Here is a 55821-nt window from a genome sequence, read left to right on the forward strand (position 1 = left end):
TGGACGACGCCGACGGTCCCCCGGCATGGGTCGACGAAGAAATTCCTTTCGAAGCCGAAGGCGGGTTCATGCCCGACAGCGGCTTCACGTCCGACCCCGACGACGATTTTGAAACGCTGGCCACGTCACCGTCGCCCGCACCCGCACCGCCCGCCGCCCGCCGCGATGGCCCCGCGCCCGCACGCAAGCGCCAATCGCGCGCGCCGCGCCTGGCAGACATGGACGCGGCGTCCTGGCCCGAACTGGCCGCACGGCTGCCGGTGACCGGCCTGGCCTCGGAACTGGCGCGCCAGAGCGAATGGGCCGGTGTGCAGGGCGATGCCATCATCCTGCGCGTGGCCGTCAAGACCCTGGCCGAAAGCGAAAGCCGCGTGCGGCTGCAGACCGTCCTGTGCGAACATTTCGGGCAGGGCATCCGGCTGGACGTGCGGGTCGGCGTCACCGGCGATGCCACGGCGTATGCCGTGGCGCAGGCCGAGAGCGCGGCGCGCCAGCTGGCGGCCGAAAATGCCGTGGCCGACGATCCCTTTGTGCAAGCGCTGTTGGCGGATTTCGGAGGCCATGTCGTGCCTGGCTCGATCCGCCACGTTGATTCATCGGCCGCCGCCTGACGGCGGCCAACCTCATTCCCCTCGTTCAAGGAAGCTCCCATCATGATGAAAGGACAACTCGCCGGCCTGATGCGCCAAGCGCAGCAGATGCAGGAAAACATGAAGAAGGCGCAGGACGCGCTGGCCGACATCCAGGTCGAAGGCGCCTCGGGCGGCGGTCTGGTGAAGGTCACGATGACCTGCCGTCACGACGTCAAGCGCGTCGAGATCGATCCGTCGCTGCTGGCCGACGACAAGGACATGCTGGAAGACCTGGTCGCCGCCGCGTTCAACGACGCGCTGCGCAAGGCCGAAGCCACCTCCCAGGAGAAGATGGCGTCGGTGACCGCCGGCATGCCGCTGCCCCCGGGCATGAAGCTGCCGTTCTGATAGCCGCTGCCATAGGCTGCAATGGATCCCTTACTGCCTGAACCCGAGCCGCTGGTCTCGCTGATCGAAGCGCTGCGTCGCCTGCCCGGCGTGGGCGTGCGATCGGCCAGACGCATGGCCTACCACCTGTTGCAGCATGATCCGCAAGGCGCGGACATGCTGGGGCGGGCGCTTGCCGGCGCGGTGCGGGATCTGAAGCACTGCGCGCGCTGCAATAGCTTTTCCGAAGACGAGGTCTGCGCGACCTGCTCCAACGCAAAGCGTGATCCCTCGCTGCTGTGCATCGTGGAAACGCCGGCCGACCAGAACATGATCGAGTCCAGTCACGGCTATCGCGGCCTGTACTACGTGCTCATGGGCCGCGTCGCGCCGCTGGAAGGCATCGGCCCGCGTGAGCTGGATTTCGACCGCGTCATCAAACGCGCGACCGACGGCGTGGTACAGGAGGTCATCCTGGCCACCAACTTCACGGCCGAAGGCGAGACCACCGCGCACTTCCTGGGCGAGGCCCTTGGCGAGCGCGGCCTGCGGGTCACGCGCCTGGCGCGTGGTGTGCCGGCCGGCAGCGAGCTCGAATACGTCGACGCCGGCACCATCGCCTGGGCCCTGATGGAGCGCAAGACCACCTGACGCTCGCGGTACCAGAACGCCCGCCGGCAACGCATCGGCAGGGCAACCAATGTGAGGAAGACAAACCATGTCAGCGCTGACCGGACTCAAAGTCCTGGAACTCGGCACGCTTATCGCCGGCCCGTTCGCCGCGCGCATCTTCGGCGAATTCGGCGCCGACGTCATCAAGGTGGAAACCCCGCACGGGCCTGACGGCACGGGCGGCGGCGATCCCATCCGCAGCTGGCGCCATCTGCACGAGGGCAATTCCTTGTGGTGGACGGTGCAGGCCCGCAACAAGCAATCCATCGCGCTCAACCTGAAAGACCCCCGCGCCCAGGAGATCGCCCGCAAGCTGGCGCTGGACGCCGATGTGGTGGTCGAAAACTACCGCCCCGGCGTCCTGGAAAAGTGGGGGCTGGGCTACGAACAGCTACGAGCCATCAATCCCGCCCTCATCATGGTCCGCCTATCCGGCTATGGGCAGACCGGCCCCATGAAGGATCAGCCCGGCTTTGGCGCCATCGGCGAATCGATGGGCGGCCTGCGCTACGTGTCCGGCCATCCGGACCGTCCGCCGCTGCGCGTGGGCATCTCCATCGGCGATTCCATCGCGGCGCTGCATGGCGTGATCGGCGCGATGATGGCGCTGCGCCATCGCGACGCCACCGGCGGCCGCTGGAACGGCAAGACGGGCGATGAATGCCGGGCAGGGCAGGGCCAGATGGTTGACGTGGCCCTGTACGAAGCCGTGTTCAACATGATGGAAAGCCTGGTCCCCGAATACGACGTGGCCGGCGTGGTGCGCGAGCGTACGGGCGGCGCGCTGCCCGGCATCGTGCCGTCCAACACCTACACCACCCGCGACGGCCAGAACATCGTCATCGCCGGCAATGGCGACGCGATCTTTCATCGCCTGATGCGGGCCATCGGCCGCGACGATCTGGCCGAGGATCCGGACCTGGTGCGCAACGACGGCCGCGCGCGGCGTGTCCAGGAGATCGACGGCGCCATCCAGCAATGGTGCGACGGACGCGGCATCGAATCGGCACTTGAGACGCTCAAGCGCGCCGACGTGCCGGTCGGCAAGATCTACAGCGTGGCCGATATGTTCAGCGATCCGCAGTTCCTTGCGCGCCGCATGATCGAGCAGCATCGCCTCGCCGACGGCAGCCCCGTCAAGCTGCCAGGCGTGGTTCCAAAGCTCTCGGAAACGCCCGGCCAGACGCGCTGGGTAGGCCCGAAATTAGGGGAACATACCGAGGAAGTCCTGAAATCGCTGGGGTATGATTCAGCGGCTATCGACGAGCTGGCGAAGACCGGCGCTATCGGAAAACCCGACAACCAGGAGACAAACCAATGACAGTCACCCGCCGTGAACTGCTCAAGATGGCCGGCGCTGCCGGCGTCATGGGCATGGCCCCTGCCATCGTGCGCGCGCAGAAACTCGAAAAGACCAAGGTTCAGATCGCAGTCGGCGGCAAGCCGCTGATCTACTACCTCCCGCTGACGATTGCCGAGGTGCGCGGCTACTTCAAGGACGAAGGGCTGGACGTCAGCATCGCCGACTTCGCCGGCGGCTCCAAGGCCTTGCAGGCCGTGGTGGGCGGCAGCGCCGACGTGGTCTCAGGCGCCTTCGAGCACACGCTGTCCATGCATTCCAAGGGCCAGGCCTATCGCGCCTTCGTGCTGCAAGGCCGCGCGCCGATGATCGGCGTGGGCGTGTCCAAGAAGAACATCCCGGGCTACAAGGGCCCGGCCGACCTGAAGGGCAAGAAGATCGGCGTGACCGCGCCGGGTTCGTCCACCAACATGGTCGTCAGCTTCTTCCTGGCCAAGCATGGCCTTAAGGCCTCGGACGTTTCCTTCATCGGCGTGGGCGCCGGCGCGGGCGCCGTGACCGCCGTCCGCAGCGGCCAGATCGACGCCATCTCCAACACGGACCCGGTGGTCTCGATGCTGGAAATGCCGGGCGAGATCCAGATCATCGTCGACACGCGCACGCTCAAGGACACGCAGGAGATTTTCGGCGGCAACATGCCGGCCGGTTGCCTGTACGCGCCGCAGGCGTTCATCGACGCCAATCCCAACACTGTCCAGGCGCTGACCAACGCAATCGTGCGCGCCGACAAGTGGATTCAGAAGGCCGGCCCCGACGAAATCGCCAAGGTCGTGCCGGAAACCTATCTGCTCGGCGATCCGGCCGTGTACAAGGCCGCGCTGGGCAAGAGCATGGAAGGCCTGTCGCCTGACGGCATGATTCCAGAAGATGGCGCGGCCACCGCGCTCAAGGCGCTGGCCGCCTATCAGACTGACTTCGACAGCACGAAGGTCGATCCGTCGAAGGTATGGACCAACGATTTCGCGCGCCGCGCCAACGAGAAGTATGCCAATGGCTGAAGCTGCACTGTCGCTGGAAAACATAAGTTGCACTTTTGTCTCGCGTGACGACCGGTCGCAGCGCTACACCGCGGTCAGCGACACGACCCTGGCCATTGCGCCAGGTGAGTTCGTGTCCGTGGTGGGCCCGACCGGTTGCGGCAAGTCCACGCTGCTCAACGTCAGCGCCGGTTTGTTGGCGCCGTCGTCGGGGCAGGTGAAGGTATTCGGCCAGCCCCTTGCCGGCATCAACGAACGCGCCGGCTACATGTTCCAGGGCGAGGCGCTCTTGCCCTGGCGCAGCGCGCTGGACAACGTCATCGCCGGCCTGGAGTTCGCCGGCGTGGCCCGATCCGAAGCCCTGGATCGCGGACGCGAATGGATGCGCCGGGTCGGCCTGGGCGGCTTCGAGGGCCGTTACCCGCACCAGATGTCGGGCGGCATGCGCAAGCGCGCCATGCTGGCACAGACGCTGATCCGCGACCCGGACATCATCCTCATGGACGAACCGTTCTCCGCGTTGGACATCCAGACGCGCCAGCTCATGGAGAACGAGGTCCTGGATCTGTGGATGGCCAAGCGCAAGGCGGTGCTGTTCATCACCCATGACCTGGACGAAGCCATCGCGATGAGCGATCGCGTGATCGTGCTGTCGGCCGGTCCGGGCACCCATCCCATCGGAGAATTTGCCATCGATCTGCCGCGTCCTCGCGATGTGGCCGAAGTGCGCGTCGACCCGCGCTTCGTCGAGCTGCATGCCGCCATCTGGGGTGTGCTGCGCGAGGAAGTGCTCAAGGGCTATGCCCAACAGAAGCGAGCCTGAACCATGCCCAAACTGAATAAATCCGGTTCCGGCAGCCTGCGCATCTGGCAATTGCTGCTTCTCGTCATCATCCTGGCCGTCTGGCATTTCGCGTCGCGCGATCCCAAGGTCGCCTTCTTCTTTGGCGAGCCGCTGAAGGTCTGGGGGCGGATCTGGGCGTGGTTCGTCACCAATGCCGACATCTACAGCCACTTGGCCGTCACGCTGACCGAGACCGTGCTGGCGTTTTTCATCGGCACGATCGCGGGTCTGGGCTTTGGTCTGTGGCTGGGGCTGTCGCCGCGCGCCAGTGCCATCCTCGACCCGTACATCAAGGCGGCCAACTCGATGCCGCGCGTCATCCTGGCACCCATTTTCGGCATGTGGTTCGGCCTGGGCATCTGGTCCAAGGTGGCGTTGGCCGTGACGCTGGTGTTCTTCATCGTGTTCTTCAACGTCTACCAGGGCGTGCGCGAAGTCAGCCCCACCTTGCTGGACAACGCCCGCATGCTGGGCGCGCGCAAGCGCCAGTTGCTGCGCCATGTGTATCTGCCGTCGGCCACGAGCTGGGTGTTCTCCAGCCTGCATACGTCGGTGGGGCTTGCTTTCGTGGGCGCGGTCGTGGGCGAATACCTCGGGTCGGCAAGCGGCGTGGGCTACCTGATCCTGCAGGCCGAGGGCACGTTCGACGTGAACACCGTGTTTGCCGGCATCATCGTGCTGACGGCCTTTGCACTGATCCTGGACACCATCGTCGGGGTCGGCGAAAAGCGCCTGATGAAGTGGCAGCCCAAGTCGGGCGAAACTGAAAAGCTATAGATGCCTTGCCGGTGCGCTGCCGGGCTCAGGCCCGCAGCGCACCCTGGCTGCGCAGCCAGCCGGTCAGGCTGTCGAACGCGTCACGGGCGCCTTGCAGCGCTTGCGCCTCGCGGTCCCGCGCGCCAGCCTCGCTGTCCAGATACAGCAAGAACGCCTTCCACAGCGGTCCCACTTCTTCTTCATAGCCGCGCAGGTACCGCTGGGGCAGGTCGGGCGCCGCCGCCTGCAGCCGCTTGGCCAGAAACCGGCCGCCCAACTGCGAACCTTCCACAACGTACGCGACGCCCAATGCGTAGGCGTCGGGCGCCGCCACCTGCGGGGGATGCGCGCAATGCACGATGGGCGCGGTATCGCCGGCCGCCTGCAGGTCTTCGTACAGCCAGGTGGTCTTGCCGGCGCGTTCCGGCGCACGCAGTTCCCGCGGCCAATCCAGTTGCCAGAGCCGCTCTTCCAACGGTTCCAGCCATCCCAGAAGCGCACGCAGGTAAGCCAGATAGTTGCCCCGATCCACATCGCCGTCGGCAAGCGCCAGGCCATGATCCAGCGTTTCGTGACGGTCGCGGGTGCCTTCGCGCAGCACCTGGTGGACGGGAGAAATCATGGCGTTCTTGTAGTGAAGGGTCTTGACGAGACGAGTCTCGATGGAATCGGTTAAGCGGGCAGATGCAGCGACCAGCAGCGGTCCTGGCGTTCCAGCCGCCAGCCCGCCGCCGTTGCAAGCAGCTCGACTTCCTGGGCGTCGAACGCTGGCGGCCGTTCGGAGGCCGCTTCGCCCTCGGGGACGCGGGCGCGCCAGACGCCGGGTTCGGAGGCATCCAGTTCAAGGTGGGTGTCGGCCGGCACCAGCGGCAACAGGCACAACAACCACGCCAGCACCAGGTAACGGGTGCTGAACAGCGGCACGTCGGCGTGGGCGACTTGCTCCGGCCAGCGAATGCCGTGGTGCGACAACAGCAGGTGCGAAAACATCAGCTTGCGGCAGTCCTGCAGCAAGTCGCCGCACGCCACGTTGGCGCCGCCGTCGCTCAGCCATCCTTCCAGGTCGCGCACCACGTTCACGCTTTCGTCGAGCATGTCGGAAAGGTCGCCGGCGAGGCGTTCGCAGCGTTGCTGCACGGCTTCGTCGCTGGCGCCTTCAGGGGCCTGGCGCAGCATGGCGGCCGCAAGAGAGGCGCTGGACAGCGGGCCCAGGACTTCGTGGCGCAGCACCGGAAAGATCTGGCTGAGCACCTTGAGCTGCACGCCCTTCACGGCCAGTCGGCCAAGGGTGTCGGATTGCATCATGAAAGAACCGTCAGGTGGCCTCGTGCAGAATGGCCAGGAGCGCGTCGGGGTCCGCCGGCTTTTCGATCCATCCGGTGAAGATGCCATTGATGGCATCGCGTCGTTCGTGCCGCGCCAGGCCGCTCAGCGCGTAGATGCGCGGCGGATTGGCGCGCTCGCGCAGGCGCTTGGCGAGCTCGTAGCCGTCCATGTCGGGCAGCAGGATATCCAGCAGCACGGCATCCGGCGCAAACGTGCCGACCAGCTCCAGGGCTTCGGCGCCGGTGGCGGCGCACCGCGTCTCCAGGTTTGAAAGCGCCAGGAACTCGGCCAGCAGTTCCGATCCCATTTCGTTGTCGTCCACCAGCAGGACGCGCATGGCGCGCACTTCGTTCAAGTTATGTCTCCCAGGTTCAAGAGGGGGTTGATTCCGGCAAGGCGCGGGGCAACGAGACCGTGAAGATGACGAGCCCGTCGCGGCATTGGACCGAGATGTCGCCGCCGTGGTCGCGCACGACCTGCTCGGCGATGTACAGGCCAAGGCCAAGGCCGGTGCGGTTGCGCGACTGGCCCACGGACTCTGGCTTGAAAGGCGAGAACAGATGCGCAAGCACGTCATCGGCGATCGGTGCGCCATGGTTGATGACGCTGAGCGTGACGCCGTCGCCGGACGCCGCCGCGTTCACCACAATGGGCTGACGCGGCGCGCCGTGCTGGCGCGCGTTGCTCATCAGGTTGGTCACCACCTGCGCGATGCGGTCGGTATCGGCCATGAGCGTCAGGCCGTCCGGCACATCGGTTTCAATGCGCAGGCCAGGGTAGGCCTGGCGCTTTTCCTCGATGAGTCCGTTGACCAATGCCGACAGGTCGCACAGCCGCTTTTCAATGCCCAATCCCAGCCCGCCCTGCAGGCGCGACAGGTCCAGCACCTGCGAAATCAGGCGCTGCATCCGGCCGCTGGAATAGCGGATGCGTTCACCCATGCGCGCCCCGGTATCGGTGCGCGACAAGAGCGTTGCAGCCATGGAGATCGATTGCAGCGGGTCGCGCAGATCGTGCCCCAGCATGGCCAGCAGCGCGGTGCGGGCGCGGTCGACGTCCGCGGCGCGGCTGGTCGAAATGTGCGAGAGCTCGTCGCGCAGATTGTCCACGGCTTCCAGTTCGGAAGGCAGCCAGGGCAGACAGACCCCGCGCACGACTTCGCGCCAGGCTTCGAACGAACCGCGCGGAGTCAGGCGCGGGCCGAGGCTGCCGACGGCGTACTGCTTTTCCGGCTTGCCGCCCCATACAAGGGTCTCGATCTGTTCCTTGCGCAGCCAGATCAGCCAGCCATTGTTCATGGGGTCGAACTTGCAGGCAAGCAGCCCCGCGTACGGGACGATTTCGGTCTGCAAATCAGGGAAATCGCGCGCGATGTTGGTGGTGTGCACCACGCGCTGCCCGCTCTGGTCCAGCGCGTTCAGAATGCCCGCCAGTTCGCCGCGTGGCGCAATGCCGCCAAACACGGTGACACTGTTGCTCCAGAGGCAAAGCGCGGCGTCGTTCGGGACCAGCGAGGCGGGCGTTTCGCCGCCCTGCGACAGCGCCTGATGCACGTTTTCAGAGGCCGACACGCGCTCGACCAGCTTGCTGACCAGCGCGGCGTTCTGGCGGGATTGTTCAGCCCGCTCGTTCGCTTCGATGCCAGACACGGTGGCGGCAACGACCTGCGCCATGGCTTCGCACGCCAGGCGGGCAGGGTATGGCAAGGCCCGCGGCGTGTGGTGGTGGCACGCGATCATGCCCCACAGGCGGCCGCCGATCACCAGCGACAGGCTCATCGACGCCCGCACGCCCATGTTCGCCATGTATTCCAGATGGATGGGCGACACGCTGCGCAAGACCGAAAAGCTCATGTCCAGCGCACGCGGCTCCGGCGACGGGCCGCTCAGCACGCGCACGGGCTGGTAGGTCGCGTCGGCGATCAGGCGCAGGGTGTTTACCGTATAGAGCCGGCGCGCCTGCGCCGGGATGTCGCCGGCGGGGTAGCGGCGGCCCACCCAGTCGTCCAGGTCGGCGCGGCGCTGTTCGGCCACGATCTCGCCGCTGTCGTCGGGATGGAAGCGATACGCCATCACCCGGTCAAAGCCCGTGGCGCGCTGCACTTCGCGCACCATGCTGTCCAGAAGCGAGGGAATGTCGCGCTGCCGGCGCACGCGCTCGATGCTGCGGTAGATGCGCTCGGGCGCGGCAATGCCGACGCCGTCGGCGCGGCGCTCGAGTTCGACGATGGTCAGACCGTCGGCATTGCGATGGCCAATGACGTCATACGTGGCGCGATCCAGCGTGATGGTCAGCGGATCAAAAATGGGGTCATGGTTGCCGATCCACGTGGACAGGCAGTACGCCAGGCCGGGCGGCAGCGCCTCGGGCGGGCAGGGCTGGTCCAGCGTCAGACACGTGTCGAGCAACTGGGCGGCATTTTCGCTGGCGTAGCGCAGCCTGCCGTCGATGTCGAACGCGAGCAGCGCACCCAGCGGCTGGATGGCGCCCGGAATATGTATCGGTTCGCTATCGCAATTGGCGAGAGTGAGTTGAGGGTAGGATTCTGTAGGCGCATTCATGCGAGTGAGTAACCGTGGACGCGCGGATGTAGTGCCATTATGTCAAAGATATTGTGAGAATGTGTGCATTTGCTGCCCTTAACCTGCCGGAGTTCGCATGGCCCGTTTGCCCTACGCTGATTTGACTCATCCCGAAGCGCGGCCCCTGGTGGAACGCATCGTCGCGCAGCGAGGCAGTGTGCTGCATCTGTATCAGATGCTGTTGCACAGTCCTGCCGTGGCCGACGGCTGGCTGAACTACCTGACGTCGATCCGGCAGCTCAGCACGTTGCCGGGCGATCTGCGCGAGCTCGTCATCATGCGGGTGGCGGCCATCAACGGTGCGCCCTACGAGGCCGACCAGCATGCGCCGATCGCGTTGAAGGAAGGCGTGTCCCAGGCGCAGCTCGATGCGCTGGATGCGTGGGAAACCTCGGGTCTGTTCAGCGAACGCGAACGGGCGGTGCTGGCCTACACGGACGCCATGACGCGTCACGTGCAGGTTCCCGAAGCGGTGTTCGACGCCGTCCGGGCGGCCATGGGGTCGGAAAAACTGGTGGTCGAGCTGACGGCGACAATCGCCGCGTACAACATGGTATCGCGGTTCCTGGAAGCGCTGCAGGTGCACTCCCACGATCACCGGTAGGAAAGGGGCGCGCGGACGGGCGCCGCGCGCCACGCTGGCTCAGCCTCGCTGCGCGTCGATCAGAGCGTCCAGCTTGATGGCATCGGCCACAAACAGGCGGATGCCCTCGGACAGTTTTTCGCTGGCCATCGCGTCTTCATTGAGCAGGGTGCGGAACGTGACTTCATCCGCGCCGATGCGTTCGATGCCGCCGCGCGCGTCGCCGGCGCGAAGCTGCGCCGGGGCGTCGCCCTCGGTGGAGGCCAGCTTGTTCAGCAGGTCCGGGCTGATCGTCAGCAGGTCGCAGCCGGACAAGGCAAGGATCTGCCCGACATTGCGAAAGCTCGCGCCCATGATCTCCGTGGGAATCCCGAAGTGCTTGTAGTAACGGTAGATATTGGTGACGGATTGGACGCCGGGATCGCGCGCGCCGGTATTGTCCTCTTCGACCCACGACGCCCCGGCCGATTTCTTGTGCCAGTCGTAGATGCGGCCCACGAACGGGGAGATGAGCTGCACGTGCGCATCGGCGCAGGCGACGGCCTGGGGCAGCGAGAACAGCAGGGTCAGGTTGCAGCGGATGCCTTCGGACTGCAGGACGCGGGCGGCCTGGATGCCTTCCCAGGTGGAGGCAATCTTGATCAGCACACGCTCGCGCGGGATGCCGGCGGCCTCGTACAGGGCGATCAGGCCGCGCGCGCGCTCGATGGTGGCACGGGTGTCGAACGACAGGCGGGCGTCCACTTCGGTGGAGACGCGGCCCGGCACGATGTCCAGAATCGCGCGGCCGAAGGCGACCAGCAGGCGATCCATGAGCTCGGCAGTCGAGGCGCCGCGGTGTTCGCGCGCGGTCTTTTCCAGCAGCGGGCGGTAGGCGTCCTGCTGCACGGCCTTCAGAATCAGGGACGGGTTGGTGGTCGCGTCGGTGGGACGCAACGCCTTCATGGCTTCGAAATCGCCGGTATCGGCGACAACGGTGGTGTGATCACGCAGGGCGTCAAGTTGGCTGGGCATGGACTTATACGACTCGCAGCAGGCTAGGGTTGAAGGTGCTGCTAGCGTATCACCGACGCCGCCACGCCGCTGTCCGCCGCAAGGCCGAGGGCGGTCATGGAATGCCGCGCAACGGCGCGGCAAAACAGCCGAAAACACCGATTTCGGCCTTATTTGGCGCGGTTCTCCGGGAAAAACGGCCGGTCAAGGTATAATCCGAAGGTTTGATTATCGATTCTAAAACCGGGGTTTACTGTGCTGCCGCAACTCTTTCCCGAGGGGATCAACCGCTTCCCTCCTGCAATTCTGGCTCTGGCGGACGGTACCATTTTTCGAGGCGTGTCGATCGGTGCGCCTGGCCATACCGTCGCCGAAGTGGTGTTCAACACCGCGATGACCGGGTACCAGGAAATTCTCACCGATCCCAGCTATAGCGGCCAGATCGTCACGCTGACCTATCCGCACATCGGCAACACCGGCGTCAACGCCGAAGACGTGGAATCCAATCGCGTCTATGCCGCCGGCCTGGTGGTACGCGACTGCCCCGCGCGCGTGTCGAACTTCCGTTCCACGCAATCCTTGCCTGACTACCTGAACGAGCAGGGCATCGTTGCCATTTCCGGCATCGACACCCGCAAGCTCACGCGCATCCTGCGCGAAAAAGGCGCCCAGGGCGCGTGCATCCTCGTGGGTTCCGACGCCGAGCGCGCCGTTGAACTCGCCCGCGGCTTTCCCGGCATGGCCGGCCAGGATCTGGCCAAGGTCGTGTCCATCAAGGAAAGCACCGGCTGGACGCAAGGCACCTGGCAGCTCGAAGGCGGATACACGTCGCCCGACCAGTCCAAGTTCCACGTGGTCGCCTATGACTACGGCGTGAAGAGCAACATCCTGCGCCTGCTGGCCGACCGCGGCTGCCGCATCACGCTGGTGCCCGCCCAGACCTCCGCCGAAGAGGTCTTCAAGCTCAATCCCGATGGCGTGTTCCTGTCCAACGGCCCCGGCGACCCCGAGCCCTGCGACTACGCCATCGAAGCCACGCGTGCCTTCCTGGACAAGAAGCTGCCCGTGTTCGGCATCTGCCTTGGCCACCAGATCATGGGCCTGGCGGTGGGCGGCAAGACCGTCAAGATGAAGACGGGCCATCACGGCGCCAACCACCCTGTGCAGGACCTGGCGTCCAAGCGCGTGTTCATCACCAGCCAGAACCACGGTTTCGGCGTCGACGCGGCCAGCCTGCCCGCCAACGCGCGCGTGACGCACGTGTCGCTGTTCGACGGCACGCTGCAAGGCTTCGAGCTCACCGACCGCCCGGCCTTCTGCTTCCAGGGTCACCCCGAAGCCAGCCCGGGTCCGCACGACATCCTCGAGCTGTTCGACAAGTTCATCAGCCTGATGTCCGGCCAAAAGTAAAGATTGCATCATGCCCAAGCGTACAGACCTAAAAAGCATTCTCATCATCGGCGCCGGCCCCATCATCATCGGGCAGGCCTGCGAATTCGACTACTCCGGCGCGCAAGCTTGCAAGGCGCTCAAGGCCGAGGGCTACCGCACCATCCTGGTGAACAGCAACCCGGCCACGATCATGACGGACCCGGAAACGGCCGACGTCACCTACATCGAGCCCATCACCTGGCAAGCCGTCGAAAAGATCATCGAGCGTGAAAAGCCCGATGCGCTCCTGCCCACGATGGGCGGCCAGACCGCGCTGAACTGCGCGCTGGACCTGGCCCACCACGGCGTGCTCAAGAAGCACAACGTCGAGCTCATCGGCGCCAACGAACACGCCATCGAAAAGGCCGAGGACCGCCAGAAGTTCAAGCAGGCCATGACCGACATCGGCCTGGAATCGGCCAAGTCGGGCGTGGCCCACACCATGGACGAAGCCTGGGAAGTGCAGCGCCGCATCGCGGCCGAAGTCGGCACCTCCGGCTTTCCCGCCGTCATTCGCCCCAGCTTCACGATGGGCGGCTCGGGCGGCGGTATCGCCTACAACGCCGAAGAATTCGAAACCATCTGCCGCCGCGGCCTGGAAGCCTCGCCCACCAGCGAACTCCTGATCGAAGAATCGCTGCTCGGCTGGAAGGAATTCGAGATGGAAGTGGTCCGCGACAAGGCGGACAACTGCATCATCGTCTGCTCCATCGAAAACCTGGATCCGATGGGCGTCCACACGGGCGACTCCATCACCGTCGCGCCGGCCCAGACGCTGACCGACAAGGAATACCAGATCATGCGTAACGCATCGATCGCGGTGTTGCGCGAGATCGGCGTGGATACGGGCGGCTCGAACGTGCAGTTCGCCGTCAATCCCAAGAACGGCCGCATGATCGTCATCGAGATGAACCCGCGCGTTTCGCGTTCGTCGGCGCTGGCCTCCAAGGCCACGGGTTTCCCCATCGCCAAGGTCGCCGCGCGCCTGGCCGTCGGCTACACGCTCGACGAGCTGCGCAACGAAATCACCGGCGGCGCAACGCCGGCTTCGTTCGAACCGACGATCGACTACGTGGTCACCAAGGTGCCGCGTTTCGCTTTCGAAAAATTCCCCACCGCCGACGCGCGCCTGACCACCCAGATGAAGTCCGTGGGTGAAGTCATGGCCATCGGCCGCACCTTCCAGGAATCGTTCCAGAAGGCGCTGCGTGGCCTGGAAGTGGGCGTCGACGGCCTGAACCAGAAGACCACCGACCGCGAAAAGCTGCAGGTCGAGCTGGGCGAACCGGGTCCGGAACGCATCTGGTACGTGGGCGACGCCTTCGCGCAAGGCTTCACGCTGGACGAAGTGCACAACATCACGCACATCGACCCGTGGTTCCTTTCGCAGATCAAGGAAATCGTCGACATCGAGCTGGCGCTCGAGCAAAAGACGCTGGCCGACCTGGACTACGCCACGCTGTTCGAACTGAAGCGCCGCGGTTTCTCGGACCGCCGCCTCGCGTTCCTGCTGGACTCCTCGGAATCCGAAGTGCGCAAGCTGCGCCACCAGCTCAACGTGCGCCCGGTCTACAAGCGCGTCGACACCTGCGCCGCCGAATTCGCCACCCGCACCGCCTACATGTACTCCACGTACGAGGAAGAGTGCGAATCCGCCCCCACCGATCGCAAGAAGATCGTGGTGCTGGGCGGCGGCCCGAACCGGATCGGCCAGGGCATCGAGTTCGACTACTGCTGCGTGCATGCCGCGCTGGCGCTGCGCGATGACGGGTACGAGACCATCATGGTCAACTGCAACCCGGAAACCGTGTCCACCGACTACGACACCTCCGACCGTCTGTACTTCGAGCCGCTGACGCTGGAAGACGTGCTGGAAATCGTCCACAAGGAAAACCCGGTCGGCATGATCGTCCAGTACGGCGGCCAGACCCCGCTGAAGCTGGCGCGCGCCCTGGAAGCCAACGGCGTGCCCATCATCGGCACCAGCCCCGAATCCATCGACGTCGCCGAAGACCGCGAGCGCTTCCAGAAGCTGCTCAACAAGCTTGGCCTGCGTCAGCCGCCCAACCGCACCGCGCGCACCGAAGGCGAGGCCCTGGCCCACGCCGCCGAAATCGGTTATCCGCTCGTCGTGCGTCCCAGCTACGTGCTGGGCGGCCGCGCGATGGAAATCGTGCACGAGCAGCAGGACCTCGAGCGCTACATGCGCGAAGCCGTGAAGGTCAGCAATGACTCGCCCGTGCTGCTGGACCGCTTCCTGAACAACGCCACCGAAGTCGACGTGGACTGCCTGGCCGACGGCGAAACCGTCTTCATCGGCGGCGTCATGGAACACATCGAGCAGGCCGGCGTGCACTCGGGCGACTCGGCGTGCAGCCTGCCGCCGTACTCGCTGTCGGCGGAAGTCATCGCCGAAATCAAGCGCCAGACCACGATGATGGCCAAGGCCCTGAACGTCAGCGGCCTGATGAACGTGCAGTTCGCCATCCAGGGCGGCGACGTCTACGTGCTGGAAGTGAACCCGCGCGCCTCGCGCACGGTGCCTTACGTCTCCAAGGCCACGGGCCTGCAGCTTGCCAAGATCGCCGCGCGCGCCATGGCCGGCCAGACCCTCGCCGCGCAAGGCATCACGAAGGAAGTCGTGCCGCCTTACTTCTCGGTCAAGGAAGCCGTCTTCCCGTTCGTGAAGTTCCCTGGCGTGGACACCATCCTTGGACCGGAAATGAAGTCGACCGGCGAAGTGATGGGCGTGGGCATGAGCTTCGGCGAAGCCTTCGTGAAGTCGCAGCTGGCTGCCAGTGTGCGCCTGCCGGAATCCGGCACGGTGTTCATCAGCGTGAAGAACCAGGACAAGCCCCGCGCCGTCGAAGTGGCGCGCGGTCTGCACACCCTGGGCTTCAAGCTGGTCGCCACGCGCGGCACGGCCGCCGAGATCGAAGCCGCCGGCATTCCGGTGCAAGTGGTGAACAAGGTAAACGAAGGCCGTCCGCACATCGTCGACATGGTCAAGAACGGCGAAATCTCGCTGGTCATCAACACCGTCGAAGAACGCCGCAACGCCATCGCCGACTCGCGCACCATCCGCACCCAGGCGCTGGCCGCCCGCGTGACCTTCTTCACGACCATCGCCGGCGCCCGCGCCGCGGTCGAAGGCATGCAGTATCTGCGCCAGGGCCTCGGCCTGCAGGTGTACCCGCTGCAAGAGCTTCACGCTTCCCTGCACGGCTAAGCCGGTAGTCAACGTTAGGGCACGCGAGAGCGTGCCCTAATTCTTTGCAACGCCAACACAGCGACGGGCACACATGGTCAACGTCTTCATTACCGGCGCCAGCAGCGGACTGGGCCGCGCGCTGGCGCAGCAATACGCCGCATCGGGCGCCACGCTGGGCCTGCTGGGCCGGCGCGAGGACGCGCTGCAGGAACTGGCCGGCAGTCTGCCTGGCGTCCACCGCTGCTATGCCGTCGACGTGCGCGACCGCCAGGCGCTGCATGCCGCGGCGCAGGACTTCATCGCGTTCTGCCAGGGCAGGGTGGACGTGGTCATCGCCAGCGCGGGCATCAGCGCCGGCACGCTGACTGACCATGGCGAGGATTTCGACGTGTTCAAGGCCATCGTCGACACCAACCTGCTGGCCACGGTCTCCACCTTCGAGCCCTTCATCGGACCAATGCGCGCGGCGGGGGCGGGGCGGCTGGTCGGCATCGCTAGCGTGGCCGGTGTGCGCGGCCTGCCCGGGGCGGGCGCCTACAGCGCGTCCAAGTCGGCGGTGGTGACGTATTGCGAGAGCCTGCGACTTGAACTGGCCGCCCAGGGCATTGGCGTGGTGACGATCGCGCCCGGCTACATCAAAACCGCCATGACGGCGCACAACCCGTACTCGATGCCCTTCCTGATGGAAGCCGACGCCTTCGCATCGCGCGCCCGCGCGGCAATCGACAAGGGCACGAGCTACACGGTGATTCCGTGGCAGATGGGTGTGGTGGCCAGGCTGATGCGCCTGCTGCCCAACGCCGTGTACGACAGGCTCGCCCGCAACGCTCCGCGCAAGCCGCGCAAGACGGCCTGAGTCTGGCTGCGTTGTTCTCCGGTGTCCGACACCCGGCGGAAACGACCTTCAACTGCCGCACCTGTTTCAGGGGGGTCGGACACCCACGGACTCCCGGGTCCGATTCAAGGCACCACGTCGTCGCCGACCTCGGCGGCCACGTGGCTGACATCGCCCCAGTCCAACACTTCCCATTTGCGGCCATCAACGCCGACGCGGTTGATGCTGACATTGAGCAGCGCGGCGTCGCGCGGCGCGTTCAGGGGCACGCCCGAGGCATGGCGCCAGATGATGTCCAGCACGCCGCCATGAGTGAACAGCAGGATGCGCTCGCCTTCATGGCGGCTGGCGATATCGTCGACCGTGCTGATGACGCGCGACTGGAACTGGCCCAGCGTTTCGCCGCCGTCCAGCGGGCGCAGCGGATCGCGGCTCTTCCAGGCGGCAGCAGCCTCGGGCGCCAGCACGTCGATGCGCTCATGGTCCAGGCCTTCCAGCACACCGAAACCCCGCTCGCGGATGCCGGGCTCCACGCGCACGCGCAGGCCAAGCTGCTCCGAAACCGGCACGGCGGTCGCGTGCGCGCGCTGCAGATCGCTGCTGTAGATCGCGTGGATGGGGGTGTGCTTGGCCTCGTCGTGCAGGCGCGAGGCCAGCAGGCTGGCCTGGTTGACGCCAAATTCGTTCAGGGGGATGTCTTGCCAGCCTTGCAGGCGCCGCTGGCGATTCCAGTCGGTTTCGCCGTGGCGGATGAACCAGATTTCAGTCATTGCAGTCTTGTTGCGGGAATTGAGCCTTAAGCCTGGGCGGGCGCGATGGGCGCGCGCGGTTTCCAGATGGCTTGAATGATCGAGCTTAACGCGACCAGCGCGGGCTCGCTAGCGCGTTCGTAAGGCAGCATGAAGCCCAGCACGGCGTCCACGCGCGCCTGGCCCCACACGATGAAGTCGTTGGACGCTGCGCCCGCCAGCGCGGTTTCCTCGCGCAGCAACGCGCAGCCCGCACCCGCCCGCACCAGCGCGTCCATGTTGGCCTGGTCGTCGTTCTGCATCACGATGCGCGGCGACAGGCCGTGCCGTTCGAACATATCGCGCAGCAGCAGATGCGTGTGACTGCCGGACTGCCCGTCCAGCCACGGCAGTTGCGCCACTTCGCGCCAGCCGCCGCGTTTGAGCACCGCCGCGTGCTCGCCGGGCATGGCGATGCGGTATCGCACGCTGCGCAGCGGTTGCCACAGCACGCCGCGCGGCGCGTTGGCCGCGATGGTCAACGCGGCAGGCAGACGGCCCGTGCTCACCTGTTCGGCCAGCGCCGCCGCGGGCTGCGTCTGTGTCTTTAACTCAACCAGCGGCAAGCGCTGCGTCACGGCCGACGCCAACTCGCCCAGGCGCAGGAAATCGGGCTTTTCGCTGGGGACGCCCAGCTCGACAATGCCGTGCAGATTGCCCTGCAGCTGCTGCGCCTCGGACTTGAACTGCGCGCCCAGCACCAGCAGCGATTCCGCCGTTGGCAGCAATACTTCGCCCGCCTTGGCCAGGGCCAGGCGGCCGCCGCTGCGATCGAACAGCGCCACGCCCAGGCTCTGCTCCAGCGCCTTGATCTGTGCCGTCACAGCGGGCTGCGTCAGCGACAGCGCCTCGGCCGCCTTCGTCAGGTTGCCCAGCCGGGCGACCGTGACGAAGGCGCGGATCTGGTAGATTTCCATGGCCGCGAGTGTAGGTCAGGCCGCCAGCAACCGCACCTGTGTCGGCTCCAGCCCCACGGACACCGGCGCGCCCGCCGGAAACGGCGACAGCCCGGCCAGATGCGCCTGGTCCGCGGTCAGGCGCTGTTCGCCGACCTGCACCTGATAGCGCGTGAATTCGCCCAGGAATTCGCTGCTTTCCACAATGCCGGGCAGCCAGACGTAGCGCGCATCGCCCAGGCCGTCCGCCATCTCGATCTGCACCGTGTGGGGCCGGAAACTTGCCGCCAGCCGCGTGGCCGCGGGCGCGTCGCCCGCCAGCGGCAGATGCAGGTCGCCCACGCCGTCCACCGCCAGCGTCACGCTGCTGCTGGTGCGCTCGCGCACGTTGCCTTCCAGCACATTCATCGTGCCAACGAAGTTCGCCACAAAGCGGTTCACCGGATAGTCAAACAGCGTGCTGGGCGCGCCGATCTGCTGCACCACGCCGTGGTCCAGCACCGCCATGCGGTCGGCGGTCGTCATCGCTTCTTCCTGGTCGTGCGTGACGAAGATCGTCGTGATCCCCAGGCGGCGCTGCAGGCTCAGGAGGTCCTGGCGCATCTGCACGCGCAGCTTCTTGTCCAGGTTGGACAGGGGTTCATCCAGCAGCAAGACCTGCGGTTCGATCACGATGGTGCGCGCCAGCGCCACCCGCTGCTGCTGGCCGCCGGACAGTTGGTTTGGCCGCCGCTTGGCATATTGGGACAGGCCGACCAGATCGAGCGCCGCTTCGACCTTGGTGCGGATCTCGGCGCGCGGCAGTTTGCGCTCGACCAGCCCGAACGCCACGTTGTCCCACACCGTCATGTGCGGCCACAGCGCGTAGTTCTGGAACACCATGCCGATGTTGCGGTGCCAGGGCGGGGTGCCGCTGATGTCCTTGCCGTCCACCAGCAACTGGCCGGCGCTATGCCGGTTGAACCCCGCAATCAGCCGCAGCAACGTGGACTTGCCGGACCCCGACGGCCCGAGCAGCGCGAAGAACTCGCCCGGTTCGATGCTGATGCTGACGTCCTTGAGTACTTCGGTGTTGCCGTAGGAAAGCTGAATGTTGCGGCATTCGACGCTGACTTTCTTCATGCGGATTCCCCTTCATTGCGCGCCGGCTGCTGGCGTTTGGACGCGCGGTCCACCAGCAGGTGCGAGATGTATGTGCCGATGCCCACGGCGACCACCGCCAGGACGCCCAGCGCGGCGCCCGGGCCCCGGCCCGCCGCACTTTGCATGTAGAGATAGATGCCATAGCTCATGGGCGCCTGGCTGTCCTTGGTCACCAGCATGATGGTGGCCGACAGTTCCACGGCCGCGGTGACGAAGCTGGTCACAAAGCCCGCCAGCATGCCGCCCGCCATCAGCGGCACCACCACGCGGCGGATCGTGCTCATGCGCGTGGCGCCCAGGGACTGGGCGGCTTCTTCCAGCGACACGTGGATCTGCTGCAGCGCCGCCACGCACGAGCGCAGCGCATACGGCAACCGCCGCACGGAATACGCCAGCATGATGATGATCCACGACGAAGTCAGCAGCGTGCCCGTGCCCGGCAATTCGATGCCGCGGAAGGTGCGCAAAAAGCCGATCGCCAGCACGATGCCCGGAATCGCCAGCGCCGCGGAGGCAAGGAAATCCAGCCATTGGCGCGCAGGCAGCCGGGTGCGCAGCATCAGGTACGCGATCGCGGTGCCCAGGATCACGTCGATGCCGGCAGCCAGCCCGCAGTACAGCAACGTGTTGGCGATCATGCCCTGCGATTCCGAGAACACGGCAGAGTAGTGCGCCAGCGTGTACCCGTCCGGCAGCGGCGCGTAGCTCCAGACACTGGCCAGCGACAGCAGCAACACGCCGATGTGCGGCGACAGCACCAGCAGCAGCACCAGCACGATCCAGCCATACGCCAGCACGCTTTCCACCGGTCCCAGCTTGCGCTTCTGGATCGAATTGCCGCCCTTCTGCAGCGTGGAGTAGTCGCGCCCCTTGAGCACCCGCGCCGACAGCCACAGCGCCAGGATCGAGAAGCCCACCATGATGACGCTGATCACGTAGCCCAGCGGGTCCTCCAATCCGACCTGCGTGATGCGCAAATAAGCCTGCGGCGCCAGCATGTTGGTGGTGCCCAGCACAAGCGGCGTGCCCAGGTCGTCGAACACCTTCACGAACACCAGCGACGCGCCGGCCACGTAGCCGGGCAGGGCAAGCGGAAAGATCACGCGGCGAAACAGCCGGAAGCCCCGCGAGCCCAGGTTGAAGGCCGCTTCCTCCATGGCCCCGTCGATGTTGCGCAGCGCCACGACCAGGTTCATCAGGATGAAGGGGAAATAATGGATGGCCTCCACGAAGATCACGCCGTTCAGCCCTTCCATGAACGGAATCGTGAAGCCGAACCAATCGTTCAACAGCAGGTTCACGCTGCCCGAGCGGCCGAAGATCAGCTGCATGGCCACCGCGCCCACGAAGGGCGGCATGATGAGCGGCAGCACGCCCAGGGTCTGGATCAGCAGGGCGCCCCGGAAATCGAAGCGCACCGTGAAGTACGCCAGCGGCACCGCGATCAGCGAGGCCAGCAGCGCCGACCAGCCCGCCACGTACAGGCTGTTGAAGAACGCCTCCCGCATCAACGGCTGGTTGAAGAAGGCGCCGAAGTGCCCGGTCGTGAAGCTGCCGTCGGCGTTGACGAAGGCGCTGTGAAAGACCGTGCCCACCGGCACGATCAGGAACAGCAGCAGAAAGCCCAACACCAGCAGCGCCGCCAGGACGGGGCCGGGGGGCAGGCGCAAATGGCCCGAATGATTCATCGAGATTCCCGAAAATCGTTGCCAGAAGACAAGCGCTGCCCGCGGCGGGCAGGTCAGGCCCGCTCGCCGCGTTCAGTGCGTCCTGCGTATCAGAGCGCGGCGGCTTGCCGCGCCAGCTTGACGGCTTCTTCGTAGTTGGCGCGCGCGCGGCCGTTCCACTCGCCTTCGAGATGCGTGATCTGCTGATTGACCGCCGCGTCCTTCTTGTTGCCCGCGAAGATCGCCAGGAAGGCAGGATCGGCCGCCTTCTTGCTGTCCACCAACGGCGCCCAGGCCAGCTTGCGCGCCTGGTCCAGCAGTTCCGCCGCCTTGCCGCTCTTGGCCTTGTCGCCCAGCTTGGCTTCAGCGTCGTAGATGGCCTTGGTGGCCGCTTGCAGCTCTTTCAGCCGGAACGTCACGGTCTGGTCGTACAGCGATTGCACGACGTAGTAGCGCGTCTGCGACAGGTCCGCATCGAAATGCACCTTGCTGCGCTTGGCGATTTCCGCCGGATCGGGATAGCCCGGCGGAATCTTTCCGGCCAGCGCGGAGTAGGGCAGCACCGGCAACCGCGAGATCTTCGGCTCCAGCAGCAGCTCCTGGCCTGCCTGGCTCAGCGTGAAGGCGATGAACTTCTTGCCTTCCTCGGTATTCTTTGCGCCCTCGATCAGCGCGATGTTGGCCGGGACGATGGCCGTCTCGGAGGGATAGACGAACTCGACCGGGAACTTGGAATACTTGCTCGACAGTCCGAAGAAGTCGATGACCGGGCCTGCGCCGAACTGGCCGTTGTTCACGCCGTCCGGCACGCCGAACGAGCGCTCGGTCACGGCGCTGCTGTTGCCCGACATGCGAAGCAGCGTGCTCCAGCCGTCATCCCAGCCTTCGCCCTGCAGGATGGTCTCCACCGTCAGGTGCATCGTGCCCGAGCGCGACGGCGAGGTGATGCCCACGTGGCCGAACCACTTGGGCGACAGCAGATCCTTCCATTCCACGGGAGCCGGGATCTTGTGCGCCGCGATGTACCGGGTGTTGTAGATGATGCCGTAGCCCGCCAGCGCCTGGCCCAGATACATGCCGCCCGGATCGTTGATGGGGTAGCTGCCGATCTTGTCGGGGACGTCCTTGTTGGCGATGTCGGCCGACTTGGCCAGCAGCTTGTCGCGCCCCAGCACCTCGAACGCATCGGGCGCACTCGCCCAGAAGACCTCAGGGCGTTGGCCTGCCGGCGTCTCGCGGACGAAGGCGATGCCCGACACGGTGTTCTTGTTCAGGATTTCCAGGGTGATGCCTGGGTTCGCTTTTTCGAACGCGGTCTTGTAGGCCTGGGTCAGGTCCTTGGGGAACGACGTGATCACCGTAACGGTGCCGGCGAGCGCCGGCGCCGCGCAAACGGCCAGCAACGCCCCGGCCAGGGCTGTGCGCATAGCGTGCATGGTTTGTCTCCGTGGTTTTAGATTTGTCTGGAGACAGTACCGGCACGCCCGAGGAGCGTCCAATCAGAAATTTTGATGCGCGCCATCAGCGACGGCGCCACATCGCTTGCCCCGAATCAGGCCTGGGCCGACACGCCGGCCTGTTTGGCAGCCTGCGCCTGTTTTGCCAGGAGGTGGGAAATCTGGCCTTGGATCTGCACAGCCTGGGCATTGAGCGCCATGATCTGCTGCGCCTTCATTTCGGCCGACATTCCGCTCGCCTTTACTTTGGCGATCTGATCCATGATGCGCTTGAGCTGCTTTTGCAACTCCTTGATCTGGCGGGTGTATTCGTCGTCGTTGTCGGTTTCTTCGGTGGCCTGCGCGTTGCCGACCTTGGTGGCGCCCGGATTGTTGACGCGGATCTTGCCTTCCGCAGTCACCGACACCGCATCCTGTCCCGAAGCGTTCTTCGCTTCCTTGTTGGCCTGGATCTTCTCGGCCCAAAGATCTGCAAGGCTGCTGATCCGGGAGGTGCCGCTGATGCTGTTGATCGCCATGACTGTTCCTTTGCCTGGGATTTCGGGGTTTCCACTAATACGGCAATCGGCCGGCAAAACTTAAACGTTGCCCCCGCTTGATGGCCCCCTTTACACTGGCGCCCGCTCGCAGTTTGAAACCCTCTCGTACCACCCCGGGGAATCCATGTCCAACTCCTACTTTCCGCGCTGGCGCCTGGCGGACGACGCCGAGCCCGGCGTCATCATCGCGCCCGACGAACGGCTGTCCTGGCCCAAGAACGTCGCCATGGGCGCACAGCACGTCGTCGCGATGTTCGGCTCGACCGTCCTGGCGCCGTTGCTCATGGGGTTCGATCCCAACGTCGCCATCCTGATGTCGGGCATCGGCACGCTGATCTTCTTTCTGTTCGTGGGCGGCCGGGTGCCCAGCTACCTGGGTTCCAGCTTCGCGTTCATCGGCGGCGTCATCGCGGTGACCGGCTATGCCGGCGGCGGGGCCAACGCCAACATCGGCGTCGCGCTGGGCGCCATCATTGCCTGCGGTCTGGCTTACACGCTGATCGGCGTCATCGTCTGGATCGTCAACGCCCGGGCAGGCGGCGGGGCCAACTGGATCGATACGCTTATGCCCCCCGTCGTCACGGGCGCGGTGGTGGCGGTGATCGGCCTGAATCTCGCGCCCATCGCCGCCAAGGGCGCGATGGGGGCGTCGGGCTTCGATAGCGCCATGGCCATCGTCACGATCGTCTGCGTCGGCGGCATCGCCGTCTATACCCGCGGCATGGTGCAGCGCCTGCTCATCCTGGTCGGCCTGATCCTTGCCTGCGTGGTGTACGCGGTGCTGGCCAACGGCCTGGGCCTGGGCAAGCCCATCGATTTCTCCGCGGTGTCCGCCGCCGCGTGGTTCGGCCTGCCGCAGTTCTCGGCGCCTGTCTTCAAGGCCGAGGCCATGGGCCTGATCGTTCCGGTCGCCATCATCCTGGTGGCCGAAAACCTCGGGCACGTGAAGGCCGTCAGCGCCATGACGGGGCGCGACCTGGACCGCTACCTGGGCCGGGCCTTTGTCGGCGACGGCGTGGCCACGATGGTGTCGGGCGCCGTTGGCGGCACGGGCGTCACCACCTACGCCGAGAACATCGGCGTCATGGCGGTCACGCGCATCTATTCCACGCTGGTGTTCGTGATTGCTGCGGTGATTGCGATCGTCCTGGGCTTCTCGCCCAAGTTCGGCGCACTGATCCAGACGATCCCGGGACCCGTGCTGGGCGGGATGTCGGTGGTCGTCTTCGGCCTGATCGCCATTGCCGGCGCCCGCATCTGGGTCGTCAATCAGGTGGATTTCACCGACAACCGCAATCTCATCGTGGCCGCTGTCACGCTGGTGTTGGGCGCGGGCGACTTCACCATCAAGCTGGGCGACTTCACGCTGGGCGGCATCGGTACCGCCACCTTCGGCGCCATCATCCTGTATGCGCTGTTGCGCCGCACGAAGTAAACACTGCGGGCCGGGGCGCCCTGGCGCCCCGTTTCAAGCCGCACAGGCAATCTTTCAGGTGTTTTTCAGCGATAGCGGATCCCGGAAAACCCGCACTCCGCATCCCGGTTTGCCGCTACGGTCGGCATCGCCAGCGTTTTTGGCGCGAAATCGCCGTTTTTAGCGGGTTACAGCGGCGAAATGCGCCGAAAAGGCCGTTTTCTCCGGCGGCTTGCATTTCCCAGCAAGTTTGACCACAATATGAACTTGATTGCCCCGGTTCCGACCCGAGCCGGGGTTTTGTTTTGGTCGCCCGCGCCGCTCGCCAGGTTTTTTCAAGCATCAGATGGCAAGCGCGCCGGTCCAGCGGCCTTCACCGAGAACGCTCCTTCGGGGCGTTTTTCTACTTTTTGTTTGGGAAACGACATGTCTGCCATTCCTTTGACCGTGCGCGGGGCCGAGCGCTTGCAAGAAGAGCTCCAACGGCTGAAAACCGTCGAACGTCCTGCTGTGATCAACGCGATCGCCGAGGCTCGCGCGCAGGGTGATCTGTCGGAAAATGCCGAGTACGATGCCGCTCGCGAGCGCCAGGGTTTCATCGAGGGCCGGATTGCCGAGCTTGAAGGCACGCTTTCCAATGCCCACATCATCGATCCGTCCTCGCTCGAGGCCGAAGGCCGCGCCGTGTTTGGCGCCACCGTCGACATCGAAGACCTGGATTCGGGCGATCGCGTCACCTATCAGATCGTCGGCGACGTCGAAGCTGATATCAAGTCCAACCTGATTTCCGTGTCCAGCCCCGTGGCTCGCGCGCTGATCGGCAAGAGCGAAGGCGACGTGGTCGAGGTCATGGCCCCGGCTGGCGTTCGCGAGTATGAAGTCCTGGGTGTGCGTTACATCTGACGCAAACCCGTCAAGCAGTAAAAATGTCAAACCACCCTGGCCCTGACGCAACGTTCGTCTGAATTCCGCGGTACATTGCGGATCGCTATGGTGGACCGGGCGCGTAAAGCGCCCGTTTTTGTGCCTGGACTTACCGTTTTGGAGTCTTGCGGCTGGTGCCGCTGCGGGCTCCGGCGCGCAGGCTCAGCGCGCTGCCGGCGCGGCGCGGAATGCCGTGGCCGCTGGTGGTGGCGCGTTTGTTGGACGGCCGCATGGGCTTGCCCTTCTTGTTGAGTTCGTCCTGGGGGACGTAACGCTTCTTGGCGGGCGCGGGCTCTTCGGACTCGCTGCGGCGCGGGCGCTTGGCAAGGGTCCGGCCTTCGGCGGCCAGCTTCTTGGGCGTGTACGGCTCCGAGGCGCGGCGCTTGGCCGGGGCTTCGGGCTCCTGGGCGGCCAGCGCGGCGGGCTTGATGTTGCCGGGCAGCGGGCGGAACAGGATCAGGGTCTTGCCCAGGTGATGCACGGGCGCGCACGATAGCGTGTCGCAGATCGTGGCAAGCATGGCGTCACGGGCCTCGCGGTCGTCGCCGCCGGCGCGAACCTTGATGAGGCCATGCGACGTCAGCGCCCGGTCGATTTCCTTCAGCACGGCGTCGGTCAGGCCGTTGTCGCCAATCAGGACGACAGGGCGCAGAGGGTGAGCGGCGGACCGCAGGTCGCTGCGCTCACGAGAGGTAAGTTCTAATATAGGCATGCGTGGAATTGTACGGTAATGGCCAAGAATAAATTCTCTAAAGACTGGATTCACCAGCACATCAACGATCCCTATGTGAAGCTGGCGCAACAGAAGGGCTATCGCGCCCGCGCCGCCTTCAAGCTGATCGAGATTCTCGACACCGAAAAGCTGCTGCGCCGCGGCGACCTGGTCGTCGACCTGGGCTCCGCGCCCGGCAGCTGGTCACAGGTGGCGCGCGAACGGCTCGCGGGGCCGGGCGGCGTCGTGGACGGCCGCATTATCGCGCTGGACATCCTGCCCATGGAACCCGTGGCAGGCGTGGAATTCATCCAGGGCGACTTCCGCGAAGACGAAGTCTTGAAACAATTGGAAGACATGGTCGGAACCCGCGCGGTGGACCTTGTTATTTCCGACATGGCCCCCAACTTGTCCGGGGTGGGTATTGCCGATGCCGCGCGCATCCAGCATGTATGCGAATTGGCGATGGAATTTTCCTGCGCCCACCTCAAGCCCAACGGGGCGCTGATCGTCAAGGCATTCCACGGCACTGGCTTTTCGCAGATCGTCGAATCCTTCAAAAAGCGCTTTCGCCGGGTGGTTGAACGCAAACCGAAGGCGTCACGGGACAAGTCCTCTGAAACCTTTCTGGTGGCGCGCGATCTGAAGTAACCCTTCCGTATCCATCCGGGGCAAGGTGCCCTGGCCAAGAAAACCCCGTCCCGCCGAGACAACGACCAGAAAACTCAAGAATCAAATGTAATTAAATGGGCCCCACGGCTGCCAGGACGCAACTCCGTCCTACAGGTTAGAATGGGCTATTGACATACTTGTGACTGTGCCATACGCGGGTGCACAGTCGCCGGTCGGAATCGAAAGCAGGAGATCGACCTTGAACAATTCATTTTCCAAAGTCGCTGTCTGGATGGTGATAGCCCTGGTGCTGTTCACCGTCTTCAAACAGTTCGACGGACGCGCTCAGACCCAGGACGGCGTGACCTACACGCAGTTCATGGACGACGCCAAGGCGGGACGCATCCGCAAGGTCGACGTTCAAGGCGACGTGCTGTACGTCACCCCGGACGCGGGCCGCGCCTATACGCTGACTTCGCCCGGCGATCTCTGGATGGTCTCCGACCTGCTGAAGTACGGCGTGCAGGTGTCCGGCAAACCGCGTGAAGAGCAGTCGCTCCTGATGAGCATCTTCGTGTCGTGGTTCCCCATGCTGCTGCTGATCGGCGTCTGGGTGTTCTTCATGCGCCAGATGCAGGGCGGTGGCAGGGGCGGCGCGTTCAGCTTCGGCAAATCGCGCGCCCGGATGCTCGACGAAAACACCAACCAGATCACCTTCGCCGACGTTGCCGGCTGCGACGAAGCCAAGGAAGACGTCCAGGAGCTGGTCGACTTCCTGCGCGACCCCAGCAAGTTCCAGAAGCTGGGCGGCCGCATTCCGCGCGGCGTGCTGATGGTGGGCTCGCCCGGTACCGGCAAGACGCTGCTGGCCAAGGCCATCGCCGGCGAAGCCAAGGTGCCGTTCTTCAGCATCTCGGGCTCGGACTTCGTTGAAATGTTCGTCGGCGTGGGCGCGGCCCGTGTCCGCGACATGTTCGAAAACGCCAAGAAGCACGCGCCTTGCATCATCTTCATCGACGAAATCGATGCGGTCGGCCGCCAGCGTGGCGCCGGTCTGGGTGGCGGCAACGACGAGCGCGAACAGACGCTTAACCAGATGCTGGTTGAAATGGACGGCTTCGAATCCGGCCAGGGCGTCATCGTGATCGCCGCGACCAACCGTCCCGACGTGCTGGATCCGGCGCTGCTGCGTCCGGGCCGTTTCGACCGCCAAGTTGTCGTGCCGCTGCCCGATATCCGTGGCCGCGAGCAGATCCTGAAGGTTCACATGCGCAAGGTTCCGCTGTCGCCCAACGTCGACGCGACCATCCTGGCGCGCGGCTGCCCGGGCTTCTCCGGCGCCGACCTGGCCAACCTGGTCAACGAAGCCGCGCTGTTCGCCGCCCGCCGCAATGGCCGCACGGTGGATATGTCCGACTTTGAGAAGGCCAAGGACAAGATCATCATGGGCGCCGAGCGCCGCTCCATCGTGATGCCCGAAGAGGAACGCAAGAACACCGCGTACCACGAGTCCGGCCACGCGATCGTCGCGCGCATGCTGCCCAAGACTGACCCCGTCCACAAGGTCACCATCATCCCGCGCGGCCGTGCGCTGGGCGTGACCATGCAGCTTCCGGAAACCGACCGCTACAGCATGGACAAGGGCCGCCTGCTGTCCACGATCGCCGTGCTGTTCGGCGGCCGTATCGCGGAAGAGATCTTCATGGACCAGATGACGACGGGCGCCTCGAACGACTTCGAACGCGCCACCGCCATCGCCCGAGACATCGTCACGCGCTACGGCATGACCGACGAACTGGGTCCCATGGTCTACGCCGAGAACGAAGGCGAAGTCTTCCTGGGCCGTAGCGTCACCAAGACCACGCACATGTCCGAAGCCACCATGCAGAAGGTGGACACCGAGATCCGCCGCATCATCGACGAGCAGTACGGCGTTGCGCGCAAGATCCTGGAAGACAACCGCGACAAGGTCGAAGTGATGACCGCCGCGCTGCTCGAATGGGAAACCATCGACGCCGACCAGATCAACGACATCATGGAGGGCCGTCCCCCGCGTCCCCCGAAGACGCCGCAAGGCCCGTCGGATACGTCCGATACGCCGCCGACCGGCCTGGCTGCAGGCGGCAACACGGCAGCTGCGGTCTGAGGTCCTTCGTTCTGGGTTATGGCAAATAACTTCCTTTGCGGGCGCTTCGAGTTTGATCTCGAGCGCCCGCTTGTCATGGGCATCGTCAATGTCACGCCGGACTCGTTTTCCGACGGCGGCCAGCACGACGATACCGATTCCGCGGTGGCGCATGCGCGCCGGCTGATCGACGAAGGCGCGCAGATCCTGGATCTGGGCGGCGAGTCCACGCGGCCCGGCGCAGACCCCGTGTCCGTGTCCGACGAGCTGGACCGGCTGCTGCCGGTGGTCGAGGCGCTGCGCGACTGCGGCGTGCCGCTGTCCATCGACACCTTCAAGCCGGAAGTCATGCGCGCCACGCTGGACGCGGGTGCGGACATGATCAACGACATCTATGGTTTCAGGCAGCCGGGCGCGATCGAGGCCGTCTCGCAATCGCGCTGCGGCCTGTGCGTCATGCACATGAAAGGCGAGCCGCGCACCATGCAGGCGGCGCCGCCCGAGTACACCGACCTGATCGGTGAAATTGGCCTCTTCCTGGGGGCACGCGCGCAAAAGCTGCGCGCGGCCTGGATCGATCCTCGGCGCATCGTGCTGGACCCGGGTTTCGGGTTTGGCAAGACGGCCGACCAGAACTTTCAACTGCTGCGCCGGCTGTCCAGCCTGCGCAGCACCGGTTATCCATTGCTGATCGGCCTGTCGCGCAAGAACATGATCGGCCAGGCCACAGGCCGGCCGGTCGGCGACCGGCTGCCCGGCAGCATTGCCGCCGCGCTTGCCTGCGTCGCGCGTGGCGCCTCCATCGTGCGCGTGCACGATGTTGCGGCCACCGTGGATGCGCTTAAGGTATGGCAGGCGGCTGAACAAGGAGCTATCAGTTCATGATTCGACGCAAATATTTCGGTACCGATGGCGTACGCGGTGAAGTCGGCGGTCCGGTGATCAACGCCGAATTCGCGCTGCGGCTGGGCTACGCGGCTGGCCGCGTGCTGGCGCGCGAGCACGCGGTGCGCGGCGCGACGCGCCCGCAGGTCGTCATCGGCAAGGACACCCGGATTTCCGGCTACATGCTGGAATCCGCGCTGGAGGCGGGGCTGTCCGCCGCCGGCATCGACGTGCTGCTGGCCGGCCCAATCCCCACGCCCGCCGTGGCCTACCTGACCCGCGCCCTGCGCCTGGTCGCCGGCATCGTCATCAGCGCATCGCACAATCCCTACCAGGACAACGGCATCAAGTTCTTCTCGGCGCAGGGCATGAAGCTGCCCGACGACATCGAAGCCGATATCGAGGCCGCGCTGGACGAGCCGCTGGGCTGCGTCAGCTCCGAAGGCCTGGGGCGCGCGCGCCGCATGGGCGATGCCCAGGGCCGCTACATCGAGTTCTGCAAGAGCACGTTCCCCAACGATCTGGACCTGAACGGCATGACCATCGTGGTCGACGCCGCGCACGGCGCCGCCTACAACATCGCCCCGCACGTCTTCCGTGAGCTGGGCGCCGAAGTCCACGCGATCGGCGTGAACCCGGACGGTTTCAACATCAACAAGGGCGTGGGCGCGCTGCACCCCGAGCTGCTGGCCAAGGAAGTCAAGGCGCGCGGCGCCCAGCTTGGCATTGCGCTGGACGGCGACGCCGACCGCCTGCAGATGGTCGACGGCGAGGGCCGCATCTACAACGGCGACGAGCTGATGTACGCCATCGTGCGCGAGCGCATGCAGCGCGGCAAGGTCGAAGGCGTCGTGGGCACGCTGATGACCAATTTCGGCTTCGAGCGCGAAATGAAGCGACTGGGCGTGGGCTTTGACCGCGCCAACGTCGGCGACCGCTACGTCCTGGAACAGATGCAGTCGCGCGGCTGGCTGTACGGCGGCGAAAGCTCCGGCCACCTGCTGTGCCTGGACTGCCACTCCACCGGCGATGGCATCGTGGCCGCCTTGCAGGTCCTGACGGCGCTGCGCCGCAATTCGGCTGCGCTGGGCGATTGGGTCAGCGATCTGCGCATGTATCCGCAGAAGATGATCAATGTGCCGCTCACGCCCGGCATGGACTGGAAGACGCATCCCGGTCTGACGGCGGCGCGCCAGGCGGTCGAAGCCGAACTGGACGGCCGCGGCCGGATCCTGATCCGCGCTTCGGGGACGGAACCCAAGCTGCGTCTGATGGTCGAGGCCGAAGACGAGGCGCTGGCGACCAATTCCGCCGAGAAGCTTGCGCAAAGCTTGGGGTAAACCCGGAGTTTTCGTTTTAATATGTGGGCCACGCGTCGAAAATCGGCGCGTGGCCTTTGTTTATGTGCACTTTCTGTACCGGCCTAATCTTCATAGTCACGTAACATATTGGTCAAGTCATTGACATACAGGGCGTCCACACTGGCTGGACTCTCTAGGAGCTTCGCGCAATGCTGGAATTAGCACGCATCAACCCGAGCCGCAGTACCGCAGAACCCTGGACGGGCGCCGCCCCCAAAGTCCTGGCGGTCGGCCTGGCGCGTACCGCCGAAGAAATAGAGCAGATTCAACGCCTGCGCTATGACGTCTTCACGGAAGACATGGGCGCCGTCTTTCCAGATGCGCAAGACGGCATCGAACAAGACCGCTTCGATCCCTTCTGCGAACACCTGATGGTGCGCGAGCTCGACACAGACCGCGTCGTCGGCACCTATCGGATCCTGACCCCCGAAAAAGCCCTCGAAGCCGGCGGCTATTACTCGCAATCGGAGTTCGACCTGTCGGGTCTGGGCGCCATCCGCGACGAAGTCGTCGAGGTCGGCCGCTCGTGCACCCACGCGGATTACCGGGGCGGGGCGGTCATCATGCTGTTGTGGTCCGGCCTGGCCGAATACCTGCGCCGCGGCGGTTACGAATATGTGCTGGGTTGCGCCAGCGTCAGCCTGCGCGACGATGGCGTCACCGCCGCCGAAGTCTGGCGCACGGTTGCCAAGCAGATGCCCCAGGGCAACGAGCCGCGCGTCACGCCGCTGCACCGCTACCCGGTCGAAAAGCTGAACAGCACGCTGCCGGCTCGCGTGCCGCCGCTGATCAAGGGTTACCTGAAGCTGGGCGCCAAGGTTTGCGGCGAACCCGCCTGGGATCCGGATTTCAACGCCGCCGACTTTCCGGTCCTCTTGAAGATGGAGCGCATGGACGAGCGCTACCGCCGCCACTTCGGCCTGGATCAGCCGGCCGTCCTTAATACTCAGCGCTAGACGCCACTACCATGCGCCGCCTGCTCCGCCGAATGACTATCAGACTGATACGGCGGGCCACCCGGCCGCTGCGCATGGAACTCAGGCGGCTCGATCGCGAAACCGATCTGTCGCCATTTTGAAGCGCCGGTGCGGCCAGGCCGCCCCGCGCGGCCGCTTCAGAACTCCAGCAACTCGAACGAAAACCCGACCTTGTTCCACTCGGCTTCTTCCGCGCGCAGCGTGAAGTCGCTGAGCGGATGTTCGGCCAGCCATTCGCGATTGACGCGCACCACGATGGAGTTGTCGCGGACCGAGGCGGTCAGCGGCAGGGGCTCGATCTCGCCGCGGCGGCGGAACAGCAGCACGGCCAGACGCAGGGCCAGAATGGCTTTCCACTGCGGGCGCGACCGCACCAGGGGTTCCAGCTTGACGAGCTTGCCCTGGTGACCCAGCGCCAGCAGGGCCAGCAGTTGCTGGTCCGCGCGCGAGAAGCCGGGCATGTCCGCGTTTTCGAGCACGTAGGCGGTGTGCTTGTGATACGCGTTGTGCGCGATCGACAGGCCCACTTCGTGCAGGTCTGCCGCCCAGCCGAGCGCGGGCCGCAGTTCGGCGCGTTCCTGGCCTTCCGGGAACATCGCATCGAACAGGGTAAGGGCGGCGTGGCGCACGCGGCGCGCCTGGTTCACATCGACGTGATAGCGCTTCATGAACTGGCGCACCGATTCATCGCGCTTGTCGTGCTCGTCGTCGCGGCCCAGCAGGTCGTACAGCACGCCCAGCCGCAGCGCGCCGTCGCCGGTGTGCATGACGTCGATGCCCAGTTCGTCGAACAACGCGCTCATGATGGCCAGGCCGCCCGGGAGCACGTCGGCGCGCTCGATCTTGATGCCGGGCAGCTCGGACGGAATGACGCGGCCCGAGCGCACGAGGCGGTCTTTCAGCTTGTTCAGCCCCACGCGCGTGATGCCGCGGTTGGAATAGCCGCCTTCGGTCAGGATGGCAAAGAGCGCCTTGGCCGTGCCGGAAGAGCCATACACTTCTTTCCAGCCCGTCTTGCGGTACTGCTTGGCGATGACTTCGATCTCGCGGCGCGCGGCCAGTTCGGCCTGTTTCATCTGGTGGGCGTCCACCACGCCGTCCGAGAAGAACTGGCGGCTGTAACTGACGCACCCCATGTAAAGCGAGGACATCAGACCGGGCTCGAGCCCTTTGCCGATGATGACTTCGGTGGAACCGCCGCCGATGTCGATGATCAGGCGCTTGTTGGGGGAGGGGGGCAGGGTGTTGACCACGCCCGTGAAGATCAGGCGGGCCTCTTCGCGGCCGGCGATGACTTCGATCGGAAACCCCAGCGCGGCTTCGGCCCGGGGCAGGAAGTCCCGCGTGTTGCGGGCGACGCGAAAAGTGTTGGTGGCCACCGCGCGCACCCGATTGGGGTGAAAGCTGCGTAGCCGTTCGCCAAAGCGTTCCAGCACGGCGATGGCGCGGTCGATGGCGTCGTCGCTAAGCCGTTTATCGGCATCCAGGCCGGCGGCCAGCCGGACGGTTTCCTTGAGGCGGTCGATCTGGTAAATCTGGGGCGTACCGTCCTGCTGAACGATGCGTCCGATGGAGAGGCGAAAGCTGTTGGACCCGAGGTCCACCGCGGCCAGAAGTTGATCCATGCGGCTCGTGATATTGGCTGTGAGGTGGACCGATTATAGAGACCCCATGTGACAACGCCTTCGGCTTCGGGTTTTTGCTTATGGAACAGGCGCTTGCAAGCGTCAGGCCGATGCGCCATACGTCCCGTATTTGACGTACCCTTAGCGAATGGGCGCTGTCATAGAACCGTCACTCTTTTGCAGTAAAACTTCACGCTCTCTTTTCGTATGGAATCCGGTATGCCCACACGTCCGCCAGGCGAGCCTCTGCTCATGAATCGCGAATTGTCGCTGCTCAAGTTCAATGAACGGGTGCTGGCGATGGCGGAGAACCCCAAGACGCCGCTGCTCGAGCGGCTGCGCTACGTGTGCATCGTCAGTTCCAACCTGGACGAGTTCTTCGAGATCCGGATTTCCAGTTTGAAAGAGCAGCAGCGCCAGTCGCCCAACCTGGTCGGACCGGACGGCATGACGCCGGACGAGGCTTTCGACTGCGTTCAGCAGGCCGTGCATGAATTGGTGGGCCGCCAGTACAACCTGCTCAACGACGACATCCTGCCGGCGATGCACGCCGAGGGCATCGCGCTGCATCACGCTTCCGAATGGAACGCCGCGCAGCAGGAATGGGCGCGCGACGTGTTCCATCGCGACGTGATGCCGCTCTTGACGCCCATCGGGCTGGATCCCGCGCATCCGTTTCCGCGCGTCTACAACAAGAGCCTGAATTTCATCGTGTCGCTGGCGGGCGCCGATGCCTTCGGCCGTCAGGCATCGATCGCCATCGTCCAGGCGCCCCGGGCCCTGCCGCGTCTGATCAAGATGCCCCAGGAACTGTCGGGGCAGCCCGAAGGCTACATCCTGCTGACCTCGCTGCTGCGCGCCTTCGTGGGCGAGCTGTTTCCGGGCCTGGAAATGCTGGGCTGCTATCAGTGGCGCGTCACGCGCAACAGCGATCTCTTCGTGGACGAGGAAGAAGTCACCAACCTGCGCCATGCGTTGCAAGGCGAGCTGTCGCAGCGCAACTTCGGGGCGGCCGTCCGGCTGGAGATCGACAAGCTGACGCCGGTTGAGCTCGAAACGTTCCTGCAGCGCGAGTTCTCGCTCAAGGCGGACGACACCTATCGTGTGCCCGGCCCGGTGAACCTGTCGCGCCTCATGCAGCTGTGCAATTCCGCGGCGCGCCCGGATCTGCTGTTTCCCGACTATCGCGCCCCGGTGCCCGCGCCCTTTGACCGGGTCGGCGACAAGCCGGCCGATCTCTTTGAAGCGGTGGCAGAGTGCGACCGCCTGCTGCACCACCCCTACCAGTCGTTCCAGCCCGTCATCGATTTCCTGACCGCGGCCGCGCTTGATCCCGACGTGATGGCCATCAAGCAGACCATCTACCGTACCGGCGAGGACTCCGAGCTGATGAAGATCCTGCTGGCGGCCGCGCGCGCCGGCAAGGAAGTGACGGTGGTCGTGGAGCTGATGGCGCGATTCGACGAACAGACCAACATCAACTGGGCCTCAAAGCTCGAAGAGGTGGGGGCGCATGTCGTCTACGGCGTGGTGGCGCACAAGACGCACGCCAAGATGGCGGTCGTGCTGCGCCGCGAAAAAGGGCGTCTGCGCCGCTACGCCCACCTGGGCACCGGCAACTACCATCCCCGCACGGCGCGGCTGTACACCGATTTCGGACTGCTGACCGCCGATCCCAAGCTGTGCGAGGACATGGACAAGGTGTTCGCCCAGCTGACCGGCCTGGGCGCGCGGCGGGCATTGAAGTCGCTGATGCAGTCGCCGTTCACCCTGCACGAGGGCATGGTGTCGCTGATCCGCGCCGAGGCGCGCGCCGCCAAGGCGGGCAAGCGGTCGCGCATCATGGCCAAGATGAATTCGCTGCTCGAAGAGCAGATCATCGCCGAGCTCTACAAAGCCAGCCAGGCGGGCGTGAAGATCGACCTGATCGTGCGCGGCGTGTGCGCCCTGCGCGCCGGGGTGCCGGGCTTGTCGGAGAACATCCGCGTGCGCTCCATCGTGGGCCGCTTCCTGGAGCACTCCCGCGTCTTCTATTTCTATGCCGAGGGCGAAGAGACGGTGTACCTGTCGTCGGCCGACTGGATGGACCGCAATTTCTTCCGGCGCGTGGAAATCGCTTTCCCGATCTATGACAAGACGCTCAAGAAGCGCGTCATCGACGAGGCATTCACCTATGCCCTGCGCGATAACCAGCTCGCCTGGCAGCAGCAACCCAGCGGCGACTACGCGCGCGTCAAAAGCCGCCGCGAGCCCTTCAACCTGCACCAGTTCCTGATGCAGAAGCTGGGCGTGTAACACCGGCACGGCGGTAAACCGTCCCTGATATTGCACCAGGTGCCGACCGCCGCGCCATGCCGGTCCCCGAGCTTGAGCATGGCCCCGGCCAGCCCATTTCCGCAGTGGAAATGGGCTTTTTTCATTCGGGGACGGGCTTGCCAATGCAGCCGAATGGATCTGGCTTTGCCGGTCGGCCACTGGGGATCATGACTGTCATGGTCTTGTCACGTTGGGCTCCTAAGATGCGAGGGTCGCTGAAAGACAGGCAGCTAAAAAGCCTGCCAAGACTCCTTTAACGAGCACAGAAGGAACCCAGATGTTCAAACGTGTCTTCAAGCAAGTTTCCGTGGGCGTCGCGCTGAGCGCCGCCGTTTTCGCTGTCCAGGCCGCCAACGTGACCGGCGCCGGCGCATCGTTCCCGTACCCGATCTACGCCAAGTGGGCGTCCGACTACAAGGCTGCGACCAACAACGCGGTCAACTACCAGTCCATCGGTTCGGGCGGCGGCCAGCAGCAGATCATTGCAAAGACCGTCGACTTCGGCGCCTCGGATGACCCGATGAAGGCTGCCGACCTGGAAAAGCACGGCCTGCTGCAATTCCCCGCCGTGATCGGCGGCACCGTTGCCGTCGTGAACGTCGACGGCGTCGAGCCGGGCAAGCTGAAGCTGTCGGGCAAGGTCCTGGCCGACATCTTCCTGGGCAAGGTCAAGAAGTGGGACGACGCCGCCATCAAGGCGCTGAACCCCGACCTGAAGCTGCCGTCGGCCGACATCATCGTCGTGCACCGTTCGGACGGCTCGGGCACCACCTTCGGCTGGACGAACTACCTGTCCAAGGTGTCGCCGGAGTGGAAGTCGCAAGTCGGTGAAGGCAAGGCCGTCAAGTGGCCCACCGGCCAGGGCGGCAAGGGCAACGAAGGCGTCGCCGCCTACGTCGGCCAGCTGAAGAACTCGATCGGCTACGTCGAATACGCCTACGCCAAGCAGAACAAGCTGGCTTGGACGCAACTGCAGAACAAGGACGGCAAGTTCGTCCAGCCCGAGCAAAAGGCGTTCGCCGCCGCGGCCGCCAACGCCGACTGGAAGAGCGCGCCGGGCATGGGCGTGGTCCTGACCGACGAGCCGGGCGCCGATTCGTGGCCCGTCACCGCCGCTACCTTCATCCTGATCCACAAGTCGCAAGACAAGCCGGCTCAGGGCAAGGCGGTGCTGGAATTCTTCGACTGGGCCTTCAAGAACGGCGCCAAGTCGGCTGAAGCCATGGACTACGTGCCGCTGCCGGAAGCCGTGACCAAGGAAATCCGCGCCGCCTGGGGCGAAGTGAAGTCCGCCGACGGCCAGGCTGTCTGGAAGTAAATCAGTAACGCGCGGCCCCGACGCCACCTGGCGGGCGGGGCCGCCGCCTGTAATTCGACCTACCTGCTGTTCCCCCCAGGTTTCCTAAGGAAAGTCCATCCATGAGCGCGGTAATGGATAATAGTGTGCCGCTTCCGCCCAGCGTGGCGGATTCCGTGACTACCGGCACGCCTTCGCCTATGAAGCAAACAAAAAACGCGCTGATGGATGCGCTGTTCAAGAATCTGACCCGCCTGTTCGCCTTCCTGGTGTTCATTCTGCTGGCGGCAATTCTTATCTCCCTCATCTATGGCAGCCGCGAATCGCTGGCCAAATACGGCCTGTCGTTCCTGTGGCTCAATGACTGGGATCCGGTCAATTCCAATTACGGTGCGGTTGTGCCGATCATCGGTACGTTGCTGACGTCCGCGATCGCGCTCATCATCGCCGTGCCGGTGTCCTTCGGCATCGCCATCTTCCTGACCGAACTGTCGCCGACCTGGCTGCGCCGCCCGCTGGGCACCGCCATCGAAATGCTGGCGGCCATCCCGTCCATCATCTACGGCATGTGGGGCCTGTTCGTCTTCGTGCCCGTGTTCCAGCAGTACGTGCAGCCGTTCCTGATCGCGACGTTGGGCAATCTTCCCATCATCGGCGGACTGTTCGCGGGCCCGCCGTTCGGCATCGGCATCTTTACCGCCGGCCTGATCCTCTCGATCATGATCATCCCGTTCATCGCCGCCGTGATGCGCGACGTGTTCGAGCTGGTCCCCGCGATGCTCAAGGAATCGGCATACGGCCTGGGCAGCACGACCTGGGAAGTGATGTGGCGCGTTGTCCTGCCCTTCACCAAGTCGGGCGTCATCGGCGGCATCATGCTCGGCCTGGGCCGCGCGCTCGGCGAAACCATGGCCGTGACCTTCGTCATCGGCAATGCGTTCAAGTGGTCCGGCTCGCTGTTTTCGCCCGGCAACTCCATCGCCTCGGCGCTCGCCAACGAATTCAACGAGGCGGGCGGCATCCAGAAGGCGGCGTTGCTGGAACTGGGCCTGATCCTGTTCCTCATCACGACCATCGTGCTGGCCCTGGCCAAGGCGCTGCTGGTCCGCCTGTCCGCTGGCGAAGGCAAGAAGACCTGACGCCCGGAAGCACAAGGAAAAACCATGGCTGAATCCGTACTCAACATGCAGAACGGCATCTATCGCCGGCGCCGCGTGGTTAATCGCATCATGCTCGCCGTGTCGATGACGACGCTGATTTTCGGCCTGTTCTGGCTGTTCTGGATCATTATCACGTTGCTGATGAAGGGCGCGCCCGCGCTGTCGTACACGCTCTTCACCGAAATCACGCCGCCGCCGGGCCAGGCGGGGGGCTTGCTCAACGCCATTCTCGGCAGCGTGATGATGGCGGGCGTCGGCACGCTGATCGGCACGCCGGTGGGCATCCTGGCCGGCACCTACCTGGCTGAATACGGCCAGCGCGGCTGGCTGGCGCCCGCCACGCGATTCCTGAACGACGTGCTGCTGTCCGCGCCGTCGATCATCATCGGTCTGTTCATCTACGCCGTGTACGTGGCGCAGGTGGGGCATTACTCCGGTTGGGCCGGCGCGGTCGCGCTGTCCATCCTGGTGATTCCCGTCGTGGTCCGCACCACCGACAACATGCTGCTTCTGGTGCCCAACAGCCTGCGCGAGGCCACCGCCGCGCTGGGCTGCCCGAAGTGGCGCATGATCACCATGGTGTGCTATCGCGCCGCCAAGTCCGGCATCATCACCGGCGTGCTGCTCGCCATCGCCCGCATCTCCGGCGAAACCGCGCCGCTGCTGTTCACCGCGCTGTCCAACCAATTCATGTCGCTGAACATGAACGGGCCGATGGCCAACCTGCCGGTCGTCATCTACCAATACGCCGCCAGCCCCTTCAAGGACTGGAACAACCTGGCCTGGGCCGGCGCGACGCTGATCACGCTGCTGGTGTTGGGCATCAACATCATCGCCCGCAACTTGTTCCGCAAGTAAAGATCGCTATCCCGGCGCGCCAGGCGCGCCGGAGCCAAGGGAAATGCAATGGAAAACACCGCTACCGCAGTCAAGAACAAGCTCGAGGTCAAGGACCTGAACTTCTACTACGGCAAGTTCCACGCGATTCGCAACGTGAACATGTCGATTCAGGAGAAGAAGGTCACCGCCTTCATCGGCCCGTCGGGCTGCGGCAAATCGACCCTGCTGCGCACGTTCAATCGCATGTTCGAGCTCTACCCCGGCCAGCGCGCCGAGGGCGAAATCCTTCTGGATGGCGAAAACCTGCTGACGGCCAAGACCGACATTTCGCTGATCCGCGCCAAGGTCGGCATGGTCTTCCAGAAGCCCACGCCGTTCCCCATGAGCATCTACGACAACATCGCCTTCGGCGTGCGTCTGTTCGAACGCCTGTCCAAGGGCGAGATGGACGAGCGCGTCGAATGGGCGCTGAGCAAGGCCGCGCTGTGGAACGAAGTGAAGGACAAGCTGCACCAGAGCGGCAACAGCCTGTCCGGCGGCCAGCAGCAGCGCCTGTGCATCGCCCGCGGCGTGGCGATCAAGCCCGAAGTCCTGCTGCTCGACGAGCCGTGCTCGGCGCTGGATCCCATCTCAACCGCCAAGATCGAAGAGCTGATCGCCGAACTGAAGAACGACTACACCGTCGTGATCGTGACGCACAACATGCAACAGGCCGCGCGGTGTTCGGACTACACGGCGTATATGTACCTGGGCGAACTGATGGAATTCGGTCAGACCGACCAGATTTTTGTTAAGCCCTCGCGCAAGGAAACCGAGGACTACATTACGGGCCGCTTCGGCTGACCGCAGGGTCGGGCGCAGCGCACGCCAGACACCAGTTTCTGGTATAGTCTCCACCCTTCGGGGCGTAGCGCAGCCTGGTAGCGCATCTGCTTTGGGAGCAGAGGGTCGTGAGTTCGAATCCCACCGCCCCGACCAATATTCATGCGGGTCTTCGGATTTCCGCAGTGCAAGAAAAGACGAATGGTGGCCCATCCTATGGACCACCAATCGGTAGGACAAAAAAAATGGCCCCAAGCTCACAAAGCTTGGGGCCATTTTGTTGTGTCCCTTCCTCCTACTGCCGCGGGATCTTCGCGTCTTCGATCAGCTTTTGCCATTGCGCATCGCTGCTCGCCACGAACTGCCCAAACGCCGTGGGCGAGGTGGGCGGGCTGACCTTTACGCCCAATTCCTTGAATCGTGCCTGGATCTCCGGCTTGGCCATGACACGGCTGAACGCGGCGTTCAATGTCTGGACGATGGGTTCCGGCGTATTCGACGGTGCAAAAATTTCGGTCCAGAAGTAATAGTCCATCCCGTTGAGTTCCGGCGTTTCACCCGCCGACGCCAAGTCCGGGTTGCCGATGTCGCGGTCGCGGCTCATGACGCCCACGCCCGTCACACGGCCGCTTTTGATCAGTTCAAGCAGGGCGGGCAACCCGGACACCGCGATATCCACGTTCCCGCCGATGACATCGGTCGCGATCTTCGAGGCGCTGGCATAGGGAATGAAGGTGATGTCCGTACCGGTGGTGAGCTTGAAACTCTCCATGGCGATGGCGGGCAGCGAGCCGACGCCCGTGGCGCCATAGGTCAGCTTGCCCGGGTTGGCCTTGGCGCGCGCAATCAGGTCGCCGAACGATTTCACGCCCAGGTTCGGGTTCGCCACCACGCCGACGCCGCTTGTGCCCAGCGGCGCGACGGCGGCCAGGTCGCGGTAGGTGTATTTGGCCGACGACTGCAGAATGGGTGCGATCACGACGTCGGACACGATGCCCATCAGTACCGTGTACCCGTCGGGCTTGGCGTTGACGGCGCGCGTGACGCCGATGATGCCGCCGGCTCCCGCGACGTTCTCGATGACGACGGTCTGGCCCAGCTCGCGGCCCAGTTCGGGGGCGATGATGCGAGCGAACGTGTCCACCGAGCCTGCCGGCGCGTAGCCCACGATGAGCTTGATGGGATGGGCAGGGTACGCCTGCGCATGCGCCGCGCTCGTTCCTCCCAACACAAGGGCTCCCAGCAGCGCTGCGCTGGAAAGCGTTCGGATGTTCATGGTTGTCTCCCGTTGTTGTCGTTTGTGTTGCTTCAGCTTTGCAGCCAGTTCAGGACGTGTTGGAATACCTCGTCGCTATTGCGGTCCATCATCGGCAGGTGCGAATTGCCCGCGATGCCGCTCTCGGGCAGGTCCAGGACCGTGACGTCGGCGCACCCCCGAATGGAATCCAGATAACGCTCGGCTTGTTGGCGGTAGCCGACCCAGTGCGATCCCGATGGTTCGATGAAGTCGCCCCACACAACAAGATGCGGCGGCAGCGCTTCAATCGGCGCCGCTTGCGGCATGCCGCCGGGCTCCACGCCCACCACCCGGCGCACCGCGCGTGGCCGCCGGCGGGCAATTTCGGCTGCAAAGCCCGCGCCTTGGCTGTGGGCCACGATATGGCAATGTCCCACCCGTTCGATCAACGCTTCGTAGGCCGCCAGGATCATGGACTCGTGGCCCGGCCAGCGCGGCACCCATTGATTGGCGAACGCGTCGAACGCCTCGGTGGGAAACTGTTGCCCTGCATAGGCTTCGCGCCGCGCAGGGTCCGGGTCATAGACAGGCCCGATGCGAAACGTCGTCCAGGCCTCGCGCTTGGTGCGAAAGACGGGTGCCTCGCGATACACCTGCGGGAACCGTGCCCATGACGAACGGCCCCGTTCCACCGCATCGCTGACCAGCACGTCGTAACCGGCGTCCAGGAATTTCCACAGCCAGCCGTTGCGGCCATCGGGGGTCGTTTCCCAGGTGCAACCTGTCATGCCCCCGCCATGCCAAAGCAGCACCGGATCCGGATGGCGAGGCTGCGCCAGGCGGTACTCCTGGACATACATCTGCCCATAGACCTGCTCTCCGTTCGGGTTGACCTCGCGCGGCGATCCGTTCAGGACCATGCTGCGATATTCGACCGGCAGGCCTTCCAGCACGGCGGTCGCGCCGCCCACGAAGAAGCTGCTCATCGATTTCAGGAAAATGCCCTTGCCTTGTGAATTCATGATGGCTCGTCGAAGTGATGCCGGCATGTTCGGCCAGCGCGTATAGTTACGTCTATCCAAAAAATTTCAACGATTATTGATCGATGCGAATCAATTACGATCTGGAAGATATCCGCGCGTTCTGCTGCGTGGCGCGCATGGGTCAATACACGTCGGCGGCCGCGTTGCTGTGCGTCACGACGTCGGCCTTGAGCCGGCGCATCGCAAAGCTGGAGTCGGAAATTGGCGGGCGTTTGTTCGAACGCACGACGCGCAGCGTGGTGCTGACGTCGGTGGGCCGCGCGCTCTACGAGCGCGTGCTGCCTATCGTGACGCAGATGGATGCCAGCCTGACCGAGGCAGCCCGCCGCGCGCGGGGGCACGAAGGCACGCTGATGGTGAGCACGGTGGCCTCGGTAGGTTATTCGGTGCTGCCGAAGGTGCTGCCCGAGTTCTATGCACGGCATCCGCAGGTGTACCTGTCGATCCGCGACGGCAACGCCACCGTCACGACGGGTCTGGTCGAAGAACGCGAGGTGGAATTCGGCATTACCACGCCGGTGTCATTCGGCCCCACCCTGGAGGCCGAGCGCGTCGCCACCTATGGCTTTAACCTGGTGTACGCCGAGGGTTCTGCCCTGGCGCCACGCAGCCGCAAGCTGTCGTGGAAAAAGTTGCCCGGCCTGCCGGTGGTGGGACTGAATCCGGTCAGTTCCACCCGCTTGCAGATCGACAGCGTCCTCAATGCCCGCGGGCTGGAGTTGCCGTGGACCATCGAAGTGGATCAGCTGGCCACCATGATCGGACTGGTGCAGTCGGGCAATTTCGTGACCATCATGCCGGCATTGTTCGAGGCGCATGGCTATGGCCTGAAGTCGATTCCGGTCCTGGATCCCGACATTACGCGGGATGTGTACATCGTGCGCCGGCGTGACAGCACGCCGACGCCCCAAGGCCAGTATCTGATGGAACTCGTGCGCGCCTACCTTGCGCGTTGAGTCACGCCAATTGATTCGGCCGTTGCCCGCCGGCAAGCCGCAGCGCAAGCGCCGCCATCAGCCCACGGTGAGCTTGTCTTCCACGCTGATGACGCTTGGCGCGCTCCATGCGGCCTGCTCGGCGACGCGCCTGTCGGCCAGGCTATTCACTTTTCCCATCAGCGTGACGTGCCTGTCGTGCACGGCCACTTGAATATCGTGTGCTTCCAGCGCAGCGCTTCGTTTCAACGCGTCCTGAATTCGCTGTTTCACATCGCTGATCTGCGCGTTGTTCGACAACTTGATCTGGTTCGCGACGCCCTTGACGCCGGATAGGCGGCGAATGGCGCTTTCGGCCGCCACGCGCTGGAAGTTCCAACTGACCTCTCCGCTCAAGGTCACCCAGCCGTGTTGCACCTTGACCTGCACCTTGTTGTCGGGGATGGACACATTCCACCCAATGCTGGTGATCGCGCGTTTGGCCAGCTCTTCGTCCGAGTTTCCTTGCTCGTAGCCGGTTCGGACTTCGAGCTCCTGCGCGATGCCTTTGACGCCTTTCACGTGTGCGGCAATCTTCTCTGCGTCGTACTTTTCGCTGAACGTGCTGACATGCCCCGTCAGCGTTACGACCCCTTGGGAAGCCGCGACCCCGATGCCGGTCGCATCGACGCGGGGATCGAACTCCAAGGCGTCCAGCACGTGACGGCGAAGTTCTTCGTCTTTCATGATGGCTCTCCTGTCGGAATAAGGGACGAGTTAAGAGGTACGCGTGTTCCGTCGCGCACCCCGGATTCGGCGCTCTTCGCATCGATTTTCCCGGGGCAGGGCGAGTCAGTCTTGACGATCGTCAATGGAAAAATGGGGTGCGTTTTGTGCCGGGCGTTCGGGGGGCGACGCGTGCACGCCCGCCAAGCGGGGCTCGTCTGTGCCCCTGGCAAAGATTCGATGAACGGGTGGTTGGAAAATTCGTGATTTTCGTCAACAAGGCGCCGTGGCGCCGGTTCATGATGGGCTATCCCGCCGCGTCGGGCGGCGAACGTCCAGGAGGCCATCATGCAGCAACCCGCCAAAACTCCCCCGCCGAAAGCCAGAAAAGAAGAGTCGCGCCAGAAGGAAGACGCCGTGGCACAGCGGCAGAAGGCCGAAATGGCCGAGTCGCTGGGACGGCACAAAAATACTGGCCAGAAAGATCACAAGGGCGCGCGTTGATATCCGCGCGGGTCACGGCCTGGCAACACAACTGGCTGGGGACGCAAGAGATCATGAACATTCTCTTCAGAAACCGGCGCGAGGCCGGGCTGTTGCTCGCGCGGCAATTGGCCCGATATGCGGGGCGGCCGGATGTGATCGTGCTGGCGTTGCCGCGAGGCGGCGTGCCGGTGGGATTTGAAGTCGCGGCCGAGCTGGATGCCCCCCTGGACATCAAGGTGGTGCGAAAGATCGGCATGCCGGGGCATCCCGAATACGCCATCGGCGCGATCAGCAGCGATCAGTCTCTGTTCCAGACCAGGGAAATTGAGGCCTACGGCGTCGATCCAAAAGCGATCGAGTCCATCGTGTCGCGTGAACGGAAAGAAATCGAGCGCCGTGAATCGGTCTATCGCGCGGGGCGGCCACCGCTTCCATTGCAGGGAAAGGTCGTCATCGTGGTGGATGACGGCCTTGCGACGGGTTCGACCATGCGCGTGGCGCTTCAGTCCGTACGCAAGAATAATCCCGAGTGGGTTGTTGCCGCCGTGCCCGTTGCCGCCGCCGAAATCAGGCAAGAACTTGAGGGCGAAGCGGACGAAGTCGCGTGCCTGCATACGCCGACGCCGTTCTATGGCGTCGGGCAATGGTATGCGGATTTTGAACAGACCGCGGACGACGAGGTCCTGCATCTGTTGCACGAAGCGCAGCGCCGGCATCCGCCCACCGCGTCGACGGCGACTTCTTCGTCGCGCAACGGCTGATTCCCCCCCTGGTCCAGCCTTCGGAGTGCACATGGAAACCGCCATCGATGCTCACGCCGCCACGCTTGCCCAACTGTCTGCGGCCGCGCGGCCGCTTACGGGAGGAATGACGGACTATGACGCGCTTCTTGAACATATCGGCGGCGCGCGCTTCGTGCTGATCGGCGAAGCAAGTCATGGCACGCACGAATTCTACGAAGAACGGGCTCGCATTACGCAGCGGCTGATCGCCGAAAGGCGATTCTCTGCGGTCGCGGTCGAGGCGGATTGGCCCGATGCCTATCGCGTCAACCGATATCTGCGCGGCCAAGGCGACGACAATGCCGGCGAGCAGGCTCTGGCGGGGTTCAAGCGATTTCCAACGTGGATGTGGCGCAATACCGAGGTCGTCCGGTTCGTGGAGTGGCTTCGGTCTTTCGACCAATCGTTGCCCGCACACGCGGCGCCCGTCGGCTTTTATGGGCTCGATCTATACAGCCTGTTCACGTCCATTGCCGAAGTGCTGAAGTACCTGGATGAAGTCGACCCGGATGCTGCGCGTGATGCGCGTCAGCGTTACGCCTGCTTCGATCATTTCGGCAGCAGTAGCGAGCGCTATGGCTACTTGGCGCACCATGGCCTGTCGGCGTCATGCAGGGACGCCGTGATCGCGCAAATGCAGGATCTTAATGCCCGTGCGGCCGAATACATGCGGCGCGATGGCCAGGCGGCAAGCGATGCGCTCTTTCACGTGCAGCAGAACGCGCGCCTGATCGCAAACGCCGAGCAGTATTACCGAACCATGTTCGACCAGCGCGTTTCGTCCTGGAATCTGCGGGATCGGCACATGATGGAAACGCTTGATGCGCTAGCCAGGCATTTGCCTCGGACAGAAGACGGCCTGCCACCAAAGATCGTGGTGTGGGAACACAATTCTCATGTGCGAGACGCGCGCGCGACGCAAGTGGGCCAGGCCGGCGAGTTGACCGTGGGACAGTTGGCGCGTGAAGCCTATGGCAAGCAGGCGTTTCTGATCGGACTGACCACCTACCAGGGCAGCGTGACGGCGGCGGCCGATTGGGACTTGCCCGCCGAGCGCATGCGGGTGCGCCCAGGCCTGCGGGGAAGCTACGAGTCGCTGTTCCATGAGACGGGCCTTAGCCGCTTCATGTTGCCGCTCAACAGCGATCAAGAGGTGATGCGGGCGCTGTCGCCGTCCCGCCTGGAGCGCGCCATTGGAGTCGTCTACCGTCCGGAAACGGAACGAGGCAGCCATTATTTTTACGCCTGCCTGCCACGGCAGTTCGACTGCGTGCTGCATGTTGACGAGACGCGAGCGGTTGAACCTCTTGAATGGGGCGACACCTGGAAATTGGATGAGGCGCCAGAAACCTTCCCGGCAGGTGTTTAGCGGCGCCGGCACGTCAGACGGAGCGGCATTGCGATGCGAGACGGACCAGCATGAACCGGACAGATGAACACGTGGACCCGGACGCGCGGTGCCAGGCCGCAACGCTGGAATTCTTGACCCGTCCTGATGTTCACGGCGTCCCTGCGGGCGACATCGTCACGATACGCACCCATATCTCCGTTATTGTCCTTGCCGGGATTCGCGCCTTCAAACTGAAAAAGGCGGTGCGTTTTCCCTATGCCGATTTTTCCACTGCGGCGCGGCGCTTGGCGGCCTGCTTGCGTGAACTTGAGCTCAACCGGCGAACCGCGCCCGATCTGTATGTGGCGGTGCGGGAAATCAGGCGGGACGACAAGGGCAATCTGAATTTCGACGGCCCCGGAGAATTGATCGACGCCGTCGTGGAAATGCGTCGCTTCCCGGACGATGCGCTGCTGGAAGCCGTCGCGCAGCGGGAAGGGCTGACCGACGCGCTGGCCGAGCGCATTGCGGGAGAGATTGCCAAGTCTCATGACAACGCGCCGATCGTGGGCGGCGTGAATGTGCCTTCCAGGCTGGCCCACGTGCTGGCCGCGGCGGAGAAACTTCTTGCCGCGGCCGGCGTGCTGCCCGGACCGAAGATCAAGGTGCTCTGCGCCGCGATTCGTGACGAGTTGGACAAGCAGGCGCCGCTGCTGGCCGCGAGGGCGGCGGCGGGGCATGTGCGCCATTGTCACGGGGACCTGCACTTGCGCAATATCTGTGTGATCGATGGCGCGCCGATGCTGTTCGACTGCCTCGAGTTCGATGATGCCCTTGCCACCATCGATGTCCTCTACGACCTGGCATTTCTGATCATGGATCTTTGCTCGCAGGGGTTTTCGCGGCAGGCCAACGTCGTGCTGAACCGATATCTGGATCTCCGCCACGATGACGCTGGCATGGCGCTGATGCCGTTGTTCCTGGCCATCAGAGCCGTCATCCGCGCCCACGTCCTGGTCGCGCAGGCCGAAGAAGCCATCGACACTACGCGAACGTCTCTGCTGGGAAAGGCCCAGCGCTATATCGATACCGCGCTCGCCTGCCTGTCGCCGCGCGTCGGGCGTCTGGTTGCCATTGGCGGGCTCAGCGGCTCGGGAAAATCATCGTTGGCCGTCGCGATCGCGCATGCGCTTGGCCCGATGCCGGGGGCTCGGATACTGTCCAGCGACCGTATTCGCAAGCAGATGTGGGGAGTGCCGGCCTCATCGAAGCTGCCCGAAATGGCTTATCAAGCCGACTTTTCCGAAGACGTCTACGCGGCACATGCCGATTGCGCGCAGAAGCTGGCCCAGGCCGGTTGCGCAGTGATCGCCGATGCAGTGTTTGAGCGGGAGGCCTGCCGTCAGCGTATTGAACAGTGCGCGGCGCGCGCAGGGGTTAGCTTCAGCGGATTTTGGCTTGATGCGTCACCGGCCGCGTTGTCGGCACGCGTGAATCAGCGCACGAACGACCCTTCGGACGCCACTGAGGATGTGGTGCGCGCCCAGTTGGCGCGGCAACGCGACGTCAAAGGCTGGACGCATGTCGATGCGCAACGCCCGCTGGAATGTGTCGCCGCGTCCGTCCTTGCACACCTGGACGGGCATCGGGCCTGACACATCGCGTTACTGCGTTCGTGGCGGCCGATGATTGCCGCATGGTAGATATATCGGCGGGAGTTGCCGCGCGGCGCGTCGCCGGGCGCATCCCCCTTTTTCCAAGGAGCCGACCATGAATGCTGTTCACAAGATGAATGCTGTTCAAGTGTCCCTGAAAAGCTTTTCCGCGATCCTTTGCCTGGCGGGTCTGGCGTGGACGGCTGGCGCGGCCTATGCTGCCGACACCAGCGCTACCTCGCAAGCGCAGCATCAGCAGGATGTCGCGACCTGCAAGAGTGGCGCCTCTGGCCAACCGCTAGAGACGTGCCTGCGCGAAGCGGCTGCGGCACGGCAAGAGCGTGATCGTCAGAACCTGAATGCGCAGAGCCCGGAACAGCTCCGCCAGAACGAGCTGGCGCGCTGCAACCGTCTGCCGGAATCCCAGCGGCAGACCTGCGTGGCGAAGATGAACTCGCCCACCAGTGTGCAAGGCAGCGTGCAGGGGGGCGGCGTACTGCGCAAGAAAGAGATCCAGGTGCCCGCTACCCCGGCCAATCCCGCCACGCCGGCCGGCAGTGCACCGGCGCCCGCGCGTTGAACGGGTCGTTTTCGCACGTATGAAACGCGGTGTTTCGCTGCCATGCGGCACATGCTTGCGTGGCAGCGTTTGTCCAATGGGCGCCGCTGCCTAAAACCGCTGATCCTTGTCGAACGGCACCTCGGAATCGCTAGGCGCTTCGAACGTCGGCGCTTCGCCGTTCAGATCCGCGACGTGGATCTGCGCGAGGCGGGTGGCCTCGGCAATTGCGCCGTGGGCGGAATGAAACCGTTCATCGATGGCAATGCGCTCGGACGGCACGCCGGCGATGGGAGAGATCAGCGTATAGCCAATGCGCCAATCATCGCCGTCCTGCTCCGGCTGCGCGATCTGAAAGTCCCATTTTGCGGTCTGCATAATTTCCTCCAGTCGGTCGGTGCATCCTACTGCACTCGTTGCGCCGTTGAAAGTGAGACCGCGAAACGCATGCAGCCAGCCATGCAGGTCTGGATGTGGGCACAGTAGAACGACGATTCCCGTCTTGCACGATCGTCAATGCTTCGACGTTGGCAGCAGCTGCATGCCCGTGCGCCGCGCGAATTCCTCGTAGCTGATGGGCGCGCCTGCCGTGGTGCTGGGGCTGTTGGCCTGCCAGTGCACCCAAGAGCGTCCGGTGGACGCGTCGTAGACGACCTTGAACAGATGGCTTGGAACGGCCACGCCCGAGCCGATCTGTTTGGGCTTGTCGCCGTAGTAGGGGCCGGTGAAGACATACACGTCGCCCGAGGCGCGCATGACGTACTTGCGCGTGTCCTGTTCGATCTGGCTCCATGGTCCGCCGTTGTGACGCTGGTCTTGAGGCACCATGTTGGCCAGCGAAAAGCTCTGCGCCATTGCTTCGGGCGTGGACATGTCGCCCGCCGGAGCCATGTGCCCGCGGGAATAGCCCGAGCCGCGGTAGTCCGTCAGTTCGGCACGTTCGGCGCGGGGCACGCGCGCTTCGGCATAGAACTTGTCGGACCGCTGCATGTCCTGCGCCTGCGTCAATATCTTGCGGTTCAGGCGCTCTGCAACGAATACGGGCGTCTTGGTCTGGCCATTGTGCAAGATGGCGAAGTTGGAAAAGCACAGCTCGCGCAGGGCTTGGCTGGCCGGGACGACCGGCGGGCGTTGCTGCGGGAAGAACTGCGGACACTCGGCAAAGCGCGTGTGCGCCATGCCGCCTGCCGGCACCGCCGCGGGCGCGAACTTTTCGTGGGTCGGCCAGCCGACGCGCGCAAGAATTTCGTCAAGCGAAAACTGAGGGCGCCACTGCGGATTCAGCGCGTACGTGGCTGCGCCGAAGGCGGCCACCGAGGTCAGCGCGAATGTGCGCAGGAACCGGAAGATGCGGCCGCCGCTTGCGGCCTTGCTTCTGCTGGCTGGGGCTTTCTTTCTGGGTGCTGATTTCTTCGCGCGGGTCATGCTGCCTGTTTGTTGCGGGCCGGCGCCACTTCGCGCTCGGCAACTGGCGGCATTGTAGATGACCGCAACATGACAGGCGCAGACCGGGCAATCGGGCCGACGCCGACAACGGCAAGATCATTGGCCGGGGTATTCTTATGCTCGTTCCAAATTCATAACCACAACGTCATAATCACAACGGCCGCACATGCCGGCCGCCAGGATTGGGGAAATTCAATGAGATCGTCCGTGCTTTTCGTGGCTGCGCTCGTGGCGGGTTGCGCCTCGCCCGCGCCGGGAGACCTGGTCACGCAATCGAAGGTGCAAGCCATCAAGATCAACGTTACGACGTTCGATGAGATGGTTCGCGATTTTGGCCCGCCCCGCACGCAGAGCGTCAATAAGCAGGGGCTGCGCACGGCGTCGTGGTTCTACTTCAACAACAGCGAGTTCGGCGCCATGCAGGATCAGCGCACGCTGACCGTGACTTACAACAAGGACGGCACGGTCAAGGAATACGTGAATTCGTCCGCTGGAGAGAAGGACGGCGCCCGGACGCGATAGCGCGCAGTTTCACCCTCTGCGCCGGCCGGCAATGCCTCATTGCGCCGGCGCCGCCTTCGAGGCGTTCGCCCGAATCTGTTCCGACCGCTGGCGTTGCTCTGCGCGAATCGGGATGCAATCGACGACCAGCACCTCTTCGCCTGTGCGCAGGTCGATCACCTTGGTCGCACGGTAAAGGTTGCTGGGCGGGCCGCGATCCAGGCACGCGCGCTTGGCGCCGGAACTGGCGCGAAAGAGCTCGGGCACGCCTTCGTAGTGCGGGTTGGGCACGCTCCACTTGCCGCTCATGTCCTGGGTGCGCACCACATACTGGGCAAAGGCCGGACCGCCGCACAGCAGCATGGCCGATGCGCACGCGACGCCAACTGCGGTTCTCATGGCGGACGTTCCTTGATGGACGAGGGTAGGGCAGCGTAGCAGCGCACCGCCGCCTTCGCCGTCCGCCAGAAGGATGAGGGATTACCGCGCAAGCCGAGGGGCGCGGTTCACGGATTGTCGTTGGCGCCTGCCGCCACCAGATGCTCCAGCAGCAACGCGGCAGCCGCGGGCAGCGCCGACGCGCTGCGCATGCAGATGGCAAAGCGCCGCCGGCTCCAGGTGTCCTTCAGCGGCAAGACCCGCAGACCGTGCGCCAGCGCATACGGCGTGGCCACTTCAATGGGCGCCACGCTGATCGCCAACCCCGCCAGCACGACGCGAAAGGCCGAGTCGAAGTTGCTGACCGTGACGCGGTGCCGCAGCGTCTTGCCGCTGTCGCTGGCGGCTGTCTGCAGCATGCGCAGCACGGCGCCCGCGGCCGGCATGCTGACATGCTCGTATGCCAGCGCCTCTTCAAAAAAAACGGCGTCGCGCTCGGCGAGCGGGTGGCCTGGGGCGGTGACGACAGCCAGGCGGTCGCCCCGGTATGGGCGCTGTTCCAACCCATGAAAGTCGGCGGCGTCCCAACAGATGCCAAGGCTGGCGATGCCTTCCCGGACACCGCGCACAACTTCGTGGCTGACCCGTTCTTCCATGTCGACGCGGATATTGCGGTGGGGCGCGGCCTGGAGAAAGGCGGCGATGTCCTCGGCCAGGGACTCGGCCAGGACGGACGCGGTGGCCAGGATCCGGACCTGCCCCTTCACGCCGCTGGCGTAGGCCGACATGTCGCGCTCGATGCGCTCGGAGCTGGCCAGGATGGCGCGTGCGTGCTCCAGCAGCGTTTCCCCCGCCTCGGTGGGCTCGACACCGCGGCGCCTGCGCGTCAGGAGTTTCGCGCCCACGGTGTCTTCCAGCTGTGCGAGCCGCTTGCTGATCGCCGACCCCACGATGTTGGCGCGCTGGCCGGCGCGGGCAATGTTGCCGGTCTCGCAGACGGAGATGAAGAGCCGCAGGGTGGTGATGTCCAGGTCGCGCATGGGCTGTTGTCCGGTGTGATATTCCAATATGGAATTTTAAGCGTTCCAAAATACCGCTTGTGACGCTATTGAGAATATCTAAAACTGGAATCTCTTAATTCGAGTCGCTCGCCATGTCCAACCAAGAATCTTCCCGTCGTCCGCGGGCCGTCTCGATCCGAGAGGTCGGCCTGCGCGACGGCCTGCAGAGCCTTTCCGTGGTGATGCCCACGCAGACCAAACTCGACTGGATCGATGCGGCCTACGCCGCGGGCCAGCGCGAGATCGAAGTCGGCTCCTTTGTGCCCGCGCGCCTGTTGCCCCAATTGGCGGACACGGCCGAACTGATCGCCCATGCCACGCAGCTTCCTGGCCTGTCCGTGTCCGTCCTGGTCCCCAACCTGAAGGGCGCGGAACTTGCATTGGCCACCGGCGCGCACCTGATGCTGGTGCCGCTGTCGGCCAGCCACGCGCACAGCTTGGCCAACCTGCGCAAGACGCCCGACGACGTCGTGGCGATGGTTGGCCAGATGCGCGCCGCGCGCGACGCGGCGGGGTCGAGCATGTTGATCGAAGGGGGCGTTGGCACGGCCTTTGGCTGCACGTTGCAGGGTGAAGTGCGGCAGGACGAAGTGCTGCGCCTGATGCAGGCGTTGCTGGACGCCGGGGCTGACCGCGTCAGCCTGGCCGATACGGTGGGATATGCCGACCCCGCGTCCGTCGGCCGACTGTTCGATGCGGCGCGCCGCATCGCGGGCGATCGCTTGTGTTGCGCGCACTTTCACGACACGCGAGGGCTGGGGCTGGCAAACGTGCTGGCCGCGCTGGACACCGGGGTGGCGCGCTTCGACGCTTGCCTGGCTGGCATTGGCGGGTGCCCGCACGCGCCTGGCGCGAGCGGCAATGTCAGCACCGAGGATCTGGCGTTCATGCTGCAGCGCATGGGCATCGAGACCGGCGTTGACCTGGAGCGCCTGCTGGCCTTGCGCGCGGCCGTGGCCGGCTGGCTGCCGGATCAGCCCTTGCACGGCGCCCTGTGGCGCGCCGGCCTGCCCAAGACTTTACCCGCACGTCACGGCCAGTTGGCCTGACCGTGCGCATCCACGAATCTTCATCGAGCCTTGCCATGCAACCCGTTTCCGACACCGACGTTCCCCAATTGTCCCGCCCGCTACCGCTCGCCGGCCTGCGAGTCGTGGAGTTCACGCACATGGTCATGGGCCCTACTTGCGGCATGGTGCTGGCCGATCTGGGCGCCGAGGTCATCAAGGTCGAGCCGGTGCGCGGCGACCGGACGCGCCATCTTCTGGGGGTGGGCGCGGGGTTTTTTCCCATGTTCAACCGGAACAAGAAGAGCATTGCGCTGGACATCCAAAGCCCGGCGGGCGCCGAGGCCGCGCGCAGACTGGCCGCCAGCGCCGACGTGGTGGCGGAAAATTTCCGGCCCGGCACGATGGCGAAATTCGGCTTGGACCATGCCTCGCTGTCCAAGGAAAATCCGCGCCTCATCTATGTCAGCCACAAGGGATTCCTGCCGGGGCCCTACGCGATGCGCACAGCGTTGGACGAAGTCGTGCAGATGATGGGCGGGTTGGCCTACATGACGGGCCGGCCAGGCGACCCCGTGCGCGCCGGCACCAGCGTGAACGACATCATGGGCGGCATGTTTGGCGCCATCGGCGCGATGGCGGCGCTGATTCAGCGCGGCATCACCGGTCGAGGCCAGGAAGTGCAGTCGGCGCTGTTCGAGAACAACGTGTTTCTGGTGGGTCAGCACATGCTGCAATACGCGATCACCGGCCAGCCGTCGGCGCCGATGCCTGATCGGGTGTCGGCCTGGGCGCTTTACGACGTCTTTACCGTCAAGGACGGCGAGCAGATCTTCCTGGCCGCGGTCAGCGACGCGCAATGGGTGACGTTCTGCGATGCCTTTGGCTTTGACGACCTGAAGAACGACCCGGCGATGGCCACGAACAACGACCGTGTCCGGCTGCGCCCCACCTTGCTGGCGGATCTGCGCAAGCGGTTGGCGAATTTCCGCGCAGCCGAACTGGCGGCGGTATTTGAACGCATAGGGCTGCCGTTTGCGCCCATCGTCAAACCGGAGGAGCTGTATGACGATCCGCACCTGCGCGCCACGGGCGGACTGGCCGAGATTCGGCTGCCCGACGGCGAGCGGGCAGGGCAGACGGCCGGGGCGGCGTTGTTTCCGCTGATGATGGACGGCAAGCGGCTCGGCGTGCGGCGCGATCCGCCCGTGCTGGGGGCGGACACCGACGCGCTATTGCAGGGGTTGGGATACGACGCCGGACAGATCGAGGCATTGCGCGCACAGGGCGCGGCGGCGTGAAGCGGGTACGGGCATCGCGCCCGTTCTGTGGAAGGGACGCCGCACAACCGTTGTAGTAAACGGCCGCACAAGTCGGCCGGCATATAACACCATCAGGAGACAGACATGAGCAATCAACGTGCGGGCGGGCGCTGGAGCCGCCGCCAGGTCCTCGGTGCGGTGGGCGCCGCCGTGCTGGGCATGCCCGGCCTGGCCCGGGCGCAGTCGGACAGGCCGGTGAAATTCATCTTGCCGGTGGGCGTGGGTTCCGGCGTGGACACGATCACGCGGGCCGCGGGGCCGGCGCTGTCCGCCGCGCTGGGGCACACGGTCGTGGTCGAGAACCAGCCCGGCGCGGGCGGCATCGTGGGCACTTCCGCGCTCGTGCGCTCGGCGCCCGATGGCTACACGCTCAGCATGCTGTCGAACAACCACGTCATTTTTCCCAGCGTTTACAAGAACCTGCCCTTCGACCCGCTCGCCGACATCACGCCGATCAGCATGATCGGCATGACGCCCTTCCTGCTGGTGGCCAATCCGCAGAAGATAAGTGCAAACGATATCCAGGCGCTGACGGCGCTCTTGACACGCGAGCCGGGCCGCTTCAACTACGCGTCGTCGGGCAATGGCACGATTCTGCACCTTGCCGCCGAGATGTATGTGCAGCAGGCGGGCGTGAAAGCGCGGCACATCCCGTACAAGGGCGTTGGCCCGATGATGGCCGATCTGATCGGCGGACAGGTCGACTTTGGCGTGCTGTCGCTGCCTTCGGTGCTGCCGCAGATCAAGAGTGGCGCGCTCAAGGCGCTGGGGGCCTGTGGCGGCGAGCGCATGGCGGCGCTGCCCGATCTGCCCACGCTTCGAGAGCAAGGGATGGCGGACTACGAAATCGGCGGGTGGTTTGCGGCCGCCGGACCGGCAAAGCTGCCGCAGGCGGACGTGCGCCGCATCTTTGATGCGCTCGCGCGCGCGTTCAACTCGCCGGAGGTCAAGCAGTCGATGGCGACTCAGAACAACCGTATCGTCCTGATGCCGCCTGAGCAGACGGTGGCGTACTTTCGGTCCGAAATGGCGAAGTACGCCGCCGTCGTCAAGGGCGCGGGCCTGGAATTGATGTAGCCCGCATGGGGCGGCAGGTCAGCTGCCGTTGCGCTTGTCGTGACCGTTCTGGTCGGCTGCGCGGAGCAGTCCGTAGAGCTTGTCCTTGAGGTGCAGTTTTTCTTTTTTTAGCACCTCGATCGCGGTGCCCGAGGACGGCGTGATGCCGTCCTCCATGTTCTGGATTTCCTGGTCCAGATCGTTGTGCCGCTGGAACAGCGCCGAAAAG

At 64.7% G+C, this 55821-nt stretch carries 54 protein-coding genes and 1 tRNA gene (2 of these 55 running past the window's edge); 34 read left to right on the plus strand and 21 right to left on the minus strand.

The window, feature by feature from the left end:
- The 7 genes from FBY20_RS18400 to FBY20_RS18430 all read left to right on the plus strand — a co-directional run.
- Positions 1–611, plus strand: the 3' end of a protein-coding gene (locus FBY20_RS18400; protein ID WP_142053856.1) for a DNA polymerase III subunit gamma/tau. Its footprint begins 1747 nt before the window's first position; only the last 611 of its 2358 coding nucleotides appear in the window; its start codon lies beyond the left edge, outside the window; it ends in the stop codon at positions 609–611.
- A 42-nt stretch (positions 612–653) separates the two neighbouring features.
- On the plus strand, positions 654–980 hold the full coding sequence (locus FBY20_RS18405) for a YbaB/EbfC family nucleoid-associated protein (protein ID WP_056326789.1): 327 nt from the start codon (positions 654–656) through the stop codon (positions 978–980).
- A gap of 21 nt (positions 981–1001) precedes the next feature.
- The gene (gene recR / locus FBY20_RS18410; RefSeq protein WP_056326792.1) at positions 1002–1610 is read left to right on the plus strand and encodes a recombination mediator RecR; all 609 of its coding nucleotides are present in this window, start codon (positions 1002–1004) and stop codon (positions 1608–1610) included.
- A 67-nt stretch (positions 1611–1677) separates the two neighbouring features.
- Positions 1678–2952 (plus strand): CaiB/BaiF CoA-transferase family protein, encoded by a 1275-nt coding sequence (locus FBY20_RS18415; protein ID WP_142053858.1) that lies wholly within the window; start codon positions 1678–1680, stop codon positions 2950–2952.
- Positions 2949–3989, plus strand: a complete 1041-nt coding sequence (locus FBY20_RS18420) for an ABC transporter substrate-binding protein (RefSeq protein WP_142053860.1) — start codon at positions 2949–2951, stop codon at positions 3987–3989. The genes FBY20_RS18415 and FBY20_RS18420 overlap by 4 nt, the downstream gene beginning before the upstream one ends.
- A complete protein-coding gene (locus FBY20_RS18425) occupies positions 3982–4791 on the plus strand; it encodes an ABC transporter ATP-binding protein (RefSeq protein WP_142053862.1) in 810 nt (269 codons plus the stop codon). The genes FBY20_RS18420 and FBY20_RS18425 overlap by 8 nt, the downstream gene beginning before the upstream one ends.
- Positions 4792–4794: 3 nt before the next feature.
- Positions 4795–5589, plus strand: a complete 795-nt coding sequence (locus tag FBY20_RS18430) for an ABC transporter permease (protein ID WP_062841727.1) — start codon at positions 4795–4797, stop codon at positions 5587–5589.
- 25 nt (positions 5590–5614) lie between these two features.
- On the opposite strand, the gene FBY20_RS18435 is transcribed toward FBY20_RS18430, so the two are convergent.
- The 4 genes from FBY20_RS18435 to FBY20_RS18450 are packed head-to-tail and all read right to left on the minus strand — an operon-like array spanning position 5615 to position 9455.
- Positions 5615–6190, minus strand: a complete 576-nt coding sequence (locus FBY20_RS18435; RefSeq protein ID WP_056326802.1) for a biliverdin-producing heme oxygenase — start codon at positions 6188–6190, stop codon at positions 5615–5617.
- Between the two features lie 50 nt (positions 6191–6240).
- Positions 6241–6873, minus strand: coding sequence for a hypothetical protein (locus tag FBY20_RS18440; RefSeq protein WP_056326804.1), 633 nt, complete (start codon positions 6871–6873; stop codon positions 6241–6243).
- A gap of 10 nt (positions 6874–6883) precedes the next feature.
- Positions 6884–7240, minus strand: coding sequence for a response regulator (locus tag FBY20_RS18445; protein ID WP_223576540.1), 357 nt, complete (start codon positions 7238–7240; stop codon positions 6884–6886).
- A gap of 25 nt (positions 7241–7265) precedes the next feature.
- Positions 7266–9455 carry an ATP-binding protein gene (locus tag FBY20_RS18450; RefSeq protein WP_142053864.1) on the minus strand — a complete coding sequence of 730 codons (2190 nt, stop codon included), beginning with the start codon at positions 9453–9455 and terminating at the stop codon, positions 7266–7268.
- 97 nt (positions 9456–9552) lie between these two features.
- On the opposite strand from FBY20_RS18450, the gene FBY20_RS18455 reads away from it, so the two are divergent.
- Positions 9553–10080, plus strand: a complete 528-nt coding sequence (locus FBY20_RS18455) for a carboxymuconolactone decarboxylase family protein (protein WP_056326810.1) — start codon at positions 9553–9555, stop codon at positions 10078–10080.
- Positions 10081–10119: 39 nt separating this feature from the next.
- Here the strand turns inward: FBY20_RS18455 and tal are convergent, their stop codons facing one another.
- A complete protein-coding gene (gene tal / locus FBY20_RS18460) occupies positions 10120–11073 on the minus strand; it encodes a transaldolase (RefSeq protein ID WP_142053866.1) in 954 nt (317 codons plus the stop codon).
- 234 nt (positions 11074–11307) lie between these two features.
- Here tal and carA point away from each other — a divergent pair, with 234 nt between their 5' ends.
- The 3 genes from carA to FBY20_RS18475 all read left to right on the plus strand — a co-directional run bounded on the left by carA (position 11308) and on the right by FBY20_RS18475 (position 16550).
- Positions 11308–12462: a glutamine-hydrolyzing carbamoyl-phosphate synthase small subunit gene (carA, locus tag FBY20_RS18465; RefSeq protein ID WP_062841732.1), complete on the plus strand. Its 1155-nt coding sequence runs from the start codon at positions 11308–11310 to the stop codon at positions 12460–12462.
- 10 nt (positions 12463–12472) lie between these two features.
- The gene (carB, locus tag FBY20_RS18470; RefSeq protein WP_142053867.1) at positions 12473–15712 is read left to right on the plus strand and encodes a carbamoyl-phosphate synthase large subunit; all 3240 of its coding nucleotides are present in this window, start codon (positions 12473–12475) and stop codon (positions 15710–15712) included.
- A 73-nt stretch (positions 15713–15785) separates the two neighbouring features.
- Positions 15786–16550, plus strand: coding sequence for an SDR family oxidoreductase (locus FBY20_RS18475; RefSeq protein ID WP_142053869.1), 765 nt, complete (start codon positions 15786–15788; stop codon positions 16548–16550).
- A gap of 104 nt (positions 16551–16654) precedes the next feature.
- Here FBY20_RS18475 and FBY20_RS18480 read toward each other — a convergent pair whose 3' ends face one another.
- From FBY20_RS18480 to FBY20_RS18505, 6 genes are all read right to left on the minus strand, one after another.
- Positions 16655–17299 (minus strand): histidine phosphatase family protein, encoded by a 645-nt coding sequence (locus FBY20_RS18480; protein WP_056326821.1) that lies wholly within the window; start codon positions 17297–17299, stop codon positions 16655–16657.
- Between the two features lie 26 nt (positions 17300–17325).
- Positions 17326–18234 carry a LysR family transcriptional regulator gene (locus tag FBY20_RS18485; RefSeq protein WP_056326823.1) on the minus strand — a complete coding sequence of 303 codons (909 nt, stop codon included), beginning with the start codon at positions 18232–18234 and terminating at the stop codon, positions 17326–17328.
- A 15-nt stretch (positions 18235–18249) separates the two neighbouring features.
- On the minus strand, positions 18250–19335 hold the full coding sequence (locus FBY20_RS18490; protein WP_062841735.1) for an ABC transporter ATP-binding protein: 1086 nt from the start codon (positions 19333–19335) through the stop codon (positions 18250–18252).
- The gene (locus tag FBY20_RS18495) at positions 19332–21044 is read right to left on the minus strand and encodes an iron ABC transporter permease (RefSeq protein WP_056326828.1); all 1713 of its coding nucleotides are present in this window, start codon (positions 21042–21044) and stop codon (positions 19332–19334) included. Before FBY20_RS18495 ends, FBY20_RS18490 begins: the two co-directional genes overlap by 4 nt.
- Before the next feature lie 89 nt (positions 21045–21133).
- Entirely contained in the window at positions 21134–22459 is a 1326-nt protein-coding gene (locus FBY20_RS18500; protein WP_142053871.1) for an ABC transporter substrate-binding protein, read from the minus strand.
- 116 nt (positions 22460–22575) lie between these two features.
- Entirely contained in the window at positions 22576–22998 is a 423-nt protein-coding gene (locus tag FBY20_RS18505; RefSeq protein WP_056326831.1) for a FlxA-like family protein, read from the minus strand.
- A gap of 145 nt (positions 22999–23143) precedes the next feature.
- Between FBY20_RS18505 and FBY20_RS18510 the strand changes: the two genes are divergently transcribed.
- Both FBY20_RS18510 and greA read left to right on the plus strand, forming a co-directional pair.
- A complete protein-coding gene (locus FBY20_RS18510; RefSeq protein ID WP_056326833.1) occupies positions 23144–24454 on the plus strand; it encodes a solute carrier family 23 protein in 1311 nt (436 codons plus the stop codon).
- A gap of 405 nt (positions 24455–24859) precedes the next feature.
- Positions 24860–25336, plus strand: a complete 477-nt coding sequence (gene greA / locus FBY20_RS18515) for a transcription elongation factor GreA (RefSeq protein ID WP_008158056.1) — start codon at positions 24860–24862, stop codon at positions 25334–25336.
- A gap of 130 nt (positions 25337–25466) precedes the next feature.
- Here the strand turns inward: greA and FBY20_RS18520 are convergent, their stop codons facing one another.
- Positions 25467–26069 (minus strand): YhbY family RNA-binding protein, encoded by a 603-nt coding sequence (locus FBY20_RS18520; protein WP_142053873.1) that lies wholly within the window; start codon positions 26067–26069, stop codon positions 25467–25469.
- A gap of 18 nt (positions 26070–26087) precedes the next feature.
- Between FBY20_RS18520 and FBY20_RS18525 the strand changes: the two genes are divergently transcribed.
- From FBY20_RS18525 to FBY20_RS18545, 5 genes are all read left to right on the plus strand, one after another.
- The gene (locus tag FBY20_RS18525) at positions 26088–26720 is read left to right on the plus strand and encodes an RlmE family RNA methyltransferase (RefSeq protein ID WP_056326836.1); all 633 of its coding nucleotides are present in this window, start codon (positions 26088–26090) and stop codon (positions 26718–26720) included.
- A 220-nt stretch (positions 26721–26940) separates the two neighbouring features.
- The gene (gene ftsH, locus FBY20_RS18530) at positions 26941–28827 is read left to right on the plus strand and encodes an ATP-dependent zinc metalloprotease FtsH (protein WP_062841739.1); all 1887 of its coding nucleotides are present in this window, start codon (positions 26941–26943) and stop codon (positions 28825–28827) included.
- An 18-nt stretch (positions 28828–28845) separates the two neighbouring features.
- Positions 28846–29691 carry a dihydropteroate synthase gene (gene folP / locus FBY20_RS18535; protein ID WP_056326840.1) on the plus strand — a complete coding sequence of 282 codons (846 nt, stop codon included), beginning with the start codon at positions 28846–28848 and terminating at the stop codon, positions 29689–29691.
- Positions 29688–31031, plus strand: coding sequence for a phosphoglucosamine mutase (gene glmM / locus FBY20_RS18540; RefSeq protein ID WP_056326842.1), 1344 nt, complete (start codon positions 29688–29690; stop codon positions 31029–31031). Before folP ends, glmM begins: the two co-directional genes overlap by 4 nt.
- 170 nt (positions 31032–31201) lie before the next feature.
- Complete coding sequence (locus FBY20_RS18545) at positions 31202–32008, plus strand: GNAT family N-acetyltransferase (RefSeq protein ID WP_062841741.1); 807 nt, start codon at positions 31202–31204, stop codon at positions 32006–32008.
- Between the two features lie 158 nt (positions 32009–32166).
- Here the strand turns inward: FBY20_RS18545 and ppx are convergent, their stop codons facing one another.
- Entirely contained in the window at positions 32167–33654 is a 1488-nt protein-coding gene (ppx, locus tag FBY20_RS18550; protein ID WP_056326846.1) for an exopolyphosphatase, read from the minus strand.
- Positions 33655–33873: 219 nt separating this feature from the next.
- On the opposite strand from ppx, the gene ppk1 reads away from it, so the two are divergent.
- The 6 genes from ppk1 (at position 33874) to FBY20_RS18580 (ending at position 40245) form a co-directional block, all read left to right on the plus strand.
- Entirely contained in the window at positions 33874–35949 is a 2076-nt protein-coding gene (gene ppk1 / locus FBY20_RS18555; protein ID WP_056326848.1) for a polyphosphate kinase 1, read from the plus strand.
- 298 nt (positions 35950–36247) lie between these two features.
- Positions 36248–37288, plus strand: a complete 1041-nt coding sequence (gene pstS / locus FBY20_RS18560; protein ID WP_056326850.1) for a phosphate ABC transporter substrate-binding protein PstS — start codon at positions 36248–36250, stop codon at positions 37286–37288.
- A 101-nt stretch (positions 37289–37389) separates the two neighbouring features.
- The gene (gene pstC, locus FBY20_RS18565) at positions 37390–38406 is read left to right on the plus strand and encodes a phosphate ABC transporter permease subunit PstC (RefSeq protein ID WP_056326851.1); all 1017 of its coding nucleotides are present in this window, start codon (positions 37390–37392) and stop codon (positions 38404–38406) included.
- 24 nt (positions 38407–38430) lie between these two features.
- Positions 38431–39285 (plus strand): phosphate ABC transporter permease PstA, encoded by an 855-nt coding sequence (gene pstA / locus FBY20_RS18570; protein ID WP_082586400.1) that lies wholly within the window; start codon positions 38431–38433, stop codon positions 39283–39285.
- A gap of 48 nt (positions 39286–39333) precedes the next feature.
- A complete protein-coding gene (pstB, locus tag FBY20_RS18575) occupies positions 39334–40110 on the plus strand; it encodes a phosphate ABC transporter ATP-binding protein PstB (RefSeq protein WP_056326853.1) in 777 nt (258 codons plus the stop codon).
- 58 nt (positions 40111–40168) lie between these two features.
- A tRNA-Pro gene (locus tag FBY20_RS18580) sits at positions 40169–40245 on the plus strand.
- A 139-nt stretch (positions 40246–40384) separates the two neighbouring features.
- Here FBY20_RS18580 and FBY20_RS18585 read toward each other — a convergent pair.
- Both FBY20_RS18585 and FBY20_RS18590 read right to left on the minus strand, forming a co-directional pair.
- A complete protein-coding gene (locus FBY20_RS18585; RefSeq protein WP_142053875.1) occupies positions 40385–41365 on the minus strand; it encodes a tripartite tricarboxylate transporter substrate binding protein in 981 nt (326 codons plus the stop codon).
- Between the two features lie 32 nt (positions 41366–41397).
- Positions 41398–42348, minus strand: coding sequence for an esterase (locus tag FBY20_RS18590; protein WP_142053877.1), 951 nt, complete (start codon positions 42346–42348; stop codon positions 41398–41400).
- An 83-nt stretch (positions 42349–42431) separates the two neighbouring features.
- On the opposite strand from FBY20_RS18590, the gene FBY20_RS18595 reads away from it, so the two are divergent.
- On the plus strand, positions 42432–43325 hold the full coding sequence (locus tag FBY20_RS18595) for a LysR family transcriptional regulator (RefSeq protein ID WP_142053879.1): 894 nt from the start codon (positions 42432–42434) through the stop codon (positions 43323–43325).
- Positions 43326–43382: 57 nt separating this feature from the next.
- Here the strand turns inward: FBY20_RS18595 and FBY20_RS18600 are convergent, their stop codons facing one another.
- Complete coding sequence (locus tag FBY20_RS18600; protein WP_142053881.1) at positions 43383–44030, minus strand: BON domain-containing protein; 648 nt, start codon at positions 44028–44030, stop codon at positions 43383–43385.
- A gap of 327 nt (positions 44031–44357) precedes the next feature.
- On the opposite strand from FBY20_RS18600, the gene FBY20_RS27720 reads away from it, so the two are divergent.
- The 5 genes from FBY20_RS27720 to FBY20_RS18620 all read left to right on the plus strand — a co-directional run bounded on the left by FBY20_RS27720 (position 44358) and on the right by FBY20_RS18620 (position 48842).
- A complete protein-coding gene (locus tag FBY20_RS27720; protein ID WP_160144418.1) occupies positions 44358–44513 on the plus strand; it encodes a hypothetical protein in 156 nt (51 codons plus the stop codon).
- A gap of 53 nt (positions 44514–44566) precedes the next feature.
- Complete coding sequence (locus FBY20_RS18605; protein WP_142053882.1) at positions 44567–45256, plus strand: phosphoribosyltransferase; 690 nt, start codon at positions 44567–44569, stop codon at positions 45254–45256.
- Between the two features lie 31 nt (positions 45257–45287).
- Positions 45288–46646 (plus strand): erythromycin esterase family protein, encoded by a 1359-nt coding sequence (locus tag FBY20_RS18610; RefSeq protein ID WP_142053884.1) that lies wholly within the window; start codon positions 45288–45290, stop codon positions 46644–46646.
- 50 nt (positions 46647–46696) lie between these two features.
- Positions 46697–48262 carry an AAA family ATPase gene (locus FBY20_RS18615; RefSeq protein ID WP_142053886.1) on the plus strand — a complete coding sequence of 522 codons (1566 nt, stop codon included), beginning with the start codon at positions 46697–46699 and terminating at the stop codon, positions 48260–48262.
- Between the two features lie 115 nt (positions 48263–48377).
- The gene (locus FBY20_RS18620) at positions 48378–48842 is read left to right on the plus strand and encodes a hypothetical protein (RefSeq protein WP_255452395.1); all 465 of its coding nucleotides are present in this window, start codon (positions 48378–48380) and stop codon (positions 48840–48842) included.
- Positions 48843–48932: 90 nt separating this feature from the next.
- Here FBY20_RS18620 and FBY20_RS18625 read toward each other — a convergent pair whose 3' ends face one another.
- Both FBY20_RS18625 and FBY20_RS18630 read right to left on the minus strand, forming a co-directional pair.
- Positions 48933–49199 (minus strand): hypothetical protein, encoded by a 267-nt coding sequence (locus FBY20_RS18625; protein WP_056326865.1) that lies wholly within the window; start codon positions 49197–49199, stop codon positions 48933–48935.
- A 135-nt stretch (positions 49200–49334) separates the two neighbouring features.
- The gene (locus FBY20_RS18630) at positions 49335–50246 is read right to left on the minus strand and encodes a DNA/RNA non-specific endonuclease (protein ID WP_142053888.1); all 912 of its coding nucleotides are present in this window, start codon (positions 50244–50246) and stop codon (positions 49335–49337) included.
- A gap of 216 nt (positions 50247–50462) precedes the next feature.
- On the opposite strand from FBY20_RS18630, the gene FBY20_RS18635 reads away from it, so the two are divergent.
- Positions 50463–50789, plus strand: a complete 327-nt coding sequence (locus FBY20_RS18635) for a hypothetical protein (RefSeq protein ID WP_174245427.1) — start codon at positions 50463–50465, stop codon at positions 50787–50789.
- Positions 50790–50825: 36 nt separating this feature from the next.
- Here FBY20_RS18635 and FBY20_RS18640 read toward each other — a convergent pair whose 3' ends face one another.
- Positions 50826–51167 (minus strand): hypothetical protein, encoded by a 342-nt coding sequence (locus FBY20_RS18640; protein WP_142053890.1) that lies wholly within the window; start codon positions 51165–51167, stop codon positions 50826–50828.
- 107 nt (positions 51168–51274) lie between these two features.
- Positions 51275–52186 (minus strand): LysR family transcriptional regulator, encoded by a 912-nt coding sequence (locus FBY20_RS18645; RefSeq protein WP_142053892.1) that lies wholly within the window; start codon positions 52184–52186, stop codon positions 51275–51277.
- A gap of 113 nt (positions 52187–52299) precedes the next feature.
- Here FBY20_RS18645 and FBY20_RS18650 point away from each other — a divergent pair, with 113 nt between their 5' ends.
- The 3 genes from FBY20_RS18650 (at position 52300) to FBY20_RS18660 (ending at position 55613) form a co-directional block, all read left to right on the plus strand.
- A complete protein-coding gene (locus FBY20_RS18650) occupies positions 52300–53256 on the plus strand; it encodes a hydroxymethylglutaryl-CoA lyase (RefSeq protein WP_142053895.1) in 957 nt (318 codons plus the stop codon).
- A gap of 35 nt (positions 53257–53291) precedes the next feature.
- Positions 53292–54515 (plus strand): CaiB/BaiF CoA-transferase family protein, encoded by a 1224-nt coding sequence (locus tag FBY20_RS18655; RefSeq protein WP_142053897.1) that lies wholly within the window; start codon positions 53292–53294, stop codon positions 54513–54515.
- Positions 54516–54620: 105 nt separating this feature from the next.
- On the plus strand, positions 54621–55613 hold the full coding sequence (locus tag FBY20_RS18660) for a tripartite tricarboxylate transporter substrate binding protein (protein WP_174245428.1): 993 nt from the start codon (positions 54621–54623) through the stop codon (positions 55611–55613).
- Between the two features lie 18 nt (positions 55614–55631).
- Here the strand turns inward: FBY20_RS18660 and FBY20_RS18665 are convergent, their stop codons facing one another.
- Positions 55632–55821, minus strand: partial view of a YdcH family protein gene (locus FBY20_RS18665; protein WP_056326879.1) — the 3' portion only. It continues 53 nt past the right edge of the window; 190 of the gene's 243 nt are visible here — the last part of the coding sequence; its start codon lies beyond the right edge, outside the window — the gene reads right to left on this strand; it ends in the stop codon at positions 55632–55634.

The organism is Achromobacter sp. SLBN-14 (assembly GCF_006715415.1).
Taxonomy (GTDB): Bacteria; Pseudomonadota; Gammaproteobacteria; order Burkholderiales; family Burkholderiaceae_B; genus Achromobacter; species Achromobacter mucicolens.

Excerpts from the sequence above, each read along its gene's own strand:
- FBY20_RS18405 (WP_056326789.1), top strand. The coding sequence starts at position 654 with ATGATGAAAGGACAACTCGCCGGCCTGATGCGCCAAGCGCAGCAGATG.
- recR (WP_056326792.1), top strand. The coding sequence starts at position 1,002 with ATGGATCCCTTACTGCCTGAACCCGAGCCGCTGGTCTCGCTGATCGAA.
- FBY20_RS18415 (WP_142053858.1), top strand. The coding sequence starts at position 1,678 with ATGTCAGCGCTGACCGGACTCAAAGTCCTGGAACTCGGCACGCTTATC.
- FBY20_RS18420 (WP_142053860.1), top strand. The coding sequence starts at position 2,949 with ATGACAGTCACCCGCCGTGAACTGCTCAAGATGGCCGGCGCTGCCGGC.
- FBY20_RS18425 (WP_142053862.1), top strand. The coding sequence starts at position 3,982 with ATGGCTGAAGCTGCACTGTCGCTGGAAAACATAAGTTGCACTTTTGTC.
- FBY20_RS18430 (WP_062841727.1), top strand. The coding sequence starts at position 4,795 with ATGCCCAAACTGAATAAATCCGGTTCCGGCAGCCTGCGCATCTGGCAA.
- FBY20_RS18435 (WP_056326802.1), bottom strand. The coding sequence starts at position 6,190 with ATGATTTCTCCCGTCCACCAGGTGCTGCGCGAAGGCACCCGCGACCGT.
- FBY20_RS18440 (WP_056326804.1), bottom strand. The coding sequence starts at position 6,873 with ATGATGCAATCCGACACCCTTGGCCGACTGGCCGTGAAGGGCGTGCAG.
- FBY20_RS18450 (WP_142053864.1), bottom strand. The coding sequence starts at position 9,455 with ATGAATGCGCCTACAGAATCCTACCCTCAACTCACTCTCGCCAATTGC.
- FBY20_RS18455 (WP_056326810.1), top strand. The coding sequence starts at position 9,553 with ATGGCCCGTTTGCCCTACGCTGATTTGACTCATCCCGAAGCGCGGCCC.
- tal (WP_142053866.1), bottom strand. The coding sequence starts at position 11,073 with ATGCCCAGCCAACTTGACGCCCTGCGTGATCACACCACCGTTGTCGCC.
- carB (WP_142053867.1), top strand. The coding sequence starts at position 12,473 with ATGCCCAAGCGTACAGACCTAAAAAGCATTCTCATCATCGGCGCCGGC.
- FBY20_RS18475 (WP_142053869.1), top strand. The coding sequence starts at position 15,786 with ATGGTCAACGTCTTCATTACCGGCGCCAGCAGCGGACTGGGCCGCGCG.
- FBY20_RS18480 (WP_056326821.1), bottom strand. The coding sequence starts at position 17,299 with ATGACTGAAATCTGGTTCATCCGCCACGGCGAAACCGACTGGAATCGC.
- FBY20_RS18485 (WP_056326823.1), bottom strand. The coding sequence starts at position 18,234 with ATGGAAATCTACCAGATCCGCGCCTTCGTCACGGTCGCCCGGCTGGGC.
- FBY20_RS18490 (WP_062841735.1), bottom strand. The coding sequence starts at position 19,335 with ATGAAGAAAGTCAGCGTCGAATGCCGCAACATTCAGCTTTCCTACGGC.
- FBY20_RS18495 (WP_056326828.1), bottom strand. The coding sequence starts at position 21,044 with ATGAATCATTCGGGCCATTTGCGCCTGCCCCCCGGCCCCGTCCTGGCG.
- FBY20_RS18500 (WP_142053871.1), bottom strand. The coding sequence starts at position 22,459 with ATGCACGCTATGCGCACAGCCCTGGCCGGGGCGTTGCTGGCCGTTTGC.
- FBY20_RS18505 (WP_056326831.1), bottom strand. The coding sequence starts at position 22,998 with ATGGCGATCAACAGCATCAGCGGCACCTCCCGGATCAGCAGCCTTGCA.
- FBY20_RS18510 (WP_056326833.1), top strand. The coding sequence starts at position 23,144 with ATGTCCAACTCCTACTTTCCGCGCTGGCGCCTGGCGGACGACGCCGAG.
- greA (WP_008158056.1), top strand. The coding sequence starts at position 24,860 with ATGTCTGCCATTCCTTTGACCGTGCGCGGGGCCGAGCGCTTGCAAGAA.
- FBY20_RS18520 (WP_142053873.1), bottom strand. The coding sequence starts at position 26,069 with ATGCCTATATTAGAACTTACCTCTCGTGAGCGCAGCGACCTGCGGTCC.
- FBY20_RS18525 (WP_056326836.1), top strand. The coding sequence starts at position 26,088 with ATGGCCAAGAATAAATTCTCTAAAGACTGGATTCACCAGCACATCAAC.
- folP (WP_056326840.1), top strand. The coding sequence starts at position 28,846 with ATGGCAAATAACTTCCTTTGCGGGCGCTTCGAGTTTGATCTCGAGCGC.
- glmM (WP_056326842.1), top strand. The coding sequence starts at position 29,688 with ATGATTCGACGCAAATATTTCGGTACCGATGGCGTACGCGGTGAAGTC.
- FBY20_RS18545 (WP_062841741.1), top strand. The coding sequence starts at position 31,202 with ATGCTGGAATTAGCACGCATCAACCCGAGCCGCAGTACCGCAGAACCC.
- ppx (WP_056326846.1), bottom strand. The coding sequence starts at position 33,654 with ATGGATCAACTTCTGGCCGCGGTGGACCTCGGGTCCAACAGCTTTCGC.
- ppk1 (WP_056326848.1), top strand. The coding sequence starts at position 33,874 with ATGCCCACACGTCCGCCAGGCGAGCCTCTGCTCATGAATCGCGAATTG.
- pstS (WP_056326850.1), top strand. The coding sequence starts at position 36,248 with ATGTTCAAACGTGTCTTCAAGCAAGTTTCCGTGGGCGTCGCGCTGAGC.
- pstC (WP_056326851.1), top strand. The coding sequence starts at position 37,390 with ATGAGCGCGGTAATGGATAATAGTGTGCCGCTTCCGCCCAGCGTGGCG.
- pstA (WP_082586400.1), top strand. The coding sequence starts at position 38,431 with ATGGCTGAATCCGTACTCAACATGCAGAACGGCATCTATCGCCGGCGC.
- pstB (WP_056326853.1), top strand. The coding sequence starts at position 39,334 with ATGGAAAACACCGCTACCGCAGTCAAGAACAAGCTCGAGGTCAAGGAC.
- FBY20_RS18585 (WP_142053875.1), bottom strand. The coding sequence starts at position 41,365 with ATGAACATCCGAACGCTTTCCAGCGCAGCGCTGCTGGGAGCCCTTGTG.
- FBY20_RS18590 (WP_142053877.1), bottom strand. The coding sequence starts at position 42,348 with ATGAATTCACAAGGCAAGGGCATTTTCCTGAAATCGATGAGCAGCTTC.
- FBY20_RS18595 (WP_142053879.1), top strand. The coding sequence starts at position 42,432 with ATGCGAATCAATTACGATCTGGAAGATATCCGCGCGTTCTGCTGCGTG.
- FBY20_RS18600 (WP_142053881.1), bottom strand. The coding sequence starts at position 44,030 with ATGAAAGACGAAGAACTTCGCCGTCACGTGCTGGACGCCTTGGAGTTC.
- FBY20_RS27720 (WP_160144418.1), top strand. The coding sequence starts at position 44,358 with ATGCAGCAACCCGCCAAAACTCCCCCGCCGAAAGCCAGAAAAGAAGAG.
- FBY20_RS18605 (WP_142053882.1), top strand. The coding sequence starts at position 44,567 with ATGAACATTCTCTTCAGAAACCGGCGCGAGGCCGGGCTGTTGCTCGCG.
- FBY20_RS18610 (WP_142053884.1), top strand. The coding sequence starts at position 45,288 with ATGGAAACCGCCATCGATGCTCACGCCGCCACGCTTGCCCAACTGTCT.
- FBY20_RS18615 (WP_142053886.1), top strand. The coding sequence starts at position 46,697 with ATGAACCGGACAGATGAACACGTGGACCCGGACGCGCGGTGCCAGGCC.
- FBY20_RS18620 (WP_255452395.1), top strand. The coding sequence starts at position 48,378 with ATGAATGCTGTTCACAAGATGAATGCTGTTCAAGTGTCCCTGAAAAGC.
- FBY20_RS18625 (WP_056326865.1), bottom strand. The coding sequence starts at position 49,199 with ATGCAGACCGCAAAATGGGACTTTCAGATCGCGCAGCCGGAGCAGGAC.
- FBY20_RS18630 (WP_142053888.1), bottom strand. The coding sequence starts at position 50,246 with ATGACCCGCGCGAAGAAATCAGCACCCAGAAAGAAAGCCCCAGCCAGC.
- FBY20_RS18635 (WP_174245427.1), top strand. The coding sequence starts at position 50,463 with ATGAGATCGTCCGTGCTTTTCGTGGCTGCGCTCGTGGCGGGTTGCGCC.
- FBY20_RS18640 (WP_142053890.1), bottom strand. The coding sequence starts at position 51,167 with ATGAGAACCGCAGTTGGCGTCGCGTGCGCATCGGCCATGCTGCTGTGC.
- FBY20_RS18645 (WP_142053892.1), bottom strand. The coding sequence starts at position 52,186 with ATGCGCGACCTGGACATCACCACCCTGCGGCTCTTCATCTCCGTCTGC.
- FBY20_RS18650 (WP_142053895.1), top strand. The coding sequence starts at position 52,300 with ATGTCCAACCAAGAATCTTCCCGTCGTCCGCGGGCCGTCTCGATCCGA.
- FBY20_RS18655 (WP_142053897.1), top strand. The coding sequence starts at position 53,292 with ATGCAACCCGTTTCCGACACCGACGTTCCCCAATTGTCCCGCCCGCTA.
- FBY20_RS18660 (WP_174245428.1), top strand. The coding sequence starts at position 54,621 with ATGAGCAATCAACGTGCGGGCGGGCGCTGGAGCCGCCGCCAGGTCCTC.